This window comes from Gemmata algarum, assembly GCF_034097035.1.
GTDB lineage: Bacteria > Planctomycetota > Planctomycetia > Gemmatales > Gemmataceae > Gemmata > Gemmata algarum.
In genome coordinates, this window is record NZ_JAXBLV010000185.1 from 1 (window position 1) to 57,671 (window position 57,671).

General features: G+C 68.9%; 44 protein-coding genes and 1 pseudogene (1 of these 45 running past the window's edge). 20 read left to right on the top strand and 25 right to left on the bottom strand.

The annotated features are described in order from the left end of the window. The 9 genes from R5W23_RS17215 to R5W23_RS17255 all read right to left on the bottom strand — a co-directional run. Nucleotides 1-1,697, bottom strand: a 1,697-nt coding sequence (locus tag R5W23_RS17215) for a GH3 auxin-responsive promoter family protein (RefSeq protein WP_320687360.1), incomplete at its 3' end; no start/stop codon positions are given. A 72-nt stretch (nt 1,698-1,769) separates the two neighbouring features. Then, nucleotides 1,770-2,603, bottom strand: a complete 834-nt coding sequence (locus R5W23_RS17220) for a hypothetical protein (RefSeq protein ID WP_320687361.1) — start codon at nt 2,601-2,603, stop codon at nt 1,770-1,772. 63 nt (nt 2,604-2,666) lie between these two features. Further along, the gene (locus R5W23_RS17225; RefSeq protein WP_320687362.1) at nt 2,667-3,659 is read right to left on the bottom strand and encodes an alpha/beta hydrolase; all 993 of its coding nucleotides are present in this window, start codon (nt 3,657-3,659) and stop codon (nt 2,667-2,669) included. A gap of 145 nt (nt 3,660-3,804) precedes the next feature. Further along, complete coding sequence (locus R5W23_RS17230; RefSeq protein WP_320687363.1) at nt 3,805-5,094, bottom strand: beta-ketoacyl-[acyl-carrier-protein] synthase family protein; 1,290 nt, start codon at nt 5,092-5,094, stop codon at nt 3,805-3,807. A gap of 117 nt (nt 5,095-5,211) precedes the next feature. Continuing rightward, nucleotides 5,212-6,486 (bottom strand): beta-ketoacyl-[acyl-carrier-protein] synthase family protein, encoded by a 1,275-nt coding sequence (locus R5W23_RS17235; protein WP_261188547.1) that lies wholly within the window; start codon nt 6,484-6,486, stop codon nt 5,212-5,214. 226 nt (nt 6,487-6,712) lie between these two features. Further along, complete coding sequence (locus R5W23_RS17240) at nt 6,713-7,204, bottom strand: 3-hydroxyacyl-ACP dehydratase FabZ family protein (RefSeq protein WP_320687364.1); 492 nt, start codon at nt 7,202-7,204, stop codon at nt 6,713-6,715. An 86-nt stretch (nt 7,205-7,290) separates the two neighbouring features. Continuing rightward, a complete protein-coding gene (locus R5W23_RS17245; protein WP_010041541.1) occupies nt 7,291-7,680 on the bottom strand; it encodes an acyl carrier protein in 390 nt (129 codons plus the stop codon). 27 nt (nt 7,681-7,707) lie between these two features. After that, a complete protein-coding gene (locus R5W23_RS17250; protein WP_320687365.1) occupies nt 7,708-8,472 on the bottom strand; it encodes a 3-oxoacyl-ACP reductase family protein in 765 nt (254 codons plus the stop codon). Between the two features lie 80 nt (nt 8,473-8,552). Next, nucleotides 8,553-9,041 carry a 3-hydroxyacyl-ACP dehydratase FabZ family protein gene (locus R5W23_RS17255; protein ID WP_261188544.1) on the bottom strand — a complete coding sequence of 163 codons (489 nt, stop codon included), beginning with the start codon at nt 9,039-9,041 and terminating at the stop codon, nt 8,553-8,555. Nucleotides 9,042-9,611: 570 nt separating this feature from the next. Here R5W23_RS17255 and R5W23_RS17260 point away from each other — a divergent pair. The 5 genes from R5W23_RS17260 (at nt 9,612) to R5W23_RS17280 (ending at nt 16,259) form a co-directional block, all read left to right on the top strand. Continuing rightward, nucleotides 9,612-10,982 carry a patatin-like phospholipase family protein gene (locus tag R5W23_RS17260; RefSeq protein WP_320687366.1) on the top strand — a complete coding sequence of 457 codons (1,371 nt, stop codon included), beginning with the start codon at nt 9,612-9,614 and terminating at the stop codon, nt 10,980-10,982. A 158-nt stretch (nt 10,983-11,140) separates the two neighbouring features. Continuing rightward, a complete protein-coding gene (locus R5W23_RS17265) occupies nt 11,141-12,850 on the top strand; it encodes a DNA repair helicase XPB (RefSeq protein WP_407936141.1) in 1,710 nt (569 codons plus the stop codon). Between the two features lie 3 nt (nt 12,851-12,853). Beyond that, a complete protein-coding gene (locus R5W23_RS17270; protein ID WP_320687368.1) occupies nt 12,854-13,891 on the top strand; it encodes a TIGR02996 domain-containing protein in 1,038 nt (345 codons plus the stop codon). Nucleotides 13,892-13,909: 18 nt separating this feature from the next. After that, the gene (locus R5W23_RS17275) at nt 13,910-14,137 is read left to right on the top strand and encodes a hypothetical protein (protein ID WP_261188540.1); all 228 of its coding nucleotides are present in this window, start codon (nt 13,910-13,912) and stop codon (nt 14,135-14,137) included. Nucleotides 14,138-14,162: 25 nt separating this feature from the next. Next, complete coding sequence (locus R5W23_RS17280; protein ID WP_320687369.1) at nt 14,163-16,259, top strand: hypothetical protein; 2,097 nt, start codon at nt 14,163-14,165, stop codon at nt 16,257-16,259. 4 nt (nt 16,260-16,263) lie between these two features. Here the strand turns inward: R5W23_RS17280 and R5W23_RS17285 are convergent, their stop codons facing one another. Then, nucleotides 16,264-16,515 carry a helix-hairpin-helix domain-containing protein gene (locus R5W23_RS17285; protein WP_010041556.1) on the bottom strand — a complete coding sequence of 84 codons (252 nt, stop codon included), beginning with the start codon at nt 16,513-16,515 and terminating at the stop codon, nt 16,264-16,266. A gap of 157 nt (nt 16,516-16,672) precedes the next feature. Here R5W23_RS17285 and R5W23_RS17290 point away from each other — a divergent pair, with 157 nt between their 5' ends. After that, nucleotides 16,673-17,311: a metal-dependent hydrolase gene (locus R5W23_RS17290; protein ID WP_261188538.1), complete on the top strand. Its 639-nt coding sequence runs from the start codon at nt 16,673-16,675 to the stop codon at nt 17,309-17,311. Nucleotides 17,312-17,386: 75 nt separating this feature from the next. Here the strand turns inward: R5W23_RS17290 and R5W23_RS17295 are convergent, their stop codons facing one another. Further along, nucleotides 17,387-19,915 (bottom strand): DUF1553 domain-containing protein, encoded by a 2,529-nt coding sequence (locus R5W23_RS17295; protein WP_320687370.1) that lies wholly within the window; start codon nt 19,913-19,915, stop codon nt 17,387-17,389. Nucleotides 19,916-20,329: 414 nt separating this feature from the next. Here R5W23_RS17295 and R5W23_RS17300 point away from each other — a divergent pair, with 414 nt between their 5' ends. Then, complete coding sequence (locus R5W23_RS17300) at nt 20,330-21,655, top strand: serine/threonine-protein kinase (RefSeq protein ID WP_320687371.1); 1,326 nt, start codon at nt 20,330-20,332, stop codon at nt 21,653-21,655. A gap of 3 nt (nt 21,656-21,658) precedes the next feature. Here R5W23_RS17300 and R5W23_RS17305 read toward each other — a convergent pair whose 3' ends face one another. Then, complete coding sequence (locus tag R5W23_RS17305; protein WP_261188535.1) at nt 21,659-23,101, bottom strand: MFS transporter; 1,443 nt, start codon at nt 23,099-23,101, stop codon at nt 21,659-21,661. Between the two features lie 235 nt (nt 23,102-23,336). On the opposite strand from R5W23_RS17305, the gene R5W23_RS17310 reads away from it, so the two are divergent. After that, the gene (locus R5W23_RS17310; protein WP_261188534.1) at nt 23,337-23,993 is read left to right on the top strand and encodes an OmpH family outer membrane protein; all 657 of its coding nucleotides are present in this window, start codon (nt 23,337-23,339) and stop codon (nt 23,991-23,993) included. On the opposite strand, the gene R5W23_RS17315 is transcribed toward R5W23_RS17310, so the two are convergent. The 6 genes from R5W23_RS17315 to R5W23_RS17340 all read right to left on the bottom strand — a co-directional run bounded on the left by R5W23_RS17315 (nt 23,987) and on the right by R5W23_RS17340 (nt 35,392). Then, nucleotides 23,987-24,565, bottom strand: a complete 579-nt coding sequence (locus R5W23_RS17315; RefSeq protein WP_320687372.1) for a GNAT family N-acetyltransferase — start codon at nt 24,563-24,565, stop codon at nt 23,987-23,989. The genes R5W23_RS17310 and R5W23_RS17315 overlap by 7 nt on opposite strands. Nucleotides 24,566-24,593: 28 nt before the next feature. Next, nucleotides 24,594-24,950, bottom strand: coding sequence for a YidH family protein (locus R5W23_RS17320; protein ID WP_320687373.1), 357 nt, complete (start codon nt 24,948-24,950; stop codon nt 24,594-24,596). A gap of 181 nt (nt 24,951-25,131) precedes the next feature. Continuing rightward, nucleotides 25,132-26,988, bottom strand: a complete 1,857-nt coding sequence (locus R5W23_RS17325) for an RNA polymerase sigma factor (RefSeq protein WP_320687374.1) — start codon at nt 26,986-26,988, stop codon at nt 25,132-25,134. Between the two features lie 468 nt (nt 26,989-27,456). Further along, on the bottom strand, nt 27,457-29,403 hold the full coding sequence (locus R5W23_RS17330) for a hypothetical protein (protein WP_320687375.1): 1,947 nt from the start codon (nt 29,401-29,403) through the stop codon (nt 27,457-27,459). A gap of 621 nt (nt 29,404-30,024) precedes the next feature. Then, the gene (locus R5W23_RS17335) at nt 30,025-33,759 is read right to left on the bottom strand and encodes a sigma-70 family RNA polymerase sigma factor (RefSeq protein WP_320687376.1); all 3,735 of its coding nucleotides are present in this window, start codon (nt 33,757-33,759) and stop codon (nt 30,025-30,027) included. A 190-nt stretch (nt 33,760-33,949) separates the two neighbouring features. Next, nucleotides 33,950-35,392 carry an ABC transporter permease subunit gene (locus R5W23_RS17340; RefSeq protein ID WP_320687377.1) on the bottom strand — a complete coding sequence of 481 codons (1,443 nt, stop codon included), beginning with the start codon at nt 35,390-35,392 and terminating at the stop codon, nt 33,950-33,952. A 268-nt stretch (nt 35,393-35,660) separates the two neighbouring features. On the opposite strand from R5W23_RS17340, the gene R5W23_RS17345 reads away from it, so the two are divergent. Continuing rightward, nucleotides 35,661-37,814, top strand: coding sequence for an alpha/beta hydrolase family protein (locus tag R5W23_RS17345; protein WP_320687378.1), 2,154 nt, complete (start codon nt 35,661-35,663; stop codon nt 37,812-37,814). Between the two features lie 221 nt (nt 37,815-38,035). On the opposite strand, the gene R5W23_RS17350 is transcribed toward R5W23_RS17345, so the two are convergent. From R5W23_RS17350 to R5W23_RS17360, 3 genes are all read right to left on the bottom strand, one after another. Continuing rightward, the gene (locus R5W23_RS17350; RefSeq protein WP_320687379.1) at nt 38,036-38,368 is read right to left on the bottom strand and encodes an ATP-dependent Clp protease adaptor ClpS; all 333 of its coding nucleotides are present in this window, start codon (nt 38,366-38,368) and stop codon (nt 38,036-38,038) included. A 314-nt stretch (nt 38,369-38,682) separates the two neighbouring features. Then, nucleotides 38,683-39,267, bottom strand: a complete 585-nt coding sequence (locus tag R5W23_RS17355; protein ID WP_320687380.1) for an EF-hand domain-containing protein — start codon at nt 39,265-39,267, stop codon at nt 38,683-38,685. A 21-nt stretch (nt 39,268-39,288) separates the two neighbouring features. Next, the gene (locus tag R5W23_RS17360) at nt 39,289-39,975 is read right to left on the bottom strand and encodes a protocatechuate 3,4-dioxygenase (RefSeq protein ID WP_261188523.1); all 687 of its coding nucleotides are present in this window, start codon (nt 39,973-39,975) and stop codon (nt 39,289-39,291) included. Between the two features lie 151 nt (nt 39,976-40,126). Here R5W23_RS17360 and R5W23_RS17365 point away from each other — a divergent pair, with 151 nt between their 5' ends. The 6 genes from R5W23_RS17365 to R5W23_RS17390 all read left to right on the top strand — a co-directional run bounded on the left by R5W23_RS17365 (nt 40,127) and on the right by R5W23_RS17390 (nt 48,021). Then, complete coding sequence (locus R5W23_RS17365) at nt 40,127-41,305, top strand: metallophosphoesterase (RefSeq protein ID WP_320687381.1); 1,179 nt, start codon at nt 40,127-40,129, stop codon at nt 41,303-41,305. A 12-nt stretch (nt 41,306-41,317) separates the two neighbouring features. Further along, the gene (locus tag R5W23_RS17370; RefSeq protein WP_320687382.1) at nt 41,318-43,393 is read left to right on the top strand and encodes a HEAT repeat domain-containing protein; all 2,076 of its coding nucleotides are present in this window, start codon (nt 41,318-41,320) and stop codon (nt 43,391-43,393) included. Between the two features lie 32 nt (nt 43,394-43,425). Continuing rightward, the gene (locus R5W23_RS17375; protein ID WP_320687383.1) at nt 43,426-44,235 is read left to right on the top strand and encodes an inositol monophosphatase family protein; all 810 of its coding nucleotides are present in this window, start codon (nt 43,426-43,428) and stop codon (nt 44,233-44,235) included. A gap of 48 nt (nt 44,236-44,283) precedes the next feature. After that, complete coding sequence (locus R5W23_RS17380) at nt 44,284-46,209, top strand: ABC-F family ATP-binding cassette domain-containing protein (protein ID WP_320687384.1); 1,926 nt, start codon at nt 44,284-44,286, stop codon at nt 46,207-46,209. Between the two features lie 97 nt (nt 46,210-46,306). Continuing rightward, nucleotides 46,307-47,137: a hypothetical protein gene (locus R5W23_RS17385; RefSeq protein WP_320687385.1), complete on the top strand. Its 831-nt coding sequence runs from the start codon at nt 46,307-46,309 to the stop codon at nt 47,135-47,137. Between the two features lie 98 nt (nt 47,138-47,235). After that, nucleotides 47,236-48,021 (top strand): type VI secretion system accessory protein TagJ, encoded by a 786-nt coding sequence (locus R5W23_RS17390; RefSeq protein ID WP_320687386.1) that lies wholly within the window; start codon nt 47,236-47,238, stop codon nt 48,019-48,021. Between the two features lie 187 nt (nt 48,022-48,208). Here the strand turns inward: R5W23_RS17390 and R5W23_RS17395 are convergent, their stop codons facing one another. Next, nucleotides 48,209-49,567, bottom strand: coding sequence for a homoserine dehydrogenase (locus R5W23_RS17395; protein WP_320687387.1), 1,359 nt, complete (start codon nt 49,565-49,567; stop codon nt 48,209-48,211). Between the two features lie 272 nt (nt 49,568-49,839). Here R5W23_RS17395 and R5W23_RS17400 point away from each other — a divergent pair, with 272 nt between their 5' ends. Then, nucleotides 49,840-49,977, top strand: coding sequence for a hypothetical protein (locus R5W23_RS17400; RefSeq protein ID WP_320687388.1), 138 nt, complete (start codon nt 49,840-49,842; stop codon nt 49,975-49,977). Here R5W23_RS17400 and R5W23_RS32695 read toward each other — a convergent pair. Continuing rightward, nucleotides 49,947-50,339 (bottom strand): annotated as a pseudogene (locus R5W23_RS32695) (hypothetical protein); the annotation flags it as partial. The gene R5W23_RS17400 and the pseudogene R5W23_RS32695 sit on opposite strands and share 31 nt — an antisense overlap. 337 nt (nt 50,340-50,676) lie before the next feature. Beyond that, nucleotides 50,677-51,450: a hypothetical protein gene (locus R5W23_RS17405; RefSeq protein WP_320687389.1), complete on the bottom strand. Its 774-nt coding sequence runs from the start codon at nt 51,448-51,450 to the stop codon at nt 50,677-50,679. A 310-nt stretch (nt 51,451-51,760) separates the two neighbouring features. Here R5W23_RS17405 and R5W23_RS17410 point away from each other — a divergent pair, with 310 nt between their 5' ends. The 3 genes from R5W23_RS17410 to R5W23_RS17420 all read left to right on the top strand — a co-directional run bounded on the left by R5W23_RS17410 (nt 51,761) and on the right by R5W23_RS17420 (nt 55,960). Further along, nucleotides 51,761-54,376, top strand: a complete 2,616-nt coding sequence (locus R5W23_RS17410) for a polynucleotide kinase-phosphatase (RefSeq protein WP_320687390.1) — start codon at nt 51,761-51,763, stop codon at nt 54,374-54,376. Nucleotides 54,377-54,469: 93 nt separating this feature from the next. Continuing rightward, nucleotides 54,470-54,619: a hypothetical protein gene (locus R5W23_RS17415; protein ID WP_320687391.1), complete on the top strand. Its 150-nt coding sequence runs from the start codon at nt 54,470-54,472 to the stop codon at nt 54,617-54,619. A gap of 12 nt (nt 54,620-54,631) precedes the next feature. Beyond that, nucleotides 54,632-55,960, top strand: a complete 1,329-nt coding sequence (locus R5W23_RS17420; RefSeq protein ID WP_320687392.1) for a leucine-rich repeat domain-containing protein — start codon at nt 54,632-54,634, stop codon at nt 55,958-55,960. Between the two features lie 192 nt (nt 55,961-56,152). Here R5W23_RS17420 and R5W23_RS17425 read toward each other — a convergent pair whose 3' ends face one another. Further along, nucleotides 56,153-56,548 (bottom strand): hypothetical protein, encoded by a 396-nt coding sequence (locus R5W23_RS17425; RefSeq protein WP_320687393.1) that lies wholly within the window; start codon nt 56,546-56,548, stop codon nt 56,153-56,155. A 223-nt stretch (nt 56,549-56,771) separates the two neighbouring features. Between R5W23_RS17425 and R5W23_RS17430 the strand changes: the two genes are divergently transcribed. Next, on the top strand, nt 56,772-57,671 hold the 5' portion of the coding sequence (locus tag R5W23_RS17430; RefSeq protein ID WP_320687394.1) for a serine/threonine-protein kinase. Its footprint extends 714 nt past the window's final position; 900 of the gene's 1,614 nt are visible here — the first part of the coding sequence; its start codon is at nt 56,772-56,774; the stop codon falls past the right edge of the window.

A 57,671-nucleotide genomic window follows, 5' to 3' on the forward strand; every position in this document is an offset into this window, starting at 1 on the left:
TAAACGCCGACCTCACGTAAGACGGTCATCGTGTCGCGGAACTTCAGGTCACCGATCAGGCACGGGTGCTTGTACTGCTCCGGCGAGCCGCCCGTTTGTGCCAGCCGCGCGCGATCCCAGGCCCCCCATGTGCCCGCGGGGACAACCGCGGCCCGGAGCGCCCCCAGCCGCCCGCTCTCGCGCTTCGCGGCGTACTCCACGTTCTCTACCCCGAGCCGCGCGTCCAGCGCCGCCAGGAACCGTTTCAGAAGCGAATCGTTCGCGGCGTCCGGCTCTTCGAGGAAGAGCGCGTAGTACGGCTGCCGGTCGTCCCACACCGGGGCGACCGAGTACGCGGTCACGGGGAACGGCACCTCCCGGGCGACCGCGTCGAACGCCTTCGTCACGTGGTACTCGCTCAGCTTCTCGCCGGTGAGGTTCGCGAACCGGTGGCCCTTACCGAGGAACTCGACTTCGGGCGTGCGCCCGTAAAACCCGGTGACGCGAACGAGGTCCGAAATGTGGTAGCGGTACAGGCCGTAGCTCGTGGTCGGCAGGATGAAGTAGCTCTTCCCCTCCTGAAGTTCGTGCGCGCCGAGCACCGTCGGCCGCGCGGACTCCATTTCGGCTTCCGGCACAAACTCGAAGTAGTGCGACCAGATGTCGAGCACGCCGCTCGCGGTGCCGCCGGACAGCGGGATCGTGAACCGGCCCTCGCTCGCGAGCAGCCCGAGGTCGTGAACCGGCGGGGTGCCGTAATACTGCGGCAACTGGCGCAGGTACGGCCCCATGCTGCCGCCGGTCCAGGTGTTGATGACCGTCCCGTCCGTGGGCCACACGTCCTGCGGGTACAGCCGACCCATCTTCGACGCGACCGCGGACAGCTCGCGCGCCCGGGGCGCGTCGCGGGACACCCGCGGCTCCAGGTACGCACGAACGTCGGCGGGGATGTCGAGGTCCGCGCGGAGCGTGCCGTTCTGAAGGTCGCGCAGCAGGTGCTCTTTTTCGGCGTCGAGGGTGCGGGCCAGTTGAACGAGCGTGCTCGGGTTGGCGGCCATCAGTTGCGACACGTTGCGGCCGACCGAGAACCGCAGCGCGACGTAGTAGCGCGCCCGGGCGTCCTTGATTTTGCCGGTCACATACGGCACCGCGTACATCCGCTTGATGATCCGCTTCTGTACCATCGCGGTGTAGCCGGAGAGGTTACCGCACGGAATGCCCGCCGGGGTGCGGAACTCTTCCGGGTCGCCCCCGAGCTGCACAATGGGCCGCATGGCGATCCGGCGCCCGCGGTTGTCGCGGTACATCTTCACGCCCCACATGTTCCAGCCGCGCCGGTACGCCGCCAGATAGGCGTCAGTCACCGGGATCAGCTTCCGGCTCGCGGTGGTGCCGCTCGTGAGGGCGAACATCAGTACCCGCTTATCGGCCAGCAGCGCGCGGGTGTCGCCGTTCTGCACTTTCTCGATGTAGGGGGCGACGTACTCGTAGGGCGCGACCGGCACGTTCGCCCGGAAGTCCGCGACGGCGCGCACCGTGCCGAACTTGTGGTCGCGGCCGAACTGCGTGTCCGCCTGCTTGCGGAGGATGCCGAGTAGCAGCGCGGTTTGAACCGCTTCGGGGTTCTGGCACGCGACCTCGAACTGGCGCAACTGCCGCCGCACCGGGTACGTCAGGAGCCGGCCGAGGCGGACGAGGAGAAAGCGTTTCAGGGACATAGCACACCCGCGCGCGACGAAACCCGCGGCGGGCCGCGGGTTTCTGACAGTTTCACCGAACCTTCGGGCGGCTCACGGGACGACCGAGAAGCTGGTCGCCGGGTCGCCGTTGAAGTTCACGTTGCACCACTTCCATTCGCCGCCCACGCGGTACAGGGTGAACTTCCACACCGCCGTGCCGCGCTCGTACTTGTCCAGGTAGATGAACCGGACCAGCCGCCGGCCCACCGCCTCCGTCCGCACCCACTCGGCATCGCCCTGTGACTTGCCGAGCAGCGCCGCGGCGTCGTCGCGGAGCTTGGCGAACGTCTTCTCGACCGGACCGCGCTCCGCAGAGATGACGTTCTTGCCGTCGGCCCAAACCACGTCGAACAGCCCGGACACGCCCCCCGCCTTCAGCGCGTCGAGCGCGGCGCCGGCGCTCCTCTTCGCGTCCGCGAAGTCGGCGTCCGCCGCGAGCGCCCGGAACTCCGCCTCGGAGCCGTCGCCCGACTGGAAGGTGAGGCACCGCCAGTCACCGCCTTCGGCGCGGTAAAAGGTGAACTGCCAGATGACCAGCCCGCGCTCCATCGGCTCGGCGTACACGTACCGCACCAGCGACCGGCCGGAGACGTCGGCGCGGAGCAACTCCGGGTCGCCGGCCGGCTTCCCGAGCGCCTGCACCTGCACGTTGCGGACGCGGAGAAAGTTGGCCGCCAGTTCGGCCCGTTTGTCGGCCGCCGGCGGGCTCCCGGTCTTCTCGTCGAAGACGAACTCGATGACACCGCTCATGCCCTCGGTCTTCAGCCGCTTCAGCACGGTCTGCACGTGCCGGTCGGCGGTGTCCCGGGGGGCGGGCGGAACGGCGGGCTCCACCGCGGCGGCCGGCAGTGCGGCGATGACGAGGGTCACGAGACAGGTACGCATGAGCGGCTCCGGGGGAAACGAGCGCCGCCTTATTCCCCCCGTCTCTCCCAACGTCAAGCCGACCTACCCCACCGCCTCCAGGGCTTTTTTCGCCAAGTGGCGGTCGAAGAACTCGGTCACCGTGCGGTTGTACTCGTCGGTCGCGACGTGCAAAGCCTGGTTGTGCTTCGCGTTGGGAACCAGCCACAGCTTCTTCCGGCCGGTCGCGCGGGCGAACAGCGTTTGGGCCATTTCCGGCTTGATGTACGTGTCCCCGGCGCCGTGGATCATCAGCAGCGGGCGGAACAGTTTCGCCGCGGCCTTCTCCACGCTCGGGTACGTCACCCCGCGGTTGCGCGCCACCTTCTTCACGCCCACGGTGCCGATCGCGCCGTAGAACCAGTTCGGCAACACCTTCTGGATGCGGCGGTTCCCGCTGTAGATCTGAATCCAGCGCTGCATGTACGGCACCAGCGTTGTGTGTGTGCCGTACATGCCGTCGGTGACGACGCATTTCACCCAGGGGTCCGCAGCGGCAACGATCAGCCCCGTGCTACCGCCCTTACTGATCCCGAAGATGCCGATCCCGTTGAGCGGCGCGTCCGGGCGTGACTTCAGGTATGCGACCGCCGCCCGCATGTCCGACACGTCGCGGTCCGTGACCCACTGGAGCGGCTCGTAGTTCGGGTCGCGTTCGCTCTCGCCCTGGTTGCGGGTCTCCACCGCGAACACGTCGTAGCCGGAGGCGATCAGCGCCTGACAGTACTGGCGACACGCCCACCGGTTCGAGCCGAATTCCAAACCGAACAGCACCACGCCTTTACGCTCGGGCGCAGTGGTCGGGATGTAGCACCCGCGGAGCGCCAGCCCGTCGGCCGCGGCGAGGGTGACCTCGCTCGCCAGCGGGTCCGGCTCGCCGCGAGGCACCACGAACAGCGGCTTTTCCTGGAAGATGCGGGTCAGGAACCCCATGTACCGCCAGCGCACGTACAGGTACACGACGGACAGGAACAACCCGGCCGCGATCGGCGGGACTGCGACGAGTATCGAGACGACGATCGTCAGCCAGAAAACCACCCTGGACCTCCCGGGTCGGAATAAAGCGCGACCAGTACCGCCCGCCGACGGTCCGACGGGTCAACCTCCTGTCACCGGCTTCTGGTTACAATCACGAAATTCTTATCATCTGAGCACCGCCCCGGCCATTCACAGGGCCGCGGGGTCACCCCCGGAACGCGCTCGCGACCAGCGCGATGTTCTGCCCGCCGAACCCGAAGCTGTTCGACAGCACGTGATCGAACCGCACCTCGCGCGCGGTCTTGGGCACGTAGTCGAGGTCGCACACCGGATCGGGCGTCTCCAGATTGATCGTCGGGGGGATCACACCTTTCTGAAGCGCCATTACCGAAATCACCAGTTCGGCCACCCCCGCCGCAGCGATTAAGTGGCCCAACATGCTTTTGCTGCTCGACACCGGCAGCTTGTAGGCGTAGTCGCCGAACACCGCCTTGATGGCGGCCGTCTCCGCGGAGTCGTTCGCCTGCGTGCTGGTGCCGTGCGCGTTGATGTACCCGATGTCGGTGGGGTTCAGCCCGGCGTCCGCGAGCGCCTCCCGCATACAGCGGATCGCCCCGCGCCCTTCCGGGTGCGGGTCCGTCATCCGGAAGGCGTCGGCCGTCGAGCCGTACCCGGTCAACTCGGCCAGGATGTTCGCCCCGCGCTTCTTCGCGTGCTCCAGGTCCTCCAGCACGACCAGACCGGCCCCCTCGCCGATGACGAACCCGTCGCGGGTCAGGTCGAACGGGCGGCTGGCGGTCTGGGGGCTGTCGTTGCGCTGCGAGAGGGCCGTCAGCCGGTTGAACCCGGTGATCCCCAGCGGCATGATCATGCTGTGCGAGCCGCCGGCGAGCATCACGTCCGCCTCGCCGGTGCGGATCATCTCGGCGGCCTCGCCGATGGCCTGCGAGCTGGCCGCGCACGCCGTCTGGCACGACGCGAACGGCCCCTCCAGCACGAACGTGTCGGCGAGGTAGCCGGACGGGCCGTACATCTCCTGCTCGGCCTCTTGCGGGCCGCTGAGGCGCCGGTACAGCAGCCCGACGGCCTCGCGGATGTTGCACGCCCGCTCGCCCGGCGCGGTGGCCTTCGCGGTGCTGGTGGTGAGGGCCTCGAAGTCCTCTTTCCCCTCGCCGGAGCCGAGGTACACGCCCATCCGCGACCGGTCGCCCTTGGCCTCGATCAACCCGGCGTCGGCGAGGGCCTGCTTGGCCGCGGCCAGCGCGAACTTCGTGTTCACGCCGCAGTTCTCGAACCGGCTCGCGTTCGGGAGGTACTTCGCGAGGTCGAACCCCTGCACCTCGGAGGCGAAGGTGGTCGGGAACGTGCGCGCGTCGAAGTGCTTGATCGGGCCGACGGCGGTGCGGCCCGCGGCGGAGTTGGCGAACAGTTCCGCCGGGCTGTGCCCCAGCGGGGTGATGACGCCCATGCCGGTGATGACGACCCGCTTACGCATCTCTCCGCCTCTCACCAATGAAGAGCGTTTGACGGGGACAAGAAAGGCAAAGGACGGGCTCCGGCCTTGCTTGCGATCCCGTTCACTCCCGTCAAAATCACGTACCGCCTTCGCCGCCTACGAGTCCCACCGCTTCACCACCGCGGCGGCGCACTGGCCGAGGTCGGTGTACGTGACCTTTACGACGTACGGCTTGGTCACCGGCCGGGGCGCGCCGGCGTGGACGCTAACGGGACACGCCGGGTCGGGGTTCTCGTGGTTCAGCGTTCCGGGCAACAGGCCGTTCTTGAACGCCAGCACGCTGCACGCCAGTTCCATGAGCCCGGACGCGGCCCCGAGGTTGCCGAACCGGCTCAGCGGCGCGAAAACCGGCACATCCCGCCCGAACACTTCGGCGATGCCGCGGGCCTCGAAGGCGTCGCCCGCCGTCGTGCCGGTGCCGTGGGCGTTGACGTGGTCCACGTCCTTCGGCCCGATGCCGGCCGCGTTCAGCGCGTTCCGGATGACGCGGGCCAGCCCCGGCCCCTTCTTGCCGCGGTCCACGCCCGCCGCCCACCCGACCAGTTCGCCGATGATGTTCGCCTTCCGGCCCTTGGCGTGCTCGAGCTCCTCGAGCGCGAACACCGCCGCCCCTTCGCCGTACACCGAGCCGTCGCGGGTGAGGTCGAACGGCCGCACCGCGTGCGCCGGGTCGTCGTTCCGTTTCGAGAGTTGGAGGAACAGGTTGTAGCGGCTCAGCGTGATCGGGTTGATGCGCCCCTCGCTGCTGCCCACGACCATCACGTCGGCCGCGTTGCGGCGGATGATGCGGGCCGCTTCCGCGAGGGCGACGAGGCCGGAGGTGTCGCCGGGGATCTGCGTGTTGCTCGGCCCCTGGATGTCGTAGAGGATGGTCGTGTGACACGCCGGCATGTTCGGCAGGTACTTGAGCATCCACAGCGGCGTGATCTCGTTCAGCCCCGCCGAGCCCCAGACCCCGTAGTCCAGCGTCTCCCCGTCGGGCGACGAGATCCGGCTGGCAGCGGCCATGTCGTTCAGCTCGGTGGCGCCCATGAGCGACGCGAACTCGATCCCGATCCGGTGGGCCGGGACGGTCCCCTTCGCGATCCCGGCGTTGGCCAGCCCGAGCTGCGACCCGATCACCCCCAACTCGACGGTGCGCGCCATCGCGTTGAGCGACCGGCGGTAGCTCTTGTCGATCATCGCCTTCGCGGAGAAGTTCGGCACCTCGCCCGCGATGTGGCACGGCAGCTCGGACGCGTCCAGGAGGGAAATCGTGCGGACCCCGCACACGCCCGCGACCAGGGCGTCCCAGAACGCTTCGGGCGTCGAACCGATCGGACTGAGCACGCCGAACCCGGTCAGCACGGTGCGGCGGGGGGTACTTGCCATGTCGGCCACTCGCGCTGAACTCCGCGGACCCGGTCCGCTCCGCGCGGGTACCGGTTATTTCAAGTGGTAGTGTATGCGGCCGTCGAACTTGCGTCCGATTCGCTTGCACTCTCTGGTTTTGCGTTCCGGAAGGAGCGGTAAAGCGGGTAATCTGGGTTATTACGCCCGGCGGAAATAAGAGAAGCCCCGGGCGGGGCTTCAGACCGCTTCACGCTCCGTAGTACCACTACCCGCCGGCGGCCGGCGGTTTACTCACCGCGGCGGCCATCCGCAACAGGTGTGTCAGCTCGCCGTTGAACACGAACTTGGTGTCGGGCAGCCCGGGCGGGAGCTGGCTCGGGTTCGCGTGCGCGAACAGGATTTCGCCTTCCACCACCAAATCCGAACCGCTGCGGGCGGTCGCCGCGACCCGCGCGCCGGTGTCGTTGAGGTCGATCAGCGTGGTCGTGTAGGTCAATTGTTCGCCCGCGAGGGCGTCGCGGTGGAACTTCACGTTGGACATCTTCGCGAGCACGACGTTCTCGCGGTACTGCCGGGCCTCGCCGACGAGGATGCCGCCGGTTTGAGCGAGCCCTTCGAGGATGAGGGGCGCCGGCATCACCGGGAAGCCCGGGAAGTGGTCCGCGAAGTGGTCCTCGGCGAGGCTGAGGTTCTTCACCGCGGTCGCCGACTTGCCGGACTCGAACGCCACGAACCGGTCGATCCACGTCCAGCGCATAAACAAGCTCTCAGCACCCCGCGGCGTACCGGGTCAGAGGAACGGGCCACGGGGCGCCTGCTCCTCTGACCCGGTACGCCGGCGGCTCACTTCTTCCCGACCTTGGATTCCAGGTACCGAACGATCAGCTCCACGGTGAACAGGTCCTCGACCTTGTCCAGGCGCGGGTCCTTTTTGAACTCGGCGAGGTCCGCGTAGGGCATCTGCTTTTCGAGTTCGGCCAGCCCCACCGCGGTGACCTTCCCGCCGGAGACGAACGCCGCGTCGCCCTGGAAGATCGACTCGGGGAAGAGCTCCTCGCGCGGGATCTTCACGTCGAACTGCTTCTCGAGCCTGAACACGATGTCCAGGAAGTCGATGGACTCGGCCCCCAGGTCGCCCTTGAGCCGGGCGGTCGGGGTGACCTGATCGTCATCGACGCTCAGGGCCTCAATCAGGGTCTTGCGGACCTTGTCGAAAATGTCTTCGCGCGTCATCTGAGTGTTCTCCAACCGGCTTGGGGCTCAGCCGGACACCGCCCCGAGGCTGAGACCGCCGTCCACGGTAATCACCTGTCCGGTGACGTACGCCGCGGCCGGGCCGCAAAGGAAGAGGACCACGTTGGCGATGTCGTCCGGTGTCCCGAGCCGCCGCACCGGAATGATCTTTTTGAGGTTGTCTTCGCCCGCCAGGTTCCGCACCGCCTGGCTCATGTCCGTCGCGATGAACCCGGGGGCCACCGCGTTCACCAGCACGTTGCGGGCGGCCAGTTCCGCGGCCAGCACGCGGGTGAAGCTGTTGACCGCGCCCTTGCTCGCCGCGTAGTTGGCCTGGCCCTTGTTCACGTGCTCGGCGGCGATGCTGGACACGTTCACGATCCGCCCGGACCGCTGCTTGAACGCCATCTGCTGGGCGACGGCCTTGCAGAACGCGAACGTCCCGGTCAGGTTCGTGTTGATGACCGCGTTCCAGTCGTCCGCTTCCATTTTCAGGAAGAGCTTGTCCCGGATGACGCCGGCGTTGTTCACCAGAATATCGAGCCGCCCGTGTTCCGCCAGAACGCCGTCCACAACGGTCTGTGCGGCGGCCGGATCGGCCACGTCGGCCCGAACGCCCTTCGCGGTGCCGCCCGCGGCGGCCACCTCTTGCACCAGGGCGTCGGCCGCGTCGGCGTTGCTGTGGTACACGAAGGTCACTTTCGCGCCTTCGCGTGCGAGCGCCAGCACGATCCCGCGCCCGATCCCGCGGCTCCCGCCCGTTACCAGTGCGATTTGGTCCTTCAGCAGCATTCGTGCGTCCTGTCTATCGTTCCCGGTCCGCTTGTTTCTTTGCGAGGCAGAGGCGGCGCGGAAAACGCCCACCGAAACCGTCAGCCCCGCAGCCCGCCGGTGAGCAACGCCCACCGCGATTTCCAGTGCTCGATCAGCTTCGCGTCCGCTGCGGGTCCGGCCGGGCCGCGGCCGGCAAGCGAGTACCCGTGGAGCACGAAGTTCGCCTTCACCGTCGCCTCGCGTGCGTCGTTCGTGCCCTCGGCCTTAAACGTAGCGGTGCCGGCGGTGTCGTCCGTTTTGGTCAGCTCAACGGTCACGTCCAAGCGGTGACCGGGGAGCATAAACGTCCCATACTTTACGAGCTTCAGCTCCCGCAGCACGATCACCGGGTGCTTGTAGTCCGTGGTGGCACGCCACAGCCACGCGGCGGCTTCGACGCACGACTGGAGCATCAGCACGCCGGGCATGACCGGGAACTGCGGGAAGTGATCCTTGAGGTACTCCTCGCCCAGCGCCAGGAACTTCGCGGCGGCGAGCGACTTGCCCGGTTCGCAGCGGTCGATTCGGTCGATCAGGTGGAACCGCATCCGCGGCGCTCTCCGTCCCGCGCATTGTAAACAAGTAGAAAGTATATCGACGGTGCCAAATACGGACAACCCGGACCACCGGCACGTCGGCACACCCACTCGGACCCGGCCGCTAGTGCTATCGGCAACGGCGCGGCCTCGCATCCGGGGGAGATGCGTCATGCCACGTCAGGACCCCGCGAGCGACGCCGGTCGCACGGGCTAGAGGGGTTTTGACGGGTGCGGCGTCAGGAACACGCCGCAGGGCTTGTCGCGCGCCGGGCAGCGGCGTAGAAACTCTCTTTCTTAACGAAACACGAACCTCACGTTACCAATTCAGATTTCAGGAGCGAGCTATGGGGCGGCGACGCGGAACCGGGCGGCGTAAGGTAGGGCGGAAGAAGCGTCGGATGCGTTCCCGGATCCGGCACCGCAAGTAAGCGCACCTCGACGCGCACAGAGTTCACACCTGTGCGCCGTCCGCAGCACGCCGCGCGCCGTCTCCCGCTCTCGTCTGGTAATTCTCTGCCGCTGTGCTAAACCTCCGGCTCGCGGGACCGCCGTCCCGCCGGTGAGGGAGGTTTGTTGCACATGTTTCGTCGCGCGTTCCGGCCCGGTTCCGCGTCCGCTCTCGCACTCCTCGCCGGGGTGCTGGTGGGGTGTCAAACCGAAACCGGTTCGCTCCGGAAAGCTCCGTCGCCGGTCCGGTCCGGGCTGGGCACTAACGACCTCGTTGACGTTCGCGGCCAAATCGACGCCGACGAACTCGGAGGGAACGAGGCCGCGTACGCGCGGGCCGAGTCGCTGAAACAGAAGCCGACGCCCGAACAGGTCGCCCGGCGGCGGTCGGTGCTGTGCCTCTCCGGGGGTGGCTCCTACGGCGCGTACTCCGCCGGCGTGCTCGTCGGCTGGACCGCGAGCGGCGACCGCCCCGGTACCAACGGCCGCCCCAACTTCGATGTCGTCACCGGCATCAGCACGGGCGCGCTGATCGCCCCGCTCGCCTTCCTCGGCCCCGAATACGACCCGCAGATCCAGCGGTTCTACACCACCATCGAAAAGAAGGACGTTTACACGCTCCGCCCGGTGCGAGGGCTGTTCAGCCTCGCGCTGGCCGACAACGGGCCGCTCGCGGAGCTGGTTGAAAAGGTGCTCACACCGGACATCGTGTGCCGGATCGCCGCGGAGCACCGCAAGGGCCGCCGCCTATACATCGGCACCACGGAACTCGAGAGCAAGCGGTTCGTGTTCTGGGACATCGGCGAGATCGCCAACCGCGGGACCGCCGGCGACCGCCTGCTGATTAAGAAGGTGCTGCTCGGGTCGTCCGCGATCCCGGGGTTCTTCCCACCGTCGAAGATCCCCGTGACCGTGGACGGCAAGACCTACGTCGAGGAGCACGGGGACGGCGGCACCACGGTGTCGATCTTCTTCCGCCCGCCGTTCGTCCCGCCCGAACAGCGCACGAAACAAGGCCCCGACCTCGTGGGCGTGGACCTGTACATGATCGTCGCGGGCAAGCTGTTCGCGGACGCGACCCCGCTGAAGCAGCGGTCGCTCACGATCGCGGCCAGCAGCGTCTCGTCGGTGATCTACGCCCAGACCCGGGGCGACCTCCAGCGCATGTACCTCATGGCGCTCGTCACGGGCATGAACTACCACCTCGCGGCCATCCCGGGCGACTTCCCGGCGCCGACGTCGAGCACCGCGTTCGAGCGCGGGCCGATGACCGAGATGTTCAACGAGGGGTACCGGCTCGCCGCGGCGAAAGAGGCGTGGCGCTCGACCCCGCCGTGCCTCGGCCCCGGCGAGAGCCTGCTGGGCCGGTACGGGACCGACCTGACCTACCAGCGGCGCGGGCCGGGGCTGGTCTTCATCAACGACCAGCCGACGACGTTCCCGCCGGGGCTCGCGCCGGGGCTGATGCCGGTCCCGGCCCTCCCGGGCCGGACGGACAAGTGACCCGCGCTCCGCGCTCGCCGCGCGACTTAGACTTGTCGGTGCGCGGCGCGCGCCGTTACTATGGGATGTTCGCGCCGGGCGGAGTGCCGGCGGACTACAACCCGACGGTGACCATGCCGCCGAAGATCACGAAAGCTGCGCCCGCGCCGGCGGCCCCCATGACGTTCGATCCGACGAACCCGTTCATCGTGCAGTCGGACCGGTCCGTGCTGGTGGAGGTGGACAACCCCAAGTACACGGAGGCGCGCGACGCCATCGCGCCGTTCGCGGAGCTCGAAAAGAGTCCCGAGCACATCCACACGTACCGCATCTCGAACCTGTCGCTCTGGAACGCCGCCGCCGCGGGGTTCAGCGCGGACGAGGTGGTCGGCGTACTTCAGAAGTACACCAAGTTCCCGATCCCGCAGAACATCCCCACCGACATCGCGGAAACGGTGTCGCGGTACGGCCGCGTCAAGCTCGAGCGCATCGACGCCGAGCACCTCAAGCTCGTGTGCCCCGACAAACCGCTCCTGGCGGAACTGGCCCGCAACAAGAAGGTCAAAGAGTTCCTCGGCGACAAGATCGACGACACGACGTATGGGGTCTCCCCGGCGTTCCGCGGCGTGTTGAAACAGGCGCTCATCACGGTGGGCTACCCCGCGGAGGACATTGCGGGGTACACCGAAGGCGCGATGCTGCCGATGGAGCTGCGCGAGACCGCGGCGAGCGGCGTCCCGTTCCGGGTGCGCGACTACCAGCGTGAGGCCGCCGACGTGTTCCACGCGGGCGGCGACGTGCGCGGCGGCAGCGGGGTGATCGTGCTCCCGTGCGGCGCCGGGAAAACGGTCGTCGGCATCGCCTCCATGTGCCTGCTCCAGAAGAACACGCTGGTGCTCACCACCAGCATCACCGCGGTGAAGCAGTGGCGCCGCGAGATCATCGACAAGACCACGCTGACCGAAGACGAGGTGAAGGAGTACACCGGCGAAACGAAGGACATCGGGCCGGTGACGGTGGCGACGTACCAGATCATCACCTACCGCCCGGACAAGACCGAGGCGTTCCCGCACTTCGGGCTGTTCGAGCAGCGGGACTGGGGCCTCATCGTGTACGACGAGGTCCACCTGCTCCCGGCCCCGGTGTTCCGCGTCACGGCGCAGATCCAGGCCCGGCGCCGGCTCGGGCTCACGGCCACCCTCATCCGCGAGGACGGCCGCGAGGGGGACGTGTTCTCGCTCATCGGCCCGAAAAAGTACGACGTGCCGTGGCGCGAGCTGGAAACGAAGGGCTGGATCGCGTCCGCCAGTTGCAGCGAGATCCGCGTCGCGCTGCCGACCGACTCCACCCGCATGGAGTACGCGGTCGCCGACCACCGGGCCAAGTACCGCATCGCCAGCGAGAACGTCGCCAAGGACGAGGTCGTGGCCGAGCTGCTGAAGCGGTACCACGACCAGCGGGTGATCGTGATCGGGCAGTACCTCTCGCAACTGAAGCGGCTGAGCGAGCGGTTCGAGATCCCGATGATTACGGGCAGCACCGGCAACGCCGAGCGCGAGGACCTGTACGGCAAGTTCCGCCGCGGCGAGGTGCGGCACCTGGTGCTGAGCAAGGTCGGGAACTTCGCGATCGACCTGCCGGACGCGAACGTGCTGATCCAGGTGAGCGGCACCTTCGGCTCGCGCCAGGAAGAAGCGCAGCGGCTCGGGCGCATCCTGCGCCCCAAGAGCAGCGGCGACGGCGACGCGCACTTCTTCACGCTGGTGACGCGCGACACCCGCGAGCTCGACTTCGCCCACCACCGCCAGATGTTCCTGACGGAGCAGGGCTACAGCTACGAGATCCTCGACGAGCGCGACGTGATCCCGCCGAAATCTGCTGCGGAGTAGCTCGTGGATCGCGTTGCCGAGTTTCTGGAAAGCGAGTTCCCGAACGCTGAAGAACGAGCGCTGTTACTCGGGATCGCTTCGGCTCCAACCGATCGAACCGCGAAGCTCGTTTACGCCGACTGGCTCGAAGACCGCTCAGACGCACGGAGCGAATACGTTCGCTTGCTGGTACAGCGCGGGCAGAAAAAGCTCACGGCTCGTATGACGGAACTCCAGGCCGTGTGTTCGGGACCGTGGCTATCGATGTTGGGCGAGTTGCATCGGTGGTTCAATGTGATCAAGAGTGAAGTTGAGCAGCGTGAGGAAGAGATTAGGCGCGGGTGGCGCCCCGTCGCGCTTGCGACATGCGACCACGGGATGTGGGACTTCCACTATACCGGTAACTTGTGGCTCGATTGGGACCCAGGTGGCTTGAGGCCGGTACTCGATTTCCTGTGTGATCCGAAGGTGGCGCCGGTACTCCGTCGTATGTCGTTCAGCGCTTACGAAGATCACCCGGCGACGAACGGGACTCTTGCCGTCTCGCTGTGGCCCCTCGTCACAGGCGGCATCTTGTTTCCGTACCTCGAATCGCTGCAAATTGAGCAAAGTCAAAACACCATCTTGTCTGACCGCGTCGGTGCATACGAAGAGGGCGGACAGGCCGCCGGACTTTTGGCCGCGTGCCCGCGCCTGCTATCGCTAGCTGCGCCGTCCGCACCGAACGCTGACTTCTTAGTCGGGGGCACGCACCCTCTTGAGCAGTTGGACGTTCACGCGGGTTACAACACGCAACGGTTCATTCCGAACCTCGCAGCCTCAAAACGGTTTCCGCAGTTACGACGGCTTGTCTACAAGGATTTCTGTTGTGAGTACATGAGCCCGGAACCGCAGATGTTTACGCCCCTCAACGAATGGAAGGCGTTCTTTCGCTCACCCACTTGTGCGGCGATTGCAGAGATCAAATTGGATGGGGTAGTGCTCAGCCAATCGCAAGTGCGCGAGTTGCTCGATATTCGCTCTTCGGGTGTAACCATCACACGTAGCCCGTTAGCTCCGTAGTTTCATGAAAAGCTGATAATGAACAACCCGACCGCTCGCCTGCCCGCCAAGCTGCACCGCCGCGTGTGCCTCGTCCTCACCGAAGACGCGGTGCTGGCCGAGGAACTGCTCGCGCGGAAGAAGCTCTCCGCCGAGGTCGCCGGGCGGCTCTCCGAAAAGGTGCTGCTCATCCGCCCCGGGCGGCTCGATTCGGTGCTCGAAGAGCTGCGCAAGATGGGACACACCCCGCAAGTGGTCGGGAAATAAGCCGCCTTCGCCATACAACATTTCGATGCCCCAGACCTCCGTCATCGACTGGTCCGAACGCTGCCGCGACGCCCTTCTGGGGTATAGCGAGGCCCTTTTGCGCGCGGTGGGCGACAAGCTCGTCCGCCCGCGGTCCAAGCTGCCCGTCGAAGAGCTGATCGAAAAATCCGTCGCGATGGTCACCAACGCGCCGGTCATCGACCGGCGCATCAAGGAGCAGCCCCCGGCCGCGCGCAAGGTGCTCGCGTTCATGGGGCTGAGCCGTCAGCCGCGGTGGAAGGTCGGGCATCTGCTCACGCTCCTCGCCGCCCTCGACCACAACGACGGGTTCACACCGGTTCAGGCCCTGCTCGAAACGGCGTTGCTATTCCCCGAGCGTGGCGCGGACGAGCCACCCGTCGAGGACTTCGCGGCGTGGTTCGGGCTGGCGGGCACGCACAACGCTGTCGTGTTCGCGCACCCGGGCGTCGCGCTCCGCGCCCGGGCCGAAAACCTGGAACTTCCGGACCTCACGAACCCGGACGACGAAGTCGGTACCCCGCGCCAGGCCGACGGCCTCGAATGGCCGTTGCGCCTTGCGGCGGCGTGGCAGCAGGTTCAAAACGAGCCGGTGCGGCTCACGCAGGGCCACACCCTCTTCAAGCGCGACCTGCTGCGGCTCCAGGGGGACGCGGTGCTGGCCGCGCCGCCGGTCGATCAGATCGCGCCCGTCGCCGACGCCGGGGTGCTGGCCCTGCTGTGGGCGCGTGCAGTCGAACTGCTCGCCGAGCGCGGGGGGGCGCTCGAGGCCGACCCGTTCCCGGCGACCTGGGAGGGGCCGCTGCTCCCTCTGCTCGGGCAACTGATGCGCGCCCTCCCGCTCGTGGAGCCGTGGGACCCGCTGACCGGCTACGCGCCGACCGAGAACGGGCTCTCGCCGACGCCGACCGCCGGCCTCCTCAGCCTGCTCCTGGCGCGCGATTTCGTTCACCCGGACGCGATCGCAGAGTGGCTGTGGTCGCACCACCCGTCGTGGGCCGGTGTGCTCCCGGCCGAAGCGGCGAGCGACAAGGGAGCGGCGTGGGTCCGCGGTTACCTGCTTGGCGTCGCGTATTCGCTGGGAATTGTGGAAGTGTCGGGCGAACTCGTCCGGCTCTCCGCCCTCGGCCGGCACCTGCTGTTCGGCGACCCGGAACCGCCGGCTCCGCCCACCTTCCCGCAAACGCTAATGGTCCAGCCGAACGCGGAGATCCTCGCGTACCGGCAGGGGCTGACGCCGGCGCTGGTCGCGTCGCTCACGCGGTTCGCGGCGTGGAAGGGGATCGGCCCCGCCTGCACGCTCGAACTCACACCGGAGCAGACCTACCGCGGTCTGGAATCGGGGCTCACGCTGCCGATGATCGTGCAGACCCTCAACCGCCACGGCACGCGCCCCGTGCCCGCGGGCGTTGCGGACCTGCTCCAGCGGTGGGCCAGCAAGCGCGAGCGGATCACCGCGTTCGCTTCGGCGGTGCTGGTCGAGTTTCAGACGCCCGCGGAACTGGACATCGCGGTGGCCCGCGGGGTGGTCGTGCTGCGGCTCACCGATCGCATCGGGATGACCGCCGACGGGCGCGAGCCGTCGCTCTCGAACCTGCGCCTCATCGGCAACCGCGACTACGAATCCAAGCCACAGCGGTGCCTCGCGCCGGCGGACGACGGCGTCACGCTCACCGTTGACGGCCCGCAAGCGGACCTGCTGCTCGAAGCGGAACTCAAGCAGTTCGCGGAGCCGCTGCCGATCGAGCAGAACGGGGTGCAGCGGTTCCGGCTCACGCCGGCGTCGCTGCGAAAGGCCGTTGAGGGCGGGCGCACGCTCGCGGAACTGGATGCGTGGTTCTTGGAACGGAGCGGCTCTCCGCTCTCCGCCGCAGGCCGGTTGCTGCTGCTCGGGTCGCAACTCTCACAACCGCGGGCGGAACGCCTGTTGGTGGTGAAGTTGCCGACAGTTGAAATCGCCGACGGGCTAGTGCAGTGGCCCGGAACCCGCTCGCTGGTAGCCGAGCGCCTCGGCCCGCTGGCGGTGAGCGTAGCCGAAGACCAACTCGCTGCATTCCGCGAGGCACTCAAAGAGATCGGCGTGCGTGTGGACGGCGTCAGCTAGCACGTTACGCAGCCAGGCCGTTCGCCACGACGTACTCGGCGATGGTCAGCGCGAGGCTCTTGCCGATGCCCGGAACGCGCTCGAGGGCCGGCACGCCGCCGCTGGCGACGATCTCTGTCACGTCGCCGTGAAGGCCCATGACCGCGATGGCCGCCGACCGGAACGCGCGGACGCGGTACAGGTTGCTGCCGGACCGGGCGAGGTCGTTCGCGTGCTTCCGCAGGCGCTGAGCAATCACTTCGTTCGTGGGGTTCATTTCGCGTCCTCCTTTCAGTAAACCATACTCAGAGGGAACGCCTGTACACAAGGTCCGTTGCACAAAATTACAGTATCGCGAACTGAAGTTTCGGGCGCCGACGGGGCGCGGTAGGATGCTCGGCAGTTTGGGGTATCTCCGTTAAGGAGGGCGACGCGTGGCCGGGTTCCGCACGCACATCACGGTGTCCGGGGGGCTGGGCATCGCTTACGGCGGGTTCGCCGTTCAGCCGCTCGGGTTCAGCACGGAAGTGGGCATCCTGGCGGCGGGGGTGACCGCGGTCGGCGGGATGCTCCCGGACCTCGACAGCGACTCCGGGGTGCCCGTGCGCGAAATGTTCGGACTGCTGGCCGCGGTCGTGCCGATGCTCTTCATCCGCCGCATGATGCACGCGGGGATGCCGCTCGAAAGCATCTGCGCCACGCTGCTGTTCGCGTACCTGTTCATCCGGTATTTCGTCGCGAACGTGTTCAAACAGTTCACGGTCCACCGCGGGATGTACCACAGCATCCCGGCCATGCTCATCGCGGGGCTGTGCGTGTACTTGGCTTACCCCGACCGTGGGGTGCGGTTCATCCTCGGCGTGGGGGTGATGGTCGGGTTCCTGTCGCACCTGGTCCTGGACGAGATTTATTCGGTGGACTGGCGTGGCATCAAACCGAAGCTCAAGGCGTCGGCCGGCAGCGCGCTGAAGCTGGCGTCCCCGTCCGTACCCGCGACGATGGTGTGCTACCTGATCCTCGGCGGGCTGATGTACCTCGCGTACCTCGACTTCAAGAAGAACGTCGCGCAGTAAGCAGTTTGCCCCGCCTGCGTGAACAGGCGGGGCAACCGTGGCCCGTCGAATGCCGCTGCCAGCAGCCCCGACCTGTTAGTGACGGAACAGGAACTCGCGGGTGTTGATGAGCGCCCACACGAGGTCTTCCCACGCCTTGCGCTTGTCCTCGCGCTTGGCCACGTGCTCCAGCGCGATCTTCCGCTCGTCGTCGAACGGCGCCCGCCCTAGGGCCGCAAAGTAAAGGCTCGTCAGGATTTCGCCGTCCGGCTTCTTGTCGGCGATCAACTTACCGAGCCGGTTGCTCGGGTTGCGGACCTTCTCGTTCACCGTCGGGCCGTTGATGAGCTGAAGGGCCTGGGCCAAGTTCCCGTCGCTCTCGCGCTCGCACTCGCACGCCAGCTCGCGGGCCGGCTGGCCGAACGCCTTCAGGAACGGGTGGTTCACCTCGCCGTCGGGCAGTTGCACCGCCCGCGTCCCGGCCGGCAGCCCCGCGAACTTCTCGGGCACCCCGGTGAAGTCGCAGATCGCATCGAGCAGCTGCTCCGCCGTGAGCAGCTTCGTGACCGCGTGCGAGAAGTACTTGCCGTCGTCGCGGTTCGAGTCGTTCGGCTGCGCCGAGAGCTGGTACGTGCGCGACTTCATGATGGTCTTCACCAGCCGCTTCATGTCGAACTTGTTCTTGGCGAAGTCCTTCGCGAGCGCGTCGAGCAGTTCGTCGTTGCACGAGGGGTTCGACTCGCGGAAGTCGTCCACGGGGTCCACGATGCCCTTGCCCATCAGGTGGAACCACACGCGGTTCACCACCGACTTCGAGAAGAAGGCGTTGTCGGCCGAGGTGAGCCACCGCGCCAGCACCGCTCGGCGGTCCTCGCCGGCCTTCACGTCGGCGTCGCCGGTGCCGATGTACCGGGGCTTCATCGCCCGCCCCGAGCGCGGCTGGCTGACCTCGCCGTCGCGGGCGCTAAAAACCACCTCGGCGCCGGGCGCCCCGCCCGCCGGTCGGGTGCCGACGACCGGCTCCGGCTTGGTCCTCACCCGGGCGAACCACGCGGCCATGCCGTAGTAATCGTCCTGGCTCCACCGCTCGAACGGGTGGTTGTGGCACTTCGCGCACTGCATCCGCACCCCGAGGAACAGTTGCGCGGTGGTCTCGGCCAGTGCGGTGGGGTCCTTGGCGATGCGGTAGTAGTTCGCGGGCGGGTTCGCGTAGGAGTTCCCGTTGGCGGTGATGATCTCCTGCACGATCTTGTCGAGCGGGGTGTTCTTCTGGAAGTGCCCGCGGAGCCACGCCTGGAACCCGTAGCTGCCCTTCACCTGGATCGTCTTGCGGCTGGAGCGCAGCACGTCGGCCCACTTGAGCGCCCAGAAGTCCGCGAACTCGTCGGTGTCCACGAGGGCGTCGATCAGCCGCTCGCGCTTCTGGGCACCTTTATCGGCCAGGAACGTCTTCGCCTCGTCCGCGGTCGGCATGCGGCCGACGCAGTCGAGGTACGCGCGGCGGACGAACTCGTGGTCCTCGGCCAGATCGGACGGGGCGATGCTCATCTGCTTGAGCTTGGCGAACGTGTGGGTGTCCACGAAGTTCGTTTCGGGCGGGTTCGGCCACACGAACCCCTCGCGCGGCTCGAGGTACGTGATCCGCACCGCGACCAGCTCTTCGAGGTACCGGGCCAGGATCGCCACCTCGCCGGACCGCTTGAACTCCACGAGGCCGGTCGGGGTGACGTCGGCGATGGAGGGGTCGCTGCTGCTGAAGTTGGTGAGCCGGGTCACGTCGCGCGTGGAGTCGTCGGCGAACGTGACGGCCACACCCAGTTGCTGCCACTTGCCCGGGGCCTTCAGGAGCCGCGCCGGCGGAGTGACTTCGACCTTCTTGACCGGCGGCAGGGCGGGGGCGTCGTCCTTCAGCCCCTCGGCGAGCCACGCGCTCACCACCTCGCCGGGCACGCTGGTAAGGCCGAACCGCTGGCCGCCCTCGTGCGGCACCGCGCCCACGCCTTTTAGGAGGAGCAGGCTCTGCTCGGGGCTGTGCTTGCCGGTGCGGCGGCCGAACTGGTCGCGCGTGAGTTGCAGGTAGTCCGCGGCCGGGTCGAACCCGCGGAGCGACAGCTTGAACCCGTTCTTGCCGCTCGGGGTGCCGTGGCACGCGCCCATGTTGCACCCGCCGACGTTCATCGCGGCGATCACGTCGCGCCGGAAGCTCACCGGGGCGGGGCGGTCCATCCCCGTGACGGTGACGGGCACGCGAACGACCGTGCCGTTGGCGTTCACGACCACGGTCGCGGTGCCGTTCTTGATGGGGCGCAGGTAGGCCCCTTCCTGGAGGTCAACGACCCCGGCGGGTTCGACCGTCACCTCCGCGAGCGCGGTAAGGTCGCGCACGGACCCGTCGGCGTACTTACCGCCGACGACGAGTTGCCGCGCGTCACGCACCCCGCTGAGCGAAACGCTCCCGGGAGACACCGTGACGCCATCGGGCCGGCCAATGGTCGCTTTGCGCTCGCCGGGGTCGGCAGGCGGCGCCGCGAGGGCCGCACCGGGGGCCAGCGCGAGGAGGGCGGTAACGAGTCCGCGTGCGCAAGCGGATACGGAGAGATACGTTCGTGTGACGGAGGGTCGCATCGGCGTGTTCCTCGCTGGGAGTGCGAGCCGGGGCGGGGCGCCCGGTGTCGGGTGGGTTCGCGTGGAAAGGCAGCGCCTTCGGTTGGTGAGATGGATTAGTTTAAACCGGCCGTGGCCGCAGAGCGAGAGGAAAAAGCGCGAAGCTTCAAGGGTCCTAAGGGCGGCCCGTTCGCGCCCCGCGGAAACTCTCTGTTACCGCGCAGTTACATCGCCGCCGCGGGCGCGATCGTCTCAATTTTGGCGACCCCATAAGAATCGAACAGTCACGCGAGTTCTACACAGAAGTGACGGCGCGGGCCGGAATCGTCTCCTACATTCGGGGTGGTGCCCGTGGCCCGACCGCCCCCGTTCCGGCCGACACGATGTCGCCGGTCGCCGAACCGACAGGACCCCGCCGCCGGCGCGGAGCGCTTAATGCCCATCTCAACCGCCCAAACGCTCGTCGACCGTATCGCTTACTTCGACGCGGTTTGCGCGGCCGGCGTGCTCGCCCCGAACCAGCTCACGCGTGCCGCGATGGTCCCGGGCCGGACGGCGGCCGAGTTCGCGGCCGGGCTGGTCGCCGCGGGGCTGCTCACGCGGTTCCAGGCCGACCGCCTGCTCACGGGGCGCACCGACGGGTTCGTGTTCGGCCCTTATGTGATCCTCGAACCGATCGGCCGCGGGTCGATGAGCCGGGTGTACAAGGCCCGGCACCGCACCATGAACCGCGCGGTCGCGATCAAAGTCCTGTCGGCCGAGCTGACCCGCACTGCGGAGGACCGGCAGCGGTTCCAGGTCCAGGCGCGCTCCGCGGGGCGGCTGTCGCACCCCAACGTCGTTACCGCACTCGACGCGAACGAACTGGCCGACCGGTTTTACCTCGTTCTGGAGTTTGTGGACGGCCCGAACCTGGAGGCGCTGGTCGCCCAGCGCGGGCCGCGCCCCGTGGACGAGGCGTGCGAACTCGTGCGCCAAATCGCCCACGGGCTCCGGCACGCTCACGAGCGCGGGTCCGCGCACGGGCACTTGGCCCCCGACAACGTGCTGATCTCCCGTCCCACGGCGCTCGGGCCGCCGGCGGTCAAGGTCACGGGCTTCGGGCTCCCGCCGCTGGGAGCCGGCCCGTCCGCGTATCACGCGCCCGAAACCGTGACCGCTCCGCACACGGCCGATCCGGCGTCCGACCTGTATTCGCTCGGGGGCGTGTTCTACTTCCTGCTGACGGGTCGCGCCCCGTCCGCCGGGGGCACGAACGTGTTGGGGCGGCCCCCGACGCCCGTCACCGCCTTGCGGCCCGATGTGCCGCCGGCGGTGGCCGCGGTCGTTCACCGGCTGATGGCACCGCACCCGTCGGCCCGCTTCGCGTCGGCGGCGGAACTGCTGGCCCAACTCGACGCCGCCTGCGTGCCGGCGGCGCTGCCGGCGGACGGGGTGAACTTCGACCTACCGCCGGAAGCGGCATACGCACCGGGTAGCGGCTACCTGACCGGGCGCCACCGGCCCCCAACTGATTCCGGGGAGCTGTCCTCGGGCACGTTCGCGCTGGCGGAGGCCATGCGCGAGCCGTCGCCGTGGGCACAGCTCACCGAGCCGACCGCCGCCGACGCGACCGCGGCCGACCCCAACGACACTCCGATCCTGTCACCGTACCGAGCACCGCGCCTGCGGCCCCGCCCCTTCGTGCCGATGTGGGTAGTAGGCGCGGCGCTGTTCTCGCTCGTCGCCCTCGTCGCTGTGGGCAAGCTCCTGGTGAAGTGACCGCTACGCCGTCGGCCCCTCCACGGGCTTGGTGGCGTCGAGCAGGAACCCGCACACCGCGGACACGGCAAACGCCCCGGCGAGACACACGAACGCCGTGTTCCAGCCCGTCGCGTGCTGGAGTTCGACGAGCACCCGGGCCGAAAACGCGGCCCCGAGGTTCCCCCACATGTTGCCCCAGCCGAGCGCGGCGCCCACGTTCTTGCCGCCCACGTCCTGAGCGAACGACCAGATCGTCGGGTTGTGCATGTCCACCAGGAACGCCATTACCCCCAGCGCGACCACCACGGTCCAGGCGTCCGGCAACTGAGGGATCAGCAGGAACGCGATCGCGCACCCGCTGAGCGCGGCGCCGATGGGCACCGACCGCCCGGCCCGCGGCCCGAGCCAGCGGCGCGCGAAATCGGTGAACACGCCGCCGAAGATCATCCCGAGGCACCCGATACCGAGGGCCACGGTTTGCATCCGCCCGGCCCGGTCGAGGGGCGTCTCGTGGACCTGCTCGAGGTACTTGGGCAGCAGGGTGACCAGGAACGCCCACCCGAGGTTCATGCCGAACTGCATCGCCCCGAAGAGCCACATGTTGCGCGACCGGGCGAGCGCGGCGAAGCGGGTGATGAGCGACAGCCCCGCCGGGGCGTTGCCCCCTTCGCGTGCGGGAGCAGGGGCACCGGGCGGATGGTCGCGAACGATCAGCCAAAACAGGAGCGCGACGGCCACCCCGCACAGCCCGTACACCACGAACACCCCGCGCCAGTTCACCGGCGCGTCGTTCCCGTCCGGGGCCGCCGGGGACGGGGTGATGGCCCACTCGACGAGCGCGACGCCCGCCAGCGCGGCGGCCAGCACCGCGGTGAGCCACGGGGCAACGACCCCGCCGATCCGCCCGCCGAACGCGACGACCGAGCTGAACCGCCCGCGCTCCTCCGGCCGCGCCCAGCGCTTCACGAGGCCGGCCGCCGCGGGGTACGCCCCGGATTCGGTCACCCCGAGCAGCAGGCGGATGCCGACCAGGGCAACCGCCCCGCCGACGAACCCGGTCAACATGGTGACGACCGACCACGCCGCGATCGAGACGGTGAGCACGGCGCGGGCGCCGTACCGGTCGGCGAGGCTGCCCATCGGGATCTGGAACAGGGCGTAGGTTAAAAAGAACGCGCCGAGGATGTCGGCCAGCCGCTTGTCCGCCCACTTCTTCTTCTTGGCGGCGACCACATCTTCGGGCGACAACTCGGCCCCGGCGGGCGGGTTGGGGCCGAACTTCTTCTTCTTGGCCGCCGCGATGTCGTCGTTCGAGAGCGTGTCGGCGTCGGTGGGCTGGGGTGCGAGCGGGAGCAGCAGCTCGCGCTCCATCGGCGCCGCGAGCGTTGAGAAGCAAACGCGGTCGATGTACATCCAGAAGGCCGCGACCGCGGTCACGGCGACGATGAGGTAGCGCTGAGGCATTGGGAGTCCGGCTCGGTCGATGCGGAACAGGAGCGGCGCGCGTGGAGAGACGCGCCCCGGCGCCCCGGGTGGGAAGGCCCCAGAGTAGCAAGCCCCCCAAGGAGATGCACGGGGAAACGCCCGCGGGCGCGTCTGTCGGTCCGTCTCACGACATTTGATCTTGCCGCCGATCGGCGGCCGGGGGTACGTTTCCCCACCGGTGCGCGGGCACGCGCCCGGCCCGGGAGGGACGGTTATGGTGCGCTGGGGTGTGTTGGCCGGGTGCGCGGCGGTCGTTGTGGGGGCCGCGTTCGTCACTGGGGCCACGGCGCCGCCGCGCCCGCCGCTGCCGGTCGCGGCCCGGGCCGACGGCGGCCGACCGCCGGTCGTGCTCGGCCACAAAACCGGCTACTTCAACATGGCCAAGGTGATGCGCGAGTACGAACGCGCCAGGACCGCGGTCGTGCGGCTGGAGACGCGCCGCGGCCGGCTCGCGGCCAACCTCGTCGGCCTCCGGGCCATGCACGCCGACCTGAAAGCACGCCACGCCGCCGCGACCAATCCGAACACGAAGTTCGACCTGGAATCCGACCTCCGCTCGCTGACCCGGCTCGTCGAGGACCTGGACCGCACCATCGCCAAAATGCTCAACGAGCGGGCCAGCATCATTATCGTCGAGCTGTACGACGAGATCCGGGCCGTCACCGCCGCCGTGGCCCGTGAGCACAACCTCACGGCGCTGCTCGCCTACCCGGACGCGGTCACCCCGCAAGAGGCCGAAAGCCCGCTGGTCAAGGAACTGAAGCTGAAGCCGCCCGCGTTACAGCCGTTTTATGTTGATCCGGGGGCCGAGTTTTCCGAGGAAATCGTCCGCCGGCTGAACGAGAAGTTCGCCACCGGAACGGCTCACTGAATGCGGGCCGATCCGCTTTCGGCCCGGGGCAACACGTAGACGGCGCCGGGATCGGCGTACCCGGACAGTTCGACTTGCCGCTCGTACCGGAGCCCCACCTTCTCCATCACGCGGGTGGACGCGCGGTTGGTCACCAGCGCCACCGCCACCACGGCCGTCGCCGCGGGGTTCGCGAGCGCCGCGCGGACCAGCGGACCGGCGCACTCGGTCGCGTACCCGTGGCCCCACGCCGCCCGCCGGAACCGGTACCCGAGTTCGAGTTCGGTGTCGCGCGCCCAGCCGATGGCGGACGCCATCCGGTGAAACGGCGCCGGGCGGACAAACACCCACCCGAAAAAGTCGCCGGTCGCGCGCGCCTCGACCGCCCACACCCCGCCCGGCGGGTGCTCGTAAAACGGGAGCCACACGCGGATCAGTTCGCGGTACTCGGCCACGCTCCCCCGCGCGAACGGGCCGATGTAGCGCATCACCTCGGGGTCCGAATCGAGTTCGAACAGTCGTGCGGCGTCCGCGTCGGTGTCGGCGAACTGCCGCAACCGGAGCCGTTCGGTTTCGAGCAGCACCTCGTCCACGTCCCCACCCCGCTTGCTACCCGTAAGCTCACGCCGCCAGCGCGACCGCCAGCGCCGCCCCCGTCAGCGCCACCCCGAAGCCGAGCCAGGGCGCCGGCGCGAGGCGGTACCGCGGGGGCAGCTCATGTGCCGCGAGCGTGCCACAGAACCGCCGGTGCTGCCACGTGGCCGCCGCGGCCGACGCGGCGCCCAGCGCCGCCAGGACCACGCCGATCACACCCGCCCAAGTGTGCGCGGGGTGGATCACGTCCGGGCGCATCAGCCGGACAAAAAGGCCGAACCGCGCGACGACGAATCCCAACCCGATCAATCCGAGCGCGGTCCGCACCCACGCGAGCAGGGTCCGCTCGGCCGCAAAGAACACCCGCGGGTCGTTGTTTTCCACCGTCGCCCCTTCCTTCAATCACCGACCGGCGGAAAAACTCTCGCCCGAATTCGAGCAACCGCCGGCGATCGCTCTCACGGCTCCGGGGGGCGGCCGTGCCCGTCGCGCGTTTGCTCGAAACGCAGTCGTGCCCGCCCGTCGCCGTGCTGTGCCGATGGCGACCGGCCAACCGCCGGGTGCGTTAGCGCCAGTCGAACAGCGTCAGTGCGAGCGTCGCGTTCGGCTCGGCCCGGTCCGAAGCGAAGACCGTTTTCGCCCCCTGGCCGTCTGCCCCCACCACGCCGACCCGCCAACCGACACTCAACAATTCTCCGAACTGACGGTGTGAGTACAGGAACCCGACGCGCGTCCCGTCCGGCGACCAGCGTACCCCGAACGGGTCGTTTGCGACATCCACACTACCGGGCTCGGACGCGACAACCGTGTGCGTGTTCCGCGCGAGGTCGAGAACGACCACCCGAACCCCCGGCATGTGGACCGTTTCCTTCCCATCTTTGACCGGGTGCGTGGTACCGTACTGGTACGCGACCCGTTTGCCGTCCGGTGACAGCGCGGCGCACACCACAGACATCGACGGTTCGCCAGCGTCCTTGGACGGACACAGCACCTCACTCGTCTTGCCGTCCGCAGAGACTTTGCACAACACCCCGCGGGTGCTGTACTCAAGGTTAAAATTAATCGAATGCTCGTCTCGGATCGTCAGGAACCACGTGCCGTCGGGCGCCCAGTCTACAACCCGGTGTTTTCTCGGCACGTTCAGAGCGGTTGTTCTCCCCGCGCCCAAGTCGATCAGGACGTGCTCGTACCCCTGGGGGCCGATCAGAGGTCGTGTGAACCGGAACCCGACCGCCTTCTTCCCGTCCGGTGACCACGCCGTAATGTACGGCACCCCGCCCGCCGCGAACAGCGCTTCGCCCCCCTTCGCGGCCTTCACCGGAGCGATGACCGACGGTGTTCCTGGGGTGAGTAGGTACAGCCCCTTGCGGGTATTGAGCGGGAGCCGACCGTCCGGCGCGGCCCGGCCGCACGGGCCGAACGGTTGCGACAGGACCGCGCTTAGCCCGCTCGTCGAAGAGAGCTTGGTCGCAGCCGTATGCCTCAATTCAACCCCGGCCCCGGCGTCCGCTTCCGTCACCCGCGCCACCTCGGTGCCGTCCGCCTTCAGTAGCCGCACGTGCCCAGCGAACCCCAGCACCAGCCGCGACTCGTCCGCCGGACGCGGGGCCGGCGCAACCGCCGGGGCCGGCCCCGGCCGATCCGCGCCCAGGCCCAGCGTCACCCCGACCAGCAGCACGCACGCCGCCAGCTTCCATTTCAGCGCAGATCCTTGCGACATGATCCCCTCCGTCAGTTCCGTGACGCTCGCGGGCGGGCACTCGGAAACCGGCGGCAGCGCGACCCCGTCGGGCGCCAGCGCGCCCAGTGCCACGGCCAGAGCCGTGGGGCCTATGCCCCGGCGCCGCAACCGCTCGGCTAGCAACTGGCGGGCCGCCGCCAGCCGGCTGTACACGGTCCCGACCGGCACACCGAGCTGGCGCGCGACGGCCGGCTGGGACTCGCCCCGCAGGTCGCACGCGACCACCAGGGCGCGGTACCGTTCGGGCAACTCGGCCACCGCTGCGGCCACCGCCGCGCGGGTGTCGAAGTCCGGCTCCGGCTCGGGCCGCCCGCGGTCGGGCGGGAACGCGGTTAGCGACTCTCGCGCGGCCCGCCGGGCCGACCGCCGCCGCGCCGCGCGGGCGGTGTTCACCGCCACCCCGAACAGCCACCCGCCCACCGTGCCCGGCGAGTCCAGTTCACTGGCCCGCCGGGCCAGTACCAGGAACGTGGCCTGGAACGCGTCCTCGGCGTCGTGGCGGTGACCGGCCACCCGCCGGCACACCGCCAGCACCGTCGGCCCGTGCCGCCGCATCAACTCGGCGAACGCGTCCGGGTCCCCGGTGCCCGCGAACCGGGCGACCAGTTCGCCGTCTGTGGCGTCGGTCCGAGCGGCTCGCCGGGCTCGGGCGACGGTCGCGGTCAGTGCGCTGTGCGACATTCCGTTGCCTCCTGGGCCGGCCTCGTGCCCGCCCACGCTTATGTACTGGCGCCGCACCGCCCGTCCCTTCGCCGAAGTGGAGGAAAAATCTCCGAACGCGGAGCCGGGGCGGGCTCGGAACCGAAAGGGTACCCGTCCGACCGGGCCGCCCGCCAGTGGAGGTGTACGGAGCGCGGCACGGGAGCATGACGTGCGAAAGGAGTTTGCTGTGTGAGAGTTGCGTTCGTCAGACACACGATCAGGGGTCCGATCCCTTTTCCGATTGGCCACGACTCGCATCGTGGCCAATCGAATGTAACTCGGGCACCGCCTTCGGGCCGTTGGATGTGCAACAACCTGATACCGCAATTCCGCGGTTGCCGTGTCCGCGCGCACGGCCGGCTCGATCGCCGGGGGGGCTATTGGCGCACCTCTCCCGCGATCATCGGGCCGGTGAACGTGTCCGCGGCGTGCGTCGCGTTCGGCCCATCAGTTGACGAACGTACCGCGGGTCTCGGTTGCGTCCGTGACGAGGAAACTGGCCAGCAGGTTCCCGGCGTAACTGACGACGGTGACGTGCCCGGCGCTGCCGGGGCCGTTGCCCGTTACGATCTCGTCGCGCCCATCGCCGTCGGTGTCCAGGCCCGCCACGCGCACGCCGCCGGTGAACGGGGCGTCGTAGGCCAGGAAGCTCAGGATTATCTCATCGAACGCGCCAAAGGCCCGAACGCGCGGCTGTCCCCCGGCACCCTCACCGGCGACGATCTCCACCTTGCCGTCGGCGTCGAGGTCAGACGCCGCGACGAAGACGCCGCCGGCGAACCCGTCGAAGGCGAGGAAGGAGCGCAGCAGCGTCCCGTCCCGGCCGCTGAACGCCTTCACGTGCCCCCCCATCGCCCCGGCGCCCGCCCCGACGATGAGGTCGGCCACCCCGTCGCCGTCCACATCCCCGCTCGCCACGCTCACCCCGCCGGCGAACCCGTCGAAGGCGAGGAAGGAGCGCAGCAGCGTCCCGTCCCGGCCGCTGAACGCCTTCACGTGCCCCCCCATCGCCCCGGCGCCGGCACCGTAGATGAGATCCGCGACGCCGTCGTCGTCCACATCGCCAGTAGCGACACGCACTTCTCCGGCGAAGCCGCCGAAGGGTCTGGCGAGGTCCCGAGCCGCGCCGCCGATGTCGGCCGTGCCGGCGCTACCGCCCGCGGCAATGGTCAACGTCCGCCGCGGATTGGCCGCGTGCGGCGGCGGGGGGGGGGCGGGCGGCGGGGGCGGTGCGGGCGGCGGTTCGAGCAGTGTGCCATGCACCTCGAAATCGGACAACCCGCTCGGTCCGCCGTCTATCGTCTGCACCGGCGTAACGATTAGTGTGCCCCGCACCGTCGATCCGACCGCAAGAGCGTACGGCGCACCGGTCGCCCCGATGGTAATCGTTTCTCGCGCGGCGCCCGTGGCGTCGAACAGTCCGACAACCAGCTCCGGGGTCGCCCCCCCGGGCCGAACGTAGGCGACCGCCAGTTCGCCGGTGGCGGTGAAACTCGCGGCCGGGGCGCGAGCCGTGTCCACCCCAACCGCCAGGGTCGCCGTGCCGCCGAGGATCGGGGCCGTGGATTGCGTCGCTCCGGGGGTGACGGAGCGCCAAATCAGGTCGGTGCTGCCGCCGGACTGCTCCACGTAGACGAGCCGCCACTCGTCGCTGCCCGGCACGCTGGCCAGCGAAGGGGCGAGCAGCGTGTCGGTGCGTAGCGTCGTGGAGGGCGAAAGGTTGCCCAGGGCGGTGAAGACCCGGGTCGGCGTGGCGGCCTGGGTGCTCAGCGTCGTTCCGGTGAGCAGGTACTGGCCCGCGGCGTTGAACGCCACGTGCGGGAAGATCTCGCCGCCCACAGAACTGATGCTCGTGGTGGTGTTGCTTGCGACGTTCTCGAACGAGGCGTAGGCGGTAACGGTGAGGCGGTGGGTCTGTGGCGTTGTCGTCGTGGCGACTTGGTCGTAGGCCACGACGATGCGGCCGTCGTCGGCCAAATCGATGTCGGGATTGATCTCCAGACGGTTGGCGAGGCCGAGCACGACGGTGGGGTCGAACGGTGTGCCGTCAGCCAGGTAGCGCTGGATGCCGATGTCCGGGTTAGACGACGACGTACCGTTGGGCAGGCCGTCGTAGGCGACGGCGAACCGGCCCTGGGCGTCGATGCCCACATCAATGCGCACCGGCCGGGACGCGGAGAACGGTACCGGGGCGGCGGTAACAGTAATAACGTCCGTCAGGAAGGCGCCGGTGCGATCGAGGACGCGGGCGCGGACGACGGCCTGGTCGGCGGCCTCGAGGTCGGTCCAGGCGACGACGAACCGCTCGCCATTACCGTCGATCGCGACCTGGGGGGCGGCCGACGACAACCCCTGGACGGCGGGGCCGAGCGGCCCCAGGTCGTAGGCGGGCACGACGCGGGCCTCAAGGCACTCGAGCCTCAGCCAGGGGAGTCGGGGCCGCGGCGGTACGCGGTGCGGGCGGGAGAAGGGCCACATCGGCGGTGTCTCTGCGTGAACGGGCTTACCGGTGATGTTGCAGAAACCATAGTTCGTAATCGTTTACACGGAAGGCAGTTGCGGCTTTTGCTCGGACCCGAATAATCTCGCCGCAGCAGAGCCCGTGTCGCATTCGCTTCGCCAGTTGCGCGAGCCCATCGACATCGCCCCGTACACCTCAGCCGCATTACCGCTGGCGCACGCCGTGGCCGGCGGTCGCGCCCTCCGGAAGGAGGGCCACCGACCGAGTGGTGCAAAATTTGCCAATGTATCAAGTGAAATTGAGATTTTTTGTATGGCCGCTGGCGCGGCCGGAACGCTCTACGACAGTCCCGTAACTCCGCCGGCCGGCTTCGTGCCCGCCCACCCTTATGTACTGGCGCCGCATCCCCCGTCCCTTCGCCGAAGTGGAGGAAAAATCTCCGAACGCGGAGCCGGGGCGGGCGGTGAACCGGAAGCGTACCCGGCCGGCCCGGCCGCCCGCCAGTGGAGGTATGCGGAGGGCAACACAAGGTCGGAGCGAAAGGCGGCGGGCGGCTAACGGTCCGCCCCGGTGCGTTTCAACCGCTCTTCGAGCACCGGGATGAGCTCGTCGGGCGTGTCGCCCTTGGCCATAAGTTTCCCGGTCGGGTCCAGCAGCCAGTACGCCGGCACCCCGGACACCCCGCTCGCTCCCTTGGCCCCGAGCCGCCCTTGCGCCCAAGGTAAAGCGAGTTCCTTGAGCGCCGCGCGCCAGGGCGCCGACTCGTCGTCGAGCGACAGCGACAGCGTCGTCAGCCCGCGGGCGGCGAACCGCTCGTGCAGCGCCTTCAGCGCCGGCAACTGCTTCTTGCACGGCGCGCACCAGCTCGCCCAGAAGTGGACCACCGTGTACCGGCCGCGGCAGTCCGCGAGCGTGCCGGTCTTGCCGTCGGCCCGTTCGAACGCGAGCGCCGGCGTGTCACCGACCACCGGGATCGGCTCGACCTCGGCCGTCACCTCCGGCACCTTCAGTTCGCCGCGGGCCGCGTCCGCGGCCGTCACCGTCACCCGCACCACCCGCCGGGCCAGCGGGTCGATGAGGCACCCGCTCGGCTTCGCGTACACCGCCACCGCCAGGTCGTACTCACCGGCCGGCACCCCGCTCACCCGGAACGTGCCGTCAGGCGCGAGTTTCACGAACCAAGCTTGAAGCGTGCTCAGGTATGCCAGCCCTTCCGACGTCTGACGCCAGGTGTCGCGCCACCCGTTTCGGGCGTCGAACCCCGCGGCGGCCACTTCCGGCGGCGGGACGATTCCCGGCTCGCGGCGCACAAGGAAGTTGAGCGAGTACGTGCAGTCCAGGTCGGCCGGTATCTTGCCCGTCAGCTTCACCCGCCCGGTGAGCGTCGCGCCGCCGGAGCCGAGTCCCAGGTCGGTGCGGGTGCCCGGTTTGAGGGCGAGGGGCACGCTCGGCCCGGAGCGGAAGCCCGGATCGTTCCACGGCCCCAGTGAGACCTGGACGCAAACTGGGCCGGGCGGAACGCGGGGCAACTCGAATCGTCCCTCGGCATCGGTTATGGCTTGGCAATCGAGGAAGACCAGCGGCCGGGTCCTGTCTTGAATACGAATCGGTGTCGCGAACACCGTGGCGCCGGCGATCGGCTTCCCGCCGTCGCGGAACGTTCCGCGGACCGCTCCCCACGGCTGGAGCTTGAGTGTGCCGGCGTCGGCCTGGTCGGCCGGGCACTCGGCGACCGCGATTCCCGCTTCGGACTGCGCGACGACGGCCCACGGCTCGCCCGGGTCGGGGAACTCGAACCGCCCCTGTGCGTCGGTGAAGATGCAGTAGTCGAGGCCGTTCTTCGAGAGGGTCGCCTGCTCCGTCGGGGTGGCGATCTGGACCTGGGCTTTTGCCACGGGCTTGCCCGCGGTGTCGGTTATCACACCGGTGCGCATCCGGCTCGGGACGAGCTTGAAGTCTTGTTTTTGGCTTGTGGGATTGTCGGCCAGGAGTTCCGGTCCGTCCTGGGTGCGATACCCCGGAGCTTCGACCCGGAGCCAGCGAAGCGGGCTGTTGCCGTTTGGAACGGCGCGGAACTGAAACTGCCCCTCCCTGCCCAGCACCGCCGCGCCGCGCCATGCGGACACAGCGTCGTTACTGAAACCGCTCACTGGGGTTACGGTGAACCGGGGGATCGGTTTGCCCGTGACCGCGTCCGTCACGGTCCCGGTGACGCGCGGCTCGGCCTTCAGTTCTACGGTTCGGTCCGTCGTTCCACCAGTGACGTCCAGCTCGACGGCGACATGATCGACCGCATCGACACGCACTTTAACCGGCTCGTCCGGCGCCGATCGCCACTCCCAGACGCCGTTCGCGTCGGTGCGCCGGGGAATGCCGGTGCCCGGCACCTTCGGATAGTTCGTGTTGTGCTCCGAGTAGATCGATTCGCTCCCCTTCCATTCGTGCAGTGTGACATACGCTCGCGGAACCGGCTTGCCCGCCTCGTCAACGACCCGCAACCGGATTGACTTGCCCGCTGCCATGCGGAAGTCCTGGGCCGGCATGTCGGCTTTGAGTTCGACTGTGCGTAGTTGCGGCGCCCAACCCGGGGCAATCACGGTGAGCGACGTTTTCCCCGGTGCCAGCGCCGGCAACCGGAACGTGCCATCGGTGCCGGTTGCGAACGTACTCGTCACGCGTCCGCTGGACGGGGCGTCGCCATGAATTACAAGCGCGTCTTTGATCGGTTTGCCATCGGGAGCGGTCACGGTCCCGCGAACGCGGACCCCAGCCTTCAGTGCGAGCGCCGCGGTGCCGTTTCGAAGTGCGGCCAGCGTGATTCCGGCGCTCTTGGCCGATCGCTCCCACTTGTCGGTCGCGAAATCCGGGTGGGTCGCCAGGAGGCTCAGCTCGACCTCCGGGTGATCCGGAACGCCGTCGACGCGCCATCGCCCGTCGGTATCCGTCGTGGGCGCGTCGTTGCTCTCCGCTATCCATCCATTGTAACGGACCCGACCATCGCTCCCGGCCGGCTTCAGGGCGTTCTCCAGGCGCACCTCGACCCGCGCGCCGGTGACCGGCTTCCCCTTTTCGTCAACGATCCGCCCGCCCGCGGTCACGGCCGATTCGAGCCGGAACGTGTACTCGGCGGGGACGCCTTTACCGCTCGCCAGTTCGCTCCGCTCCCAGTTCGCGAACAGCGTGGCGAACGACTTCTTCCCTGCCCACAGCCGGAGGATGGTGAAGGTCTTTGGGAGCGGAACCCGGGCGGCGCCGGCGGCGTCGGTCTCGATGTCGCGGTTCGCCGGAAAGCCCTCCTCATCGGTCCAGATACCCGCATGGACGTTCGCGCCCGGCAGCGGCTTGCCCGTGGAGTCGAGGACGACCACCCGCATCGCCTCGACGGCGGGCGGCTCGGGCGCCCGCTCCGCCGGGGCAGCGGTTTTGGGCGGCTCCTCCGGCGTGCTCCCAGGGCGTGCCGCGAGCGCTCCGACCACCGCGAGGCAGCCGCACAGGAGCGCCGCGCCGAGCGCGACCCTGAATTTGTTCCAACCTGTCATGCCGATTCCTCCGTGTACGAGTTCGCCGACTTGCGACGAGAGTCCTGGGCCGCCCGTTGCGAGGGTGGCGCGGACCACGGCCTGTACGAGGTGGTTCGGTACCGCGACCGCGGACGAACCGAGCAGGAGCGTGCCCAGAAGGGCGGGGAGCCCGATCCGGCGTCGCGTGAGCGCGTCGCGGAGACGCCGGCGCCCCAGCTCCAGGCGCTTCTTGAGCGTGGCCGGCGTGCACCCCAGGCGCTCGGCCGCCTCGGCCCGACTCGCCCCCTCGAGCGCGCAGAGCACCAGCGGCGCACGAAGCACTTCGGGCAGCGCGAGCAGCTCCTCGTCGAGCACCGCGAGCAACTCGCGTCCGCTCATCTCGTCGAGCGGGTCCGGAGCGGTTCGGCGCGGGGCGCGCTCCTCGTGGCGTGCGCGCCGGGTTGCGGCCCGGCGAACCTTGAGCGCCAGCAGGTGCGCGACCCGGTGTAGCCAACTGGCGACCGACGGGTGCCACCGGCCGGAGCCGGCCTTCCGGCTCAGGAGCAGAAACGTGGCCTGGAACACGTCCTCCGCGTCTGGGGATCGGCCGAGCACCCGGTGCCCGGTGGCGAGCACCATCGCCCCGTGGCGGCGCACGAGCGCCGCGAACGCCGCCTCGTCCCGCCGGTCGGCGAACCGCCGGAGCAGCTCCCGATCGGAGGCCCCGGTGTTTGCGTGCGCGGCGACGAACCACTGGACGCGCTGCCGGTCGATCTCGACGCCTGGCATCGTTAAGCCCCTCCGCTCGAACAGGCTTCTGGCCCGTCGCTGTACATGAAATCCCCGCCGGCGCCGGATCGGCTAACGGAAGCGGCCGCCTTTTGTGGCGGCCGCGCTGCGGGTTTGGGATCGATGAGTGGAGAGGGGCGCCCCCAGCCACTGGCCGGAGGGGATGTGCCGTGGGCGAATAAGGAGCGGGTTACTTCTTTCCGAACAGCGACCAGCCGCGTTTCCCGCTCGTCTCGCCTTCCCGGAACAGCACCCCCTCGCGGTGGAACTGGCGCACCGCGGCGAAGAGCCCCGTTAGCACGCACGCGGCCAGGACTCCGAACACGACCGGCACGTGCCCCCACGGGAACGCGTCGGTCCGCACCGCGAGCAGCCGCTGCTGGAACAGCAGCGCGTTCGCCACCGGCACCCAGCGGGTGAACTCGCTCAGCTCGATCCCCGGCGTCATGCTCCAGTACGCCAGCGGCAGTACCACGAAGAACAGCGGCACCATGTAGTAGTTGCCTTCCTTCGTGCTGCGTGCGAACACACCCAGGGACAGCGCCAGCGCGGCGAACAGCAGCGCCAGCGGGATCGCGGCCAGGAGGCACGCGGCCAACCCCGCCAGCGAGATCAGCCCGTGCCCGAACAGGCCCGGGGCCAGCAGCGGGGCGGCGGCCACCGCCACCAGCATCAGTGCCACGTTCCACAGCGCGGTGCCGAAGCTGAAGCACGTCGTGGCCAGGAACTTCCCGGCCACGATCTCGGTGCGCTCCGCCGGGCTGATGAGCAGCGTCTCCATCGTGCCGCGCTCCTTTTCGCCCGCGGTCATGTCGATGGCCGGGTAGATGGCGCCGGTCAGCATCCACATCACGAGCAGGAACGGGATCACCTTCACCAGCATGTCGCGCAGGTCGTCGGCGATCTTCTTCTCGCTGGTCTTCTCGGACTGCGGGTCGCGGATCTCGATCGGGTGGTCGATGTCGGCCGGTAGCCCCAGCCGGGCGAACCGGGCGGCCTTGAGGTCGTTCGACCAGTGCTCCAGGACGCCGGTGACCCGCTGCACTGCCAGTTTCGAGTTCTCCTCGCCGTCGCGGCCCAGCACGCGCACCGCGGGGCGCGCCCCGCGGTCCAACGGGACCGTTGTCGTGGCCACCGGGAACGCGCCCACCACAACGGGCACCTCGAGCTCGGGCCGCTCGTACCGCGCGAGCCGGGCCGGAAGGTCGGAATCGAGGACCACGATGGCGTCCACGCGCCGCTGCGCGAGCAGCTCGCGGTACTCGTCGTCGGTTCCGGCCGGGAGCGGCTCGACGACCATCGGCGCGGACACGAGGGCGGTGCCGGTGTACCGGGGGGCGAACTGCCCGTCGGGTCCGAACAGCGCCGGGTACGCCCGGAGCTCTTGCGCCGCGGCGCCGGGGCCGCCGAGGACCGGGGTCAGGTCCGGCTCGGCCGCCGGCGCGTGCCCGGGGCCGACCACCCCGACCACCAGCTTCTTTTCCTTCAAGGCGGTGACGAACAGGATGCCGACGCCCACGAACAGCGGGTACATGAGCACCGGCAGCCCGAGAATGAGGAACAGCGTGCGGCGGTCCCGCAACTGGTCGCGCACTTCGCGACCGGCGATCAGTCTGACGACGGGCCAGCGCATAGGTTCTGTCGGCGTGCGGTGTGGAGGGGCCTTTCCGCTGTTATACGCCCCGCGCGAGCCGCAACGCTCCGCCGCCCTCACTTTGAACTCTTGGACGCGCGACTGATTCGGGAGGTTTCGCCCCACACACGAACGCCCGCTTCCGCTCCGTGCTGCGTCCCCGACGCGGCGGGTTCTTTTTTGCGCACGGTGGTTCGGGTACAACGGTTCTACCGCGGCCCGCCCCTCTCACGGGCCGCCGCCGACCGACTACCGGACAGGTGCATTTATGCGTTTCCGTTTGCTGCTCACGGCTGCGGTGCTGATCGCGGCGCCGCTCGCGTTGCCCGCCGCGGACAAGCGGCCGATGAAGGTTCAGGACCTCTTCGCGTTCAAGCGGGTCGCGAGCCCGCAGATCAGCCCCGATGGGAAGGCCGTCGTTTATCAGGTCACCACGGTCGATCTCGGGGCCAACAAGTCCTCGACGGCGCTGTGGCTCGCACCGACCGACGGGAAGACCGAGCCGAAGCAGATCACCGATCCCAAAGGCAAGAAGGACATGAACCCGCGCTGGTCGCCGGACGGCACGCGCGTGCTGTTCGAGTCCACGCGGTCGGGCGCCCCGCAACTGTGGGTGCTGACCGTCGGTGAGGAGCCCAAGCCGGTCACCAGCATCAGCACGGGCGCGTCGAACGGCACCTGGGCGCCCGACGGTAAGTCGGTCGCGTTCGTGTCGACGGTGTACCCGGAGTTCAGCGAGAAGCCGTTCCCGGAATCGGACAAGCTCAACAAGGAGAAGGACGAGGAGATCGAGAAGAGTCCGGTGAAGGCGAAGACGTTCACGAAGCTGTTCTACCGGCACTGGGACGATTACGTCGGCGACAAGCGGCAGCACCTGTTCGTGTGCAACCTCGACGGCACCGACACGCGCGACATCACCCCGGGCGACCGCGACGCCAACCCCACGTCGTCCACCTTCAGCAGCGGCGACGACTTCACATTCTCGCCCGACGGCAAGTACTTGGTGTTCACCGCGGTGCCCGATAAGGACGAGTCGTGGAGCACCAATTACGACATCTGCCGCGTGTCGGTCACGAACACCTCGACCAAGTGGGAGTGCCTGACGAAGGACAATAAGGCCGCGGACGGCGGCCCGAAGTTCAGCCCGGACGGCAAGAAGCTGGCGTGGCGCGCGCAGAAGCAGGCGGGGTACGAGGCGGACAAGTGGGACATTCTCGCGGCGGATGCGAACCCGGACGGGACGCTGAGCGGACCGCCGCAAAACCTCACCGCCGCGCGGGACGTGTCGGCGAACGAGTTTGCCTGGGGGGCCGGAGGGGCGGTCGCGTTCGTCGCCGACGACTCCGGCTCGACCTCGCTGTTCCACGTCACCCCGGCGGGCAAGATCGGCGAGGGCATTCCGTACCGCAACGGGTCCGGTGGAACCTCGGCCCGCCAGGGGCACGTCTCGGCGCTGACGGCGAGCCGCGATGGCGATGTGTGGATGCACCTCTTCGCCCGGATGACTTTCCCCGCGGAAGTCGTCGGAGTGCAGTTCTCCACCTCGAACGACAACTCCTCCGTCAAGGGACTTGGCGTGCCGAGCCCCCAGAACCGTCCGCTCCTGGCCGAACTCGATCTGCCGCAACCGGAGTCCGTAAAGGTGCCGGTCGAGGGCGGTGTGAACATGCAGATGTGGGTTCTGAAGCCGCCCGGGTTCGACGCGTCGAAGAAGTGGCCGGTGGCGTACCTCGTTCACGGCGGGCCGCAGGGCGCGTGGGAGGACGCGTGGAGCTTCCGCTGGAACCCGCAGGCGTGGGCGGCGCAGGGGTACGTGGTGGTGATGCCGAACCCGCGCGGGAGCACCGGGTTCGGGCAGAAGTTCGTGGACGAGATCACCGGCGACTGGGGCGGCAAGTGCTACCGCGACCTCATGGCCGGGCTCGATTACGTCGAGAAGCTCCCCTACGTCGATAAGGACCGGATCGGGTCCGCGGGCGGCAGCTTCGGCGGGTACATGATGAACTGGTTCGCGGTGAACGACGCGGCGAAGCGGTTCAAGTGCCTCATCACGCACTGCTCGGTGTGGAACTTCGAGAGCATGTGGGGCACGACGGACGAACTGTGGTTCGACGAGTGGGAGCACGGCGGGCTGCCGTGGGAGAAGCCGGGCAAGTACGCCGAGTTCTCACCGCACAAGAAGGCCGGCAACATGGCGAAGGCCAAGACGCCGATGCTCATCATTCACAACGACCTGGACTTCCGCTGTCCGATCGGGCAGGGGCACGAACTGTTCAGCGCGCTCCAGCGTCAGGGGGTGCCGTCGCGGTTCGTGAACTTCCCGGACGAGGGCCACTGGGTCCTGAAGCCGAAGAACAGCGAGCACTGGCACAAGGAAGTGTTCGCCTGGCTGAAGAAATACGTCCCGCCGGGGCCGAAATAGCATGTGAAAACGCAGAGGCAGTTTGGCCACAAAAAAGCACAAAGGGCACAAAAGGAAACCGAAGACGAAAACAAAAGAGTGTGTTTAAAAGCACTGCTCTGCTTATGTCTTTGGTTTCCTTTTGTGCCCTTTGTGCTTTTTTGTGGCCAACGCTCTTCTGCTTGTGTCTTCGGTTTCCTTTTGTGCCCTTTGTGCTTTTTTGCGGCCAATCTCTCTTAATGCTATGCTGCCGGTTCGACGGTGACGCCGAGCGGGTGCCCGTTCTTCGCCACGTGCGGGTCCGGGCCGAACGACGTGATCTGGTCGGCCTTCAGCTCCGCCACTTCCATCGCGCCGATCCACACCGCGACTTTGCCCTTCGTGTGCGCCTCCAGCATGAGTTCGACGCACTTCTCCACGGTGTAGCCGAAGACCTTCCGCAGCACCGTCACGACGAAGTCCATCGAGTTGATGTCGTCGTTGTGCAGCACCACCGCGTAGGGCGGCTGGCGGCGCGTGCGGGTCTCGGTCTCCTCTTCGGGAACGACATCCGGGGCGGGCGTGGCGTTGGCCATGAGTCCGGTCTCTCCGGGAGCGGTCGGGAACCACGGTCAGTATACCCCCCTCGCGCGATGCGTGGAAGTGCGGTGCCAGACCCGAGACTACGGTCCGACGCAGTACAGTTGACCGCCCCCCCGATGAACAGCGCCGCGGGCCGGCGCCGGCCCGCACGAATCGCCAAGCTCGTTCCCACGGATGAGCCCGGCGTCACGCCCGACGCGAACCGTTCGACCGCGCCCGGCTTGAGCGAGCCGGCCCCGGCGGCGCCGGCGCTCACGGTCCAAAACGCCAGAAGCAAAAAGCCCCGCTTGGTGCGGGGCCGGAGTGGTTACTGTGGCGGTGGCGGCGGCGGGAACCCGCCCGGGCCGCGCTCACGGAACGCCTTCTTCTGCTCGTCCGTGAGAATCTTGTTGAGTCGCGCGTCCACGTCCTTCTGGAGCGCGGCGAGTTCCTTCTTCTGCGCGTCGGTCAGGTTCAGTTGATCCTGAAGGAACGGCGGCAGCACCTGCCCCGGTTGCGGCGGCCCGAACCCCGGACCTCCGGGGCCTCCGGGACCACCGGGGCCGCCCGGGCCGAACCCACCCGGACTGCTGCCGCCGGCCGTCGCGGTGGACTCTTTCGTCAGGAGCGCGGTCAGTTCGTCCTTCGTGAGAACCCCGTCCTTGTTCGCGTCGGCCCGCTCGAACAGTGCGTGCAGTCGCCCGTCGGTCAGCTCGTCTTTGGTGAGCTTGCCGTCCTTATTCGCGTCGTAGGCGAAGACGCGGGCGACCATGTCATCGACGGTCACGGCCCGTCCGCCCGCTTTCCCTCCCTTTCCGCCCTTCCCACCGGGCTGCCCCGGGGGCTGCGCCGACGTCAGCGACGCGGTCCCGAGAAGTGCCGCCGTGAACAGTACCAGAGCAATCGCGCGCATCGCCGGGTTCCTTATTAGGGGTCACTTCTTCTGGTTCATATCCGCTTCGGACGGCGTGAGGCCGATGACGATCTCGAAGTACGCTTGCAGCTCGCCGATCTTCGAGTCCTTGACCGGCTTGAAGTCGACCAGCACCAGCTCGCGGTCGATCAGGTCGCGGATCTGGTTGAACACCCCGTCGCGGGCGTTGCCGGCGTGCCCGCGGACCATGAACTGGCTGGTCAGCAGGTCGCGGTTGTTGCGCTTGACCTTGAAGTGGATGTGCGGGGCCGGGCGGCCCGGGTACGGCACCGGCTTGATGGTGCGGAACCGGTACTCGCCCTTGTCGGTCGTGGTGCAGCGGCCGAACCCCTGGAAGTTCTTGTCCTGCTGCTTGGCCTTCGGCGCGCTGTCGGCCGAGTGCAGGTACACCGCGTTGGCGTCGCACTGCCAGATCTCGACCAGCACGTTCTTCACCGGGGCGCCGTTCACGTCCAGCACCTTGCCCGTCAGGTGCGCGACCTCGCCGAGCGCCGGGGTGGTGTTCTTGCCGATGACGATCAGGTCGTTGTCGGTGTCGAGCGGGATCTTGTCCGGGTAGAACGGCCCCTCGGTCTGGGGCGGGGTGCGGAGCAGTTGCTCGGCGAACAGCGCCGGCGAGGTGAGCGCCGACGCGCCCAGCGCGCCCAGGAACGCGCGCCGTGTGGGGTCGAACAGTGGACGGTTCATGAGCCGGGCCTCGGATCGGTGAGAGGGGAACGAAGGGGAACGTGCGTCTCCAGTATAAACGCGGCGGCCCCCCGGCTGCGACTGTCTTCACCGGATGTTCACGACGGGCGCGCCCGGCCGGTTGCCGCGCCCCGCCGTAAAATGACACGGTATGATCACGCTTCTACTGTTTGCCGTCGCGGTCGCGTGGGTCGGGCACGCGTGCGTGTGGGTCGCGGTGCTGAACAACCTCTACGCCCGCCCGCTTCCGAAGGGTCCGCTCAAGGTGTGGCGGTTCGCCACCGGGGCCGCGATCCTCGCGTTCCCGTGGCTCGTGCTCGGTCCCCTTGGCCCGTACCCTCTCCTCGACCAACCGCACGAACACGGGAGGGGGCCGCTCGAACACGGGCTGCTTGCCTACGCGGTCGCGTGCCTCGCGTTCGGCGGGCTGGTGTTCCCGCTCGTCACGCTCCGCCGCGCGCTGCGGAAGCCGCCGGCGTGTGTCGTGAGTGAGTACACGCGAACGCTGGACCTGTGGCCCGAACTCGGGGAGAAGCTCGTCGGCGACGGGAAGGGGCAGTCGGCGACCCGGCTGCCGGGCAACGGCGTGTTCAAGTTCGACTTCACGGAGCTGACACTCGCACTGCCGGGCCTGCCGCCCGCGTGGGACGGGCTCACGATCCTGTTCGTGAGCGACCTCCACTTTCACGGCACCCCGAGCCGACTTTACTTCGAGCGTATCATTGACGAGCTGACCGCCGGGCCGGAGCCCGATCTGGTGTGCCTGGGCGGCGACTTCGTGGACACCGACGCACACCGCGCGTGGATCGGCCCCCTGCTGGGTCGGCTGCGCGCGAAGGAGGCGAAGCTCGCGGTACTGGGGAACCACGACCTGTACCACGACCCCGCCCGCGTGCGCGCGGAACTGGCGGCGGCGGGCTACACGGTGCTCGGTAACGGGTGGCAGGAGATCCGCGTCCGCGGCGCCCGGTGTGTCGCCGTCGGCCACGAGGGGCCGTGGGTTCGGCCCGGACCGGACCTGAGCGGCGCCCCGCGCCCCGGTGAGGCGTTCCGGCTGTGCGTGAGCCACACCCCGGACAACTTCTACTGGGGCGCGGCGCACGGGGTCGGTCTGATGCTGTCCGGGCACGTCCACGGCGGCGGAATCCGGGTGCCGGTCATCGGTTCGATCTTCGTGCCGAGTGTGTACGGCCGCCGGTTCGATTGCGGGGTGTTCGCTGAACGCGGCTCGGTGCTGGTGGTGGGCCGCGGGGTGAGCGGGAAAGAGCCGCTGCGCGTCCGGTGCAACCCGCAGGCGATTCGTGTCACGCTGGTGTCCGCTGCTTCCTGAACGAGAAACGCTATGCGAACGCTCATCGCTGCGTCGGTGCTCACGGTCGTTGCCGGTGTCGCGGTGGTACCGGCAACGGGGCAACCCGCACCGGAGTCACCCAAGCCAAACCGGTCGCCGTCCGAAGCCGAACTCGACGCGCTGGTTTCGGACGCACGCAACGGTAACGTTTGGGGGGGGGCCTACAAACTCGTTGCCCTCGGGCCGGCAGCGGTCCCGTCGCTCACGCGTGGGCTGTGGGGCGACACCGCGACGCGGCGCGAGTGCGTGGGACTGCTGGCGCAGATCGGTCCGGACGCGCGTGCCGCCGCCCCGTCCCTGGTGCGGTTGCTCGGCGACAACAACCCGGAGGTGCGCGGAGCCGCCGCCCGCGCGCTCGGGGCGATTGGAGCACACCGGGCGGCTCCGGCCCTCACTAAACTGCTCGACGATCCGTCGGCCCCGGTTCGGCTGGGCGCGGCCGAGGCGCTGATCGCCTTGGGCGCGAGCGCCGAGGTCGTCCTTCCGGTTCTGACAAAGGCGCTAAAAGCTGAACAGCCCGATGAGGCCCACGCCGCGGCGCGGTTGCTCGCCGACCTCGGCCCGGAGGCGGCCCCCGCGGTGCCCGCGATCATCGACCGCCTTGCCGATGCGAGCCCGCTCCTGACCGGCCTCCTGGCCGACGCGCTGGGGCGGATCGGCCCGGGGGCCAGGGACGCGCTGCCCGCGCTCCGCGCCAGAACGAAAGAGGGCACGGGCGCGGCCCTGTACCGCACGCAAGCCGCACTCGCGCTGTGGCGCGTCGACCGCGATCCGGCGGCCGTGGCGCTCTTGCACGGGTCAGCCGGTACGAAGGAGGGTGTTTCGTCACTCGCCCCGCTGTGGCGCATCGACCGATCCAAAGAGACGGTGGCGGCCCTCGAGCGGTGGCTCAAGGCCGAGGACTCGAGTGACGTGGTGCTCGCAGCCGAAACGCTCGGCACGGCCTCCGACGCGGTGCTACCGGCGTTGCTGAAACTGCTGAAGGGCGACTCCACCGCCCGGGCGCTCGCGGTACCCGCGCTCGGCGAACTGGGGCCGGCCGCGCGGGACGCTCTGGAGCCGATCCGGCAGAACATGAACGCGCGGCGGCGCGGGCCGAGGCTCGACGACTTGGTCGCGCTGTACCGCATCGCGCCCACGCCGGCGGCGGCGCGGGCCATCACCGACCTGCTCGAGGACGAGAGCTGCGCCGCCTCAGCGGCCGAGGCGCTCAAAGAGCTGCGCCCCGCAGGACTGGCGGTGGTTATCGAACTGCTCGCGGCGCTCGACGCGTCCGACGAACACGTGCGGTTCGCATGCGCGGTCGCGCTGTGGCGCATCGAGCGGCACCCCCGGGCACTACCGGCCATGATCCGGCTGCTGCGATCCGACGAGCCCAGGATGCGAAAAGCGGTCGCGACCGACATCGGCCGCGAGTTCGGACCCGACGCGAAGGCGGCGGTGCCCGAACTGGTCAAGCGGCTGTTCGACCCGTTCGCGTCGGTTCGGGCGGCGAGCGCAGGCGCGCTCGGGCGCGTGGGACCGGGCGCACGCGACGCCGTTCAGCCGCTGCTCGCGGTTCTCGACGGCGACGAGCCCGCGCTCGTCCAGGCCGCGGCGGTCGAAGCACTCGGGCTGATCCGCCCTGCCGACTCGGGGGAGGTGGTCGATGCCCTCAAGCGGAAACTCAAACACCCCGACGCGCTCGTCCGCGCGCAGGCGGCGCTCGCGCTGCTCCGCACGGCCGGCGACCGGGCCGGCGAAAGGGAGCTGGAAGCAGCCCTGGAGTGGCGCGCCCACCCGGTGCGCATTACCGCGGCTGAGGCGGCGTGGTTGCTCAACAAGGACGCCCGGGTCGTACCGCTACTCATCCGCGCTTTGGAGGAGTCCAACCTGGAAGGCACGCGCAGCGAGGGCGAACGGTGCATGGCGGTGCGGGCGCTGGGGCGTATCGGGGCCGACGCCAAGGACTCCGCCCCCGAACTGGTGAAGCTGGTGAGCCACCGCGACGCGGCGCTGGCCGCGGCGGCCCGCACCGCGCTGAAAGCGATCGCCCCGGAGGCGGCGAAGGGGGCCGGGGTGAAGTAGCGTCACCCGGTGGGTTCCGTATGATTTCTGGCATGAGCACCGAACCCGACCGTCTGCGCGAGTACCTGTCCGTTGCGACCGAGGCCGCCCGCAAGGGGGGCGCGGAGTTGGAGCGCTGGCGCGCCAAGTTCTCCGTGAAGGAGAAGGGGCGCGCGGACCTCGTGACCGACGCGGACCACGCCTCGCAGCAGATCGTCAAGGACATCCTGCTCGGCCGCTTCCCCGACCACATCTTCATCGGCGAAGAAGAGTCGGTCGGGAAGTCGCCCGGGGACGTGCGCCCGCCCGCCGACGCGCCGCCCGCGTGGGTCGTGGACCCGCTCGACGGCACCGCGAACTACGTCCACGACGTCCCGGCCTACTGCGTCTCGATCGGGCTGTGGCACCAGGGTCGGGCGATCGTCGGGGTGATTTTCGACCCGCGGCAGAACGAGATGTTCACCGCGGCGCACGGCCTGGGGGCGTTCCTGAACGACCGGCCCATCCGTGTGAGCGCGGTGTCGGGCGTCGCGGACGGGATGCTGAGCACCGGGTTCCCCGCCAACTACGAGAAGCAGATTCGCAACCTCGAGGCCTGGAAGAAGATCACCGCTCACGCGCAGTCGCTGCGGCGCAACGGCTCGACCGCGCTAAGCATGGCCTACGTCGCGGTGGGCCGGTTCGATGGGTACTGGGCCTACGACAACTACCCGTGGGACGTGATGGCCGGGGCGGCGCTGATCGCCGAGGCGGGCGGGGTGCTGAGTGCCACGGACGGCACGCCGTTCGACCCGTACCGCCCGGACCTGGTCGCGGGCACGCCGGGGGTTCACCCCGAACTCCTGCGGATTCTGTTAAGCTGAGCGTCGGTAGCACAGGGCGGAAGCCCTGTGTGGCATTGTGAGTTCCCTATGCTCCTCCTGTCCTGCACGAATCTCTCTCGCGGGTACGGCGCTACGCCGCTGTTCGACGGCGTCGAGTTCGAGCTGCACGCCGGCGAGCGCGTCGGGTTCGTCGGCCCCAACGGTGCCGGCAAGACGACGCTCATGCGCATCCTCGCCGGCCTCGACGAGGCCGACTCCGGCAAGGTCACGCTCCACGCCGGGGCGCGCCTCGGGTTGCTGCTCCAGGTGGCCGAGTTCCCGACCGGCCGCACCCTCTTCGCCGAGGCCAAGAGCGCGTTCGACGAGCTGCTCGCCACCCAGCGGGAGTTCGAGCGCGTGGCCGAAGAACTCGCCGCGGCGACCGACGAGGCCCAGCACCGCCAGCTCAGCGCGAAGTTCGACCGGCTCTCGGAACTGCTCCGCCACCACGACGCGTTCGAACTCGACCACAAGGTCGAAGGGGTGCTCGCGGGCCTGGGCTTCAAGGCGTCGGACTTCCAGCGCGACGCCAACACGTTCTCCGGCGGCCAGCAGCGGCGGCTCCTGCTCGCGAAGCTGCTGCTCTCGGCCCCGGACGTGATGCTGCTCGACGAGCCGAGCAACCACCTCGACATCACCACCACCCGGTGGCTCGAGAACTACCTCGCGCAGCAGCCCGAGGGGATGCTGGTGGTGAGCCACGACCGCTACTTCCTCGACAAGGTGACGAACAAGACGTTCGAGCTGCACGACCGCAAGATCACGAGCTTCCCCGGGAGCTTCAAGCAGTACGTCCGGCTCCGCGACGAGAAGTTCGAGCGCGAGCTGAAGGAGTTCGAGGCGCAGCGGGAGTACATCGAGAAGCAGGAGGAGTACATCCGCCGGGCGCACTACGGCCAGCTCGCGAAGCAGGCGCAGTCGCGCGTCAAAACGCTCGACAAGCTCGACCGGCTCGAGAAGCCCACGAAGGTGAGCGGCCCGGACATCGCGTTCAGCGAGGTGACGCGATCCGGGGACGTGGTGTTCCACACCGAGGACCTGACCAAGCGGTTCGGCACCCGGACCCTGTTCGAGAACCTGAACTTCGACCTGCCGCGCGGCAAGCGGCTCGGGATCGTGGGCGAGAACGGGTGCGGCAAAACCACCCTGTTGCGCATCCTGCTGGGCGACGAGCCGGCCACGAGCGGGCTCGTGCAGCGCGGGCACTTGGTGTTCCCGGGCTACCTCGACCAGCACCTCGCGATCCTCGACCCCGACAAGAGCGTGCTCCGCGCGGTGTGGCCGGACGACGACCCGCAGCAGACCGAGCAGAAGATGCGGGACCTGCTCGGGAGCTTCGGGCTGCACGGCGAGACCGTCGAGCACCCGATCAAGTCGCTGTCCGGCGGGGAGCGGTCGCGCGCCGCGCTCGCGAAGCTCACCGTGAACGGGGCGAACCTGCTCATCCTCGACGAGCCGACGAACCACCTCGACATCTGGGCGTGCGACTCGCTCGAGCAGGCGCTGAAGGCGTTCGAGGGCACGTGCATCGTGGTGAGCCACGACCGCTACTTCCTCAACCGCGTCGCGGACCTGCTGATCGTGTTCGACAACGGCACCACGGAGGTGGTGTACGGCAACTACGACACCTACGAGCTGCTGCGCCAGGCGCGCGAGCAGGCCGAAAAGGCGAGCCCCGGGCGCAAGTCCGGGGGCGAGGATGCGCCCGCGCGCCGGACCGGAGGAGCGCCCGCGGGCGACGCGAAGGCCGCGAAGCCGAAGCGCAAGTTCCCGTACCGCAAGGTCCCGGACATCGAGGCGGACATCGCGAAGACCGAACAGAGGGTCGCGGACCTCGAAGCCGCGCTGCAAACGCCCGACGTGTACAAGGACGCGAACCGGCTGCGCGAAACGATGTCCGATCTGGAAAAGACGAAGGGCGCGCTCGCGCTGCTCTACCAGCACTGGGAAGAGGCCGTGGAGCTGAACGGGTGACCCGCTATTGGGAACGGCGGGGGTTCGGCTTGAAACTGCCCCCGTGGGTCGCGTCTAATGCCGGCGTGGGATTGTCCAGCGTCAGGGAGGACGCGCCGTGCCAGCCGAACTCATCAACCGCCTCGGCGGTTTGCAACCCGTTGTGGCGCCGATCACAACGGAGCCGGCGTTCGCCGCCCGGCCCCGCCTCTTGCGTTTGCGCGACGCCCTCGCCCTCGCCGCTTCACAGCTCGTACCGGCCCGGTGGGACGAGCCGGCTCTGTTCTTCTTCGACCCGCGGCGGCAGGCCGAACTGGAGCACGCGCGCGGCCCCGCGCCGGACCGGTTCGGCGCCCTGACCGCGCACATTTGCGCCGAGCTGACCGAACTGATCGGGTCCGTCGAGGTGCGCCGGGTGGCCCGCGCGATCGACGGGATTTACGGGGCCGCACGCGCCTTGGCCGCGCACTGTCCGGCCGCGCGCGACCTGGCCGACCTCTTGGCCGTTCCGGACGACGAGGTGTTCCTAGCCCTCGCGCCGGCGGAGCGCACCGGGGTGCGGCTGCACGTTCGCGGGGCGGCAACCGTCGGGCAGTTCCACGAGCTGCTCGCCCCGACACACCCCGACGCGTTCCAGCTTTTCGTACCGGACGCGCTGCGGGCCGACGGCACGCTGCCCGGCGGGCTCGCCGGGTGCGGCCACTGGCTCTGGCCCGATCAGCCGCTCGCGGTGGTGCCCCGCATCAGAGGCGAGCGCGTCGTGTTGATCGGGCCGGCGGTGCTCGCGCCCGCGGCGGCCGAGCGTCGGTTCTCGGGGCTGCACGCCGGGGCCGAAATGGTGCAGACGCTGAACCCGTTCCAAGTGACCGACGCGCTGTCACGGCTGGCCGGGCGCCCGGTTCCGGCCGGTCGCGCGGCCGGCGCTCCCGCGGTCATACGGGCCGCGTAACCACGTTTGCGGGAGCGCGTGCGGCCGTTCGCGGCCCCATAAGACGCTCCCGGCGCGCCCGTTGTTGCGCCCCCGGCGGCGCGGTGTACACTGTCGGTATGGAACCGACCGCACACGACATGCTCGCCGACGGCCGGCTCGCGGACGCGGTCGCGCTCCAAGAGGCCGCGGTGGCGCGCCGGCCGGACGACCCCGCCGCCCTCCGGCTGTTCGCGGACCTGCTCGCGTTCGCGGGGCGGCTCGACGAGGCGACCGAGCACATCGCCCGCGTCCACACCGACGCACCTGAGTGGCCCGAGACCGAGCGCGGTTTACACCGGCTGTTTCGCAGCGAGCGGTTGCGCACGCTCGAAGGGCGCGAGCCGACGATCGTTCCCGAGCCGCCGCCGGACCACGCGGCGCGGCGCTGGAAGGCGGTGAAGCGGCTCCGGCGCGCCGAGCCCGAGCGGGCGGTGCGGGCGGTCGACGCCGCCGACCGCGTGAGCCCGGTGGTGCGCGGGTTCATCGACGGGCGCGAGTTCGACGGGCTCCGCGACGCCGACGACCGGTTCGCGTCGGTGCTCGAAGCGTTCCGCGGCGGCGAATACCTGTGGGTGGCGTGGGAGGCGCTGCGCAAGGTGCGGCTCGCCCCCGCCGAGGCGCTGCTCGACCAGCTCTACCGGCCCGCCGCGCTGACGCTCCGGGACGGGAGCACCTTCGACGTCCACCTGCCGCTCGTGTACCCCGCCTCGTACCGGGCGGACGGCGCCTTCGCCCTCGGGCTCGAGACCGATCACGTCTGCCCGGACAACGGGCCGACGCGGTGCGTCGGGGCGAAGCTGCTGCTAGTCGGCGATGAGGACGAAATCCCGCTGTCCGAGTGCCGCCTCATTGAGGTGAAGTGAAGGGCGAACCCGTACCGACCGGAACCGGCGCCCTGCAACGCAGGCCCTGAATCACATTGCCTTTGTGGCACAGACATTCCTGTCTGTGCGATGTTCAGTCGCCGCACAGACAGGAATGTCTGTGCCACAAAGGCAACAGACACAACCAGCCGGATCGCACACGAGTCGCGTCAAGGGCGGTGCGATGTCAGTCGCCCATACTGAAGAACACCGGCAGGGCGGCGGTCGTCGGGAGCCGGGTGATGCGGTCGAGCGCTTTCCGGAACCGGCCGGTTGAGGCGTAGTGCGTCACGACCACTAGCGGGACCGGGCCGCCGCCTTCTTCCTCCGCCTCGTGCTGCACGAGGCTCGAAATGCTGATCTCCTCGTCCGCCAGGATGCGGGTGACGTCCGCCAGCACACCGGGGCGGTCCACGACCTGCAACCGCAGGTAGAACCGGCTCCGCACCCGCTCCGGCGGCTCCACCGTGAACCCGCGGTCCTCGCGGCCCCACAACTTGGCCGCCGCGAACGTCCGCTGCGCCCGCCCCACACCCAGGTCGATCAGGTCCGCGACCACGGAGCTGGCGGTCGGCATCTGGCCGGCGCCCGGCCCCTGGTACAGCGTTTCGCCCACCACGTCGCCGTACACCAGGACGGCGTTGTACGCCCCCCGCACCTGGGCCAGCAGGTCGGTGTGCCGCAGCAGCACCGGGGCCACGTGCAGCGCCACCGTCGGCTCCGCCGGCACGGCCCCGCTGCGGCTCAACTTCGCCCCGTTGCCGGAGTGGCTGTGCCCGCCAGTCCACGCCTCGGCCAGGAGCTTGATCGTGTACCCGAGTTCGTTCGCGAACCGGATGTCGATGGCCTCGATGGTGTCGATGCCCTGGCGCGCGATCTCGTGTGGCTTGGCCGCCACGCCGAACGCGATCTGGGCCAGGATCGCCAGCTTGTGCGCCGCGTCGCTGCCGTCCACGTCCAGCGTCGGGTCGGCCTCGGCGTAGCCCAACTTCTGGGCCTCCGCGAGCGCGTCCGCGTAGCTCTTCCCGCCCTCGGCCATCGCGGTCAGGATGAAGTTCGACGTGCCGTTCAGGATCGCCTGGATCGCGGTCACCTGGTTGGCCGCCAGGCTCTCGCCCAGCGCGCGGATCACCGGCACCCCGCCCGCCACCGCCGCCTCAAAGCACACCGTCCGGTCCGCCCGCCGCGCCGCCTCGAACACCTCCGCGCCGGCGTCGGCCAGCAGCGCCTTGTTCGCGGTGACGACGTGCTTGCCGGCCGCGAGCGCGTCCAGCACCACCCGCTTCGCCAGCCCGGTGCCGCCGATCAGCTCGACCACGACGTGGACGCCGGGGTCGTTGATCGCGGCGTGAATGTCGGTCGAGATGATGTCGAGGGGGATCAGCGGGTCGCGCGACTTCGACGGGTCGCGGACCACCACCCGCCGGAGCTCGAGCGGCCGGCCCGCGCGCTGCGTGACGCGGTCCGCGTGCGCGAGCAGCACCCGCGCCACCCCGCCGCCGACGGTCCCGCAACCGATGAGTGCGATGCCCAGCGTGTCGTTCATGAGTGCCTACCGCCTTCTCGAGGGTAGGCGTATTATCGCGGCGCCGGCGCGTGCGGCCACTCTCGGGAGCCGAGTCGTAAAGTCGGCCGAGGAGCAAGCTGCCGAACCCGATGCCCGCGAGCACGACGGCCGGGGGGGCCGGAACTGCGCTCGGCGGCGGGGTGCTGTCCTTCACGACCATGATCTGGTCCTGCTTGGTGCCGGACACCAGCGCGACGAGGTGGTAGCCCGCGAGGTCGTGGGTCGAGTACGCGCCGCCGAGGCTGCCCAACATGCTGCTGGCCAGCGAGTTGCTCCCCTGGATGCGGCCGGCGCTCAGGCTTTTGCTCGTGGCCCCGTCGTACACCAGTTCCCACAGCGCCAGTTGGAACGCGGCCGCGCTGGCGGCGCTGGTCAGGCTGGTGTTGTAGTACCGGTCGAACAGCTCGGTGATCACCGCGGCCTTTGCGGCGGTGCCAATCGTCGGGGCCAGCTTCAGGTCCGTTTGCACGGTGTAGGTGTACGTGCCGCCCTTGCTGACGGTCTGGTCGAGGTCGATGCAGTAGGTGGTGACCGCGGTCGCGTAGTTGGTGTTCAGCGGGGTGCTCTGGGTCCAGTGGAACGGGCCGCCGTTCACCGTCGTGGACGAGCCGCCGTTGGGCTTGTAGGTGACGCTGGTACCGCTGTCGTTCAGCGTCAGGTTGATCGTTTCGGCGGAGGCGCGGGGGGCGGCGGCCATAAGGCCGAGGACGGCGAGCACCGCGGCGAGCGGGCGGGCGGGACGGGCCAACATTTCGAATCGCTCCTTCAGGGGCAGTGAACCGCAGGGGACGGTTCGTTCGCGCCGGCTTTGCCGGTGCTGTGTGCCGCTCCTTTAGCACCCACCGTGCCGAACGCGCGGGGCACGCGCGGCTTGCGCCGGGCTGAGCGCTGAAAGCCCTGGGAAACAAGCCAATTGACGCGAAGTGCGGGGCCTCTGTTGGAGCCGGGACGGTAGGGAAGGTGTTAGCGAACCCACGCGCCGGATGCGCGCCGCGCTTGCCCGGGTTTACGGCGCGCAAGACGCGGGCGCAAAAAACAACCGCGGCCCAAAACTGAGCCGCGGCGCGTGGGTCTCGTCTGGCTTGAATTTACTTGGCCCGGCGGAACCGGAGCCGGCCGAAGAACAGGCTGCCGAACCCGATGCTGGCGAGCACGAGGCCCGGCGGGGCCGGCACCGCGCTCGGCGGCGGGGGCGTCACGACCGAGTAGCTCGTGAACTCCACCTTGTCCCCGTCCGGGTACTGATTCCCCTTGTAAATCGAGGTGTCGGTCGAGCGGAACCGGACCGACAGCTTGTACCCCGGGGACGCGCTCAGCTCCTGGATGAGCTTCTCGGCCGTGAGGCCGAGGAGCCCGCTGCCGGTCAGCTTCACCGCGAACGTGGCCGACTGGCCTGCGGCCAACCCCTTCGAGATCTCGTTGGTCGCGACCGTGTGCAACTCGCTGGCCGAGGTGCTGAACGCGTAATCGAACTCGCCGCCCTGCAGCGAGGTCGTGTTCGCCGCGGCGCTCAGGAAGTTGAAGTTCCCGGTCTTCGAGGCGGTCGCGGTCACGTTGTTCGGCACGTTGAACCCGAAGCCGGTGATGTACCCGTACTTCACCGCGTCGCTACCCGGGTAGGTCGTGCTGGTCGTGTTCGTAATGGAAATGGTCAGGGTGGCGGACGTCGTGCCGCCGACGGTGGTCGGGGTGCTCAGCGTCATCGTGCCGCTGAAGCTCACGCCGTCGTTGGCCGGCGCGGTGTTGAGGGTACTGCCGGTGAAGTTGATCGTGTCGGCTTGGGCGGACCCGGCAGACGCGAACAGGGCCACCGCCGCGGCCACCGCCGCGAGGCGGGTCCGCGAGGCGAGACGGGAAAACATTGCGAGCAACTCCTGGGATGAGTTCGGCGCACCGGCTTGATAGGGGTACCCGGGGCCGAACGGCGGGCAAACACGCGGCGGGCGTCCGTCGGGCGCCCGGAGCGGTTCGACAGGTTGTGCCGAACATCCACGATATTACTCCCCAGGAGGAAGCGTTCAACGGCGGCAAATGGGTAGTTCGTAGCGATTGTGCCGATTATTCCGGCGGCAGAATTGGTCACACGTGAACCCATGCTCGGAACACCGGGTCATTCCGGTCCCAGCCTAAATCTGTATCCGATCCGTACCGCCCGGGAGACCAACTCAACCCATGACGATGCACATTCCGGAGTTCGCCCTCGTGCTGCTGGTCGGCCCGTCCGGGTCCGGCAAGTCCACCTTCGCGCGCAAACACTTCCGCCCGACAGAGGTGCTATCGTCGGACTTTTTCCGCGGCATGGTGTGCGACGACGAGATGAACCAGGCCGCATCGGAAGACGCGTTCGAGTTACTGCACCTGGTGTGCGAGAAGCGGCTCCGGCTCGGTAAGCTCACCGTCATCGACGCGACCAACGTGCGGGCCGAGTCGCGCAAGCCGTTCCTGGAGCTGGCGCGGAAGTACCACGCGCAAGTGACCGCGGTGGTGTTCGACTTCAGCGCGGAGTTCTGTCACGCGCGAAACCAGCAGCGAGCCGCGGAGCGGCCGTTCGGCCCGCACGTCACCCAGCGCCACGCGGAGGACCTGCGCCGCTCGCTCGGGCGGCTGGAAGACGAGGGCGTCCGCCGGGTGTTTGTGCTGAAGGACGAGGAGCAGGTCGCCGGTGCGACGTTCGAGCGGTACCGGCTGCCGATGAACAAGCGGGACGAGCGCGGACCGTTCGACATGATCGGCGACGTTCATGGGTGCCTGAGCGAGTTACTCGCGCTGCTCCGGGCGCTCGGCTACACGCTCACGCAGGAAACGGCCGCCGACGGGGCCGCGTTCTGGCGTGTCACGCCGCCGGAGGGGCGCCGGCTGGTGTTCGTCGGTGACCTCTGTGACCGTGGCCCGGACACGCCCGGCGTGTACCGGTTGGTTATTGACGCGGTCGAACGTGGGGTGGCGTTCTGTGTCCTCGGGAACCACGAAGACAAGCTGCTGCGGTGGTTCAACACGCCCGACAAGGTGAAACTCACGCACGGGCTGGCGCAGTCGGTGGAGCAGTTCGAGAAGGAGCTGCCGGAGCAGCGGGCTCGGGTGCGGGAGTTTATCGCCCGGCTCCCGTCGCACCTGGTGCTCGACGGCGGGCGGCTGGTGGTGGCGCACGCGGGGCTGACGGCCGACATGCACGGCCGCGTATCGGGCAAGGTGCGCGCGTTCGCCATCTACGGGGACACGACCGGCGAGAGCGACGAGTTCGGGCTGCCCGTTCGGCTGAACTGGGCGGCCAACTACCGCGCCCGGGCGACCGTGGTGTACGGGCACACGCCGACGCTCACCCCGGAGTGGGTGAACCGATGCATCTGCATCGACACCGGGTGCGTGTTCGGCGGGAAGCTTACCGCGCTCCGCTACCCGGAGCAGGAGTTGGTGAGCGTGCCCGCCGAGAAGGAGTACGCCGAGCCGAAGCGCCCACTGGCCCCGCCCCCGCAGGCCCTCGTCCCCGGAGGACAAGCCGCGCCGGCCGAGGGGCACGCAGGGGGCCATGCCGCCTCACCTTCCCCGGCAGAGGGCGCGAGCGGCGAGCGCTCCGCCGACCCCGACCTCGCCGACGTGATCGGGCGGCGCACGATCGAGACGCGCTTCGCCGGAAAAGTGACGATCCGCGAAGAGAACGCCGCGGCGGCGCTCGAGTCGATGTCCCGGTTCGCGGCCGACCCGCGGTGGCTCGTGTACCTGCCGCCGACGATGTCGCCGTGCGAGGCGTCGGCGCGGCCCGAGTTCCTCGAACACCCGGCCGAAGCGTTCCGCTACTTCAGGAGCGAGGGCGCGGACCGGGTGGTGTGCGAGCAGAAGCACATGGGCTCTCGCGCGGTGGCGGTCGTGTGTCAGGACGAGGCGGCGGCGGCCCGCCGGTTCGGCGCGGAAGGTGAGAGCGGGATCGTCTACACCCGCACCGGGCGCCGGTTCTTCGACGACCCGGCCACCGAGGCCGCGTTCCTGGGGTTGCTGCGCGACGCCCTCACCCGGGCCGACTGGTGGGCGAAGTTCGGTACGGACTGGGTCGCGCTCGATGGCGAGTTGATGCCGTGGTCCGCGAAGGCCCAGGAGCTGTTGCGGCGCCAGTACGCCGCCACCGGCAGCGCTGCGACCGCCGCACTGGCGGAGGTCAACTCGCTGTTCGGCCCGGGCGGTACCGAACTCGCGGGCCGGTTCGCGGCCAAGGCGAAAGCCGCCGAGCGGTTCGTGGCCGCGTACCGGCGGTACTGCTGGCCGGTGAACTCGGTCGCGGACCTGAAGTTCGCGCCGTTCTTCTTGCTCGCCACGGAGGGCCAACTGTACTTCGACCGGACGCACGAGTGGCACATGCGGACGCTCGCGGAACTCGCGACCGCCCCACAGGTGCTCGCCACCCCGTTCCGGGTGGTGGACCTGACCGACCCGGCCCAGGAGGAAGCCGCCACACGATGGTGGCTGGACCTGACGGAGGCCGGGGACGAGGGGATGGTGGTGAAGCCGCTCGAACCGCTGACCCGCGGGCGGAAGTTCTTCGCGCAGCCGGCGCTGAAGGTCCGCGGGCGCGAGTACCTGCGGATCATTTACGGGCCGGACTATCTGGCGCCGGAGCACCTGGGCCGGCTGAAGCACCGGGCGGTGGGGGCGAAACGCGGGCTGGCGGCGCGCGAGTTCGGGCTAGGGTTGGAGGGGCTGGAGCGGTTCGCCCGCGGGGCCGAGTTGCGTGCGGTTCACGAGTGCGTGTTCGCGGTCCTGGCGCTGGAGAGCGAGCCGATCGACCCGCGCCTGTGATGCGCCCGCGCGGGCGCCGCCGGGCTCGGTTGCGATTGCGAGCGCGCCGCGCGCCTGGTTAGCTTACCGGACAGCCGTTTCGGAGGAGCTGGTATGCGCTCGATGGGGGCCGTGGCCGTGTGTGTGGCGCTTTTGACCCCGTGGCGGTTGTGCGCCGCGCCGGCGCCGCCGGGCGGTGCGCCCAAGCCGCTCACCGCGGACGTGGTCGCGGCCTGGCAAAAGGCCGGTGCCGAGGTCGGCTAGCTAGACGAGCACTTGCGCTTTCGCACCGGCGCGACCGCCCAGCCGGGCGAAACGCCGGCGTTTCGTTTCCCCCACGGTTGGGGCCGGCTCGGTCCGGACGGGAAGACCCTTCTTCCGCCGGAGCTGCCGGTCGACCTTCCGGCTCCCGAACAACCGTTCGGGTTGGACCACACGATGTGCCGGCTGCCGGAAGGCTGGCTGCGGGAGATCGTCCGGTTCAAGCACTTGATCGCACTGGCCCTTTGTCAGGCTAAGCCGGGCGGTGCCGAACGGCTGACCGACACCGATCTCGACCACGTCGCCAAGCTGTCCGAGCTTCGCGCCCTCGATGTCTCGTTCAGTGCCATAACCGATATCGGGTTCCGGAAGCTGAACGGCCTGACGAACCTGCGGCACCTGGACGTTTCCGGGACGAACGTGACGGAAGAAGGGCTGGACGTGCTGCCCAACTTGCGCGAGCTCGAGCACCTGGGCCTTCGGGACGTTCCGCTGCGAAATGAAGCCGCCGCGGGGCACTTCAAGCAACTCCTCCAGCTCCGTTTTCTCGACCTCGGCGGCACGGGGCTGACAGACGCCGGGCTCGGCCGGCTCGGCGGGTTGAAGCAACTCCGGAGCCTCGATCTCGGCCGCACGGCGGTGACGGACGAGGGGCTCAAGCACCTGGCGCCGCTCGCCGAGCTGCGCAAGCTCCACGTCCCTTGCGGAACCGACTCCGCGCTCGCGCACCTCGCCGGGCTGGTGCGGCTCGAAGATCTGCGCTTCCCGCCGCCGAAGGCCGTGACGGACGAGGGGCTCAAGTACTTGGCGGCGCTCACCGAGCTGCGCGTACTGGACTTGAGAGGGAGCCGCGTGACCGGGAGCGGCTTGAAGCACCTCGCGGGCCTGCACCGGCTCCAGTACTTGGTGCTGGACGGGGCACCCGTCACCGATGATGGGCTCAGGCACGTGCCACCGCTCCCGGCCCTCGTCTTCTTATCTCTCGCCAGCACACCGATAACCGGAGCGGGGTTAAAGCATCTTGCTGCACTGCGGAAGCTCAGGGAACTCGACCTAGCGGGGGCGCCGATCAACGACCGCGGCCTGAAGCAGGTGGCCGCCCTGACCACACTAATGCGATTATCAATTCAAAGTAAAGACGTGACGGATGAGGGGCTGAAGGGGCTTGCGAACTTGACCGGGCTCTCCTGGCTCGACTTGATCGGAGCGGACATCACCGACACCGGGCTCCGGCAACTCGCCGGCATCGAAACGCTTACCGTTGCCACTATTAGCAATTTTAGAGGCACGAGCGCGGTGCGAGCGGACGTCCTCAAGTCTCACCCGCAGTGGCGTGTTCGTTAAATGGCCACGGACCACGAGCGTGACCCGTTTCCGCACGCACGGCAGACGGACGAAGGGTTAATCAGGCGAATCTGTTGTCGTTTGCGGGGGGTGCGTGTTCGGTCCTGCACACGCCGCTGAAGTGCCGCGCGGTTGGGCGCGGGAAGGGCTCGTAAGCGCGGGCGCTCCATGAGGAGCGCCCGGGCCGGCCTCTTACTTTTCGCGCTTGCCCTCGAACTCGCTCTTGAACTCTTTGTCGTTGAAGCTGCTGGTCGCGGTGCCCTTGATCGTGTCCCCGGTGACCTTGCCCGTGTACTTGCTGGTCACCTTGTTCTCTTTGATCTCGCGGGTGACGCTGAACGAGAACTCGCCGTCCTTAATCTTCCCGTCCTCGATTTTCACCTCCCCCTTGTTCATCGTGACGGTGCCGGTGAGCTTGCCGTCTTTGCTCTCCAGCTTCCAGGTCGATTCCACGTCCTTCTTGCCGAGCTTGGCGGTGACCTTCCAGGTGCCGGTGGCGTCGTTCTTGTCCGCCGCGCGGGCGGTGCCGGCGAGCGCGAGCATCCCGACCAGCCCGAACACGAACGCAGCGAGCGCGAGCTTCTTCATCGTCGGTCCTCCAAGAGTGGGGAACGGGCCACCAGGCGCGTACCCGACCGGCGGTGTTGTACGCCGCAGCGGGGGCGCGGCAACCAATTGTCCTGCGGAGCCGCGGGGCGGTTATAATGCCCCCAACTGCCGCGGCACCGAATTTTTGTTCCAATGTGCGTGCCGGGCGTGCGAATCATTAGGAATGAGAGGGGTGGTGCGCCCCCCGCCGCAGGGGTCCGTAATGGCCGCGATGAAGTTCACCTACCGGTCCGGGCAGCGCCCGCTCGACGGGTTCACCCTCAAACGGGGCGTCGGCCAGGGCGCGTTCGGCGAAGTGTACTTCGCCGTCAGCGACGGTGGCAAAGAGGTCGCGCTCAAGCTGCTGTGCAACAGCACGGACGCCGAGCTCCGCGGCGTCGGCCACTGCCTCAACCTCAAGCACCCGAACCTGGTCCACCTGTTCGACCTGCGGACCGACGCCCGCGGCGAGCACTGGGTGGTGATGGAGTACGTGTTCGGCGAGTCGCTCGCGCACGTCATCAACAAGCACCCCACCGGGCTCCCCACGCCGGTGGTGCGCGAGTGGTTCGCGGCGCTGTGCCGCGGGGTCGGCTACCTGCACAACCAGGGCGTCGTCCACCGGGACCTGAAGCCCGGGAACATCTTCATCGAGCACGGGCAGCTCAAGATCGGCGACTACGGGCTGTCGCGGCGGATCAGCGGCAGCGAGCGCGACGAACTGAGCCGCGGGGTGGGCACGCCCTACTACATGGCGCCGGAGATCAAGAACGGGAACTACACCGCGAGCATCGACATCTACGCGTGCGGCGTCATCTTGTACGAGATGGTGACCGGGCTGCGGCCGTTCAACGGCGAGACGCCCTACGAGGTGCTGCTGAAGCACATTACGGAGACGCCAGACCTAGCGAAGCTCCCCCCGCCGTACCGCGAGGTGATCGGGCGGGCGCTGGAGAAGGACCCCGCGAAGCGGTACGCGACCGCCGCAGAGCTGGCGCGGGCGGTCGAGGACGTGTTCGTGGGCGGGCGCCGGGCCGACGCGCCGACCGCCACCCAGTTCCCGACCCCATCGTTCCCAGCCCCCGCGCGGGCGACCCCGGTTATGCCCGAGCCGCTGGACCTG

Excerpts from the sequence above, each read along its gene's own strand:
- R5W23_RS17220 (WP_320687361.1), bottom strand. The coding sequence starts at position 2,603 with ATGCGTACCTGTCTCGTGACCCTCGTCATCGCCGCACTGCCGGCCGCC.
- R5W23_RS17230 (WP_320687363.1), bottom strand. The coding sequence starts at position 5,094 with ATGCGTAAGCGGGTCGTCATCACCGGCATGGGCGTCATCACCCCGCTG.
- R5W23_RS17235 (WP_261188547.1), bottom strand. The coding sequence starts at position 6,486 with ATGGCAAGTACCCCCCGCCGCACCGTGCTGACCGGGTTCGGCGTGCTC.
- R5W23_RS17240 (WP_320687364.1), bottom strand. The coding sequence starts at position 7,204 with ATGCGCTGGACGTGGATCGACCGGTTCGTGGCGTTCGAGTCCGGCAAG.
- R5W23_RS17245 (WP_010041541.1), bottom strand. The coding sequence starts at position 7,680 with ATGACGCGCGAAGACATTTTCGACAAGGTCCGCAAGACCCTGATTGAG.
- R5W23_RS17250 (WP_320687365.1), bottom strand. The coding sequence starts at position 8,472 with ATGCTGCTGAAGGACCAAATCGCACTGGTAACGGGCGGGAGCCGCGGG.
- R5W23_RS17255 (WP_261188544.1), bottom strand. The coding sequence starts at position 9,041 with ATGCGGTTCCACCTGATCGACCGAATCGACCGCTGCGAACCGGGCAAG.
- R5W23_RS17260 (WP_320687366.1), top strand. The coding sequence starts at position 9,612 with ATGTTTCGTCGCGCGTTCCGGCCCGGTTCCGCGTCCGCTCTCGCACTC.
- R5W23_RS17265 (WP_407936141.1), top strand. The coding sequence starts at position 11,141 with ATGACGTTCGATCCGACGAACCCGTTCATCGTGCAGTCGGACCGGTCC.
- R5W23_RS17275 (WP_261188540.1), top strand. The coding sequence starts at position 13,910 with ATGAACAACCCGACCGCTCGCCTGCCCGCCAAGCTGCACCGCCGCGTG.
- R5W23_RS17280 (WP_320687369.1), top strand. The coding sequence starts at position 14,163 with ATGCCCCAGACCTCCGTCATCGACTGGTCCGAACGCTGCCGCGACGCC.
- R5W23_RS17285 (WP_010041556.1), bottom strand. The coding sequence starts at position 16,515 with ATGAACCCCACGAACGAAGTGATTGCTCAGCGCCTGCGGAAGCACGCG.
- R5W23_RS17295 (WP_320687370.1), bottom strand. The coding sequence starts at position 19,915 with ATGCGACCCTCCGTCACACGAACGTATCTCTCCGTATCCGCTTGCGCA.
- R5W23_RS17300 (WP_320687371.1), top strand. The coding sequence starts at position 20,330 with ATGCCCATCTCAACCGCCCAAACGCTCGTCGACCGTATCGCTTACTTC.
- R5W23_RS17305 (WP_261188535.1), bottom strand. The coding sequence starts at position 23,101 with ATGCCTCAGCGCTACCTCATCGTCGCCGTGACCGCGGTCGCGGCCTTC.
- R5W23_RS17310 (WP_261188534.1), top strand. The coding sequence starts at position 23,337 with ATGGTGCGCTGGGGTGTGTTGGCCGGGTGCGCGGCGGTCGTTGTGGGG.
- R5W23_RS17325 (WP_320687374.1), bottom strand. The coding sequence starts at position 26,988 with ATGTCGCACAGCGCACTGACCGCGACCGTCGCCCGAGCCCGGCGAGCC.
- R5W23_RS17335 (WP_320687376.1), bottom strand. The coding sequence starts at position 33,759 with ATGCCAGGCGTCGAGATCGACCGGCAGCGCGTCCAGTGGTTCGTCGCC.
- R5W23_RS17340 (WP_320687377.1), bottom strand. The coding sequence starts at position 35,392 with ATGCGCTGGCCCGTCGTCAGACTGATCGCCGGTCGCGAAGTGCGCGAC.
- R5W23_RS17345 (WP_320687378.1), top strand. The coding sequence starts at position 35,661 with ATGCGTTTCCGTTTGCTGCTCACGGCTGCGGTGCTGATCGCGGCGCCG.
- R5W23_RS17350 (WP_320687379.1), bottom strand. The coding sequence starts at position 38,368 with ATGGCCAACGCCACGCCCGCCCCGGATGTCGTTCCCGAAGAGGAGACC.
- R5W23_RS17355 (WP_320687380.1), bottom strand. The coding sequence starts at position 39,267 with ATGCGCGCGATTGCTCTGGTACTGTTCACGGCGGCACTTCTCGGGACC.
- R5W23_RS17360 (WP_261188523.1), bottom strand. The coding sequence starts at position 39,975 with ATGAACCGTCCACTGTTCGACCCCACACGGCGCGCGTTCCTGGGCGCG.
- R5W23_RS17365 (WP_320687381.1), top strand. The coding sequence starts at position 40,127 with ATGATCACGCTTCTACTGTTTGCCGTCGCGGTCGCGTGGGTCGGGCAC.
- R5W23_RS17370 (WP_320687382.1), top strand. The coding sequence starts at position 41,318 with ATGCGAACGCTCATCGCTGCGTCGGTGCTCACGGTCGTTGCCGGTGTC.
- R5W23_RS17375 (WP_320687383.1), top strand. The coding sequence starts at position 43,426 with ATGAGCACCGAACCCGACCGTCTGCGCGAGTACCTGTCCGTTGCGACC.
- R5W23_RS17380 (WP_320687384.1), top strand. The coding sequence starts at position 44,284 with ATGCTCCTCCTGTCCTGCACGAATCTCTCTCGCGGGTACGGCGCTACG.
- R5W23_RS17390 (WP_320687386.1), top strand. The coding sequence starts at position 47,236 with ATGGAACCGACCGCACACGACATGCTCGCCGACGGCCGGCTCGCGGAC.
- R5W23_RS17395 (WP_320687387.1), bottom strand. The coding sequence starts at position 49,567 with ATGAACGACACGCTGGGCATCGCACTCATCGGTTGCGGGACCGTCGGC.
- R5W23_RS17400 (WP_320687388.1), top strand. The coding sequence starts at position 49,840 with ATGCTGCTGGCCAGCGAGTTGCTCCCCTGGATGCGGCCGGCGCTCAGG.
- R5W23_RS17405 (WP_320687389.1), bottom strand. The coding sequence starts at position 51,450 with ATGTTTTCCCGTCTCGCCTCGCGGACCCGCCTCGCGGCGGTGGCCGCG.
- R5W23_RS17410 (WP_320687390.1), top strand. The coding sequence starts at position 51,761 with ATGACGATGCACATTCCGGAGTTCGCCCTCGTGCTGCTGGTCGGCCCG.
- R5W23_RS17415 (WP_320687391.1), top strand. The coding sequence starts at position 54,470 with ATGCGCTCGATGGGGGCCGTGGCCGTGTGTGTGGCGCTTTTGACCCCG.
- R5W23_RS17425 (WP_320687393.1), bottom strand. The coding sequence starts at position 56,548 with ATGAAGAAGCTCGCGCTCGCTGCGTTCGTGTTCGGGCTGGTCGGGATG.